Source organism: Gilliamella sp. HK2, from assembly GCF_001690265.1.
Lineage (GTDB): Bacteria > Pseudomonadota > Gammaproteobacteria > Enterobacterales > Orbaceae > Gilliamella > Gilliamella apicola_C.
This window is the reverse complement of sequence record NZ_LZGV01000066.1, coordinates 1-57,671: the sequence shown is the minus strand read 5'-3', so window position 1 is coordinate 57,671 and position 57,671 is coordinate 1. Positions and strand designations below refer to the sequence as shown.

Here is a 57,671-nt window from a genome sequence, read left to right as displayed (position 1 = left end):
ACAAAACTGGTTGATTTTAATATAATCAAAAAGATTATTATACTGGGTACCCCTTTAGCGCTGGCTTACTTCTTTGAAATGAGCCTTTTTGCTGTGATTGCGTTATTAATAGCTCCATTAGGGCAAATAACCGTTGCAGCTCACCAAATCATTTTTACTATCAGTAGTTTGACCTTTGCTATTCCATTATCTCTTGGTGTTGCAACCAGTATACGTGTTGGCTATTTACTAGGTAATAAAAAACCAGCGTTAGCTAAACAAACCGCCTATATTAGTTTATCAATATCGCTCTGCATGGCTGTTTTTGTTGCACTAGTTCTAGTCATTTTTAGAACACCAATTATCGCACTATTTACCAGCGAGGCTGCGGTCATTGCTATCTGTATGCAGTTAATTATTTTACTTGCTATCTATCAAGCATCTGACTATTTGCAAGTTGTGGCAAGTAATGTGTTGCGAGGTTATAAAGATACTCAAAGCATCTTTTTTATTACACTACTATCTTATTGGGTTGTTGGATTGCCTGTTGGTTATGTTCTAGGATTGACCGATCTAATCATTAAGCCAATTGGTGCCGCTGGTTTTTGGATAGGAATTATATCAGGGCTTGCTGTTGCAGCATTATTATTAATTGCTAGAATGGTTTACATACAAAGACAGCCCGCTGAAGCTATTTTAGAGCGCGCAGCAAGATAAATTATTTAATTGGAACAGCTAAAATTTTAAAAGGATTAACACATTTTATAAACAGCAAGTGATGTGATAAGCGCTGCAATAATTGGCTGAAAATGTGTTTTATCCAATCCTATAAATAATTGTTGTATTTACTTATTTTTAATATTTGTAATATACAAAAAATAAGCAACTGAAAATGAATAAAAAATCTTCAAAGATTTAGTAATGGAGTTATCTAACAATCTGAGAAACGTAAGGTTTCCGATGGATGATTCGATCAAAAGATGATGTATTTAGCTATATAATAAGTTTTTGAAGAACTCATAATGCGAAACCTGAAATTGTAACGCTACAATCGGTTGGTTTATTGTAGAATTTGGTAACAGAACTTCTCATCACTTTTAATGAGTAAATACGCAAACTTTGGATTAGATTCTTCCTTAAGATGACTTTATTTTCTATCCTAATGAGTTAATCGTTTAATACAATAATACATTATTTTTTGTTTATGATTGGGTTATATCGGAAAAACATTAATTCAATTATCTGTTATTTAATTATCATATCATCTCGATGAACAGCAACAGAACCATATTCATAGCCAATAATTTGGCTAATTTTTTTGGAATGGTGTCCTGCAATTTGCCTCAGTGCATCGCTATTGTATCGGCTAACACCTTGAGCAATATGCTTGCCGATGCTATTACAAATATCAATCACTTCACCACGAGAAAAGTTTTTTTCAACTTTTATAATGCCTTTTGGTAGTAGTGAACTACCGTTGTTTAATATTGCATTAACTGCACCATCATCTAAAAATACTTTACCAGCTTTAGGTGCGCCAAATAACCAGTATTTTCGGTGCTCTAGTGGCGTTTTTTGCGGCAAAAATTTTGTGCCAACAAATTGATTATTGATAATATCAATAATCACATTAGATCTATTTCCAGCTGCAATTACCACTTCAATACCTGCGCTACCTGCAATTTCCGCAGCTTGTAATTTTGTGCTCATACCTCCTGTACCCAGTCCAGAAACACTACCACCAGCAATACTACGTAAATTATCATCGATCTGGTCGATCTCTTGGATAAGTTTTGCATTACTATCTGTTCTTGGATCGGCTGTATATAAACCATCAATATCGGTTAATAATATCAGTTTATCAGCTTGTGCTAAAATAGCGGCAAGGGCAGATAAATTATCGTTATCGCCCACTTTTATTTCGGCTGTGGCGACTGCATCGTTTTCATTGATTACAGGAACGATACGATTATCTAACATGGCTTTTAATACATCTTGTGCATTTAAAAATCTTTCACGATCTTCTAGATCTGCACGAGTTAGTAACATTTGGCCAATATAGATTTTATAGATAGAAAATAGCTGTTCCCAAAGTTGTATCAGTTTGCTTTGCCCAACAGAGGCGAGTAATTGCTTTGAGGCGATAGTATTAGGTAAGGTAGGGTAGTTTAAGTATTCGCGACCTGCGGCAATGGCGCCAGAAGTAACAATAATAATTTTATGTCCATTTTGATGTAAAGTTGCACATTGTCGTATCAACTCAACTATTCGTGCCCGATCTAGCTGTTTAGTACCACCAGTTAGTACACTGGTGCCTAATTTAACAACAATAGTTTGTTGTTTATTATTGGACATAATATGACTCTTTTGGTTAATCGTGAATTATAAAACAGACCTCATCCATTTGACTGATTGGGTTAACGCCTGATGTAAACTTTTTTGTAGTGGTGTTTTTGGCACGGTCACTATTTTATTTTGTTTAGTTGAATGAATCAATTTTGCTTCACTAAGATTACTTAATTTATCATTTTCAAAAATGATATTCATGACCGGTACTTGGCAAGCATGTGTTAAAAGACCTTGATTTTTTAGAGAAAAATAATTTAACTCTGCGGCTAATTGCTGATTGGATATCGAAGGTAAACCCAAACGGCTAGCTAGCATATCTTTATAACTATTAGGGAGATCTTTTTGCAGTTCTTTGTCAGCAAAAATTTGATGAACAAATGGCGTAAAGTTAAATAATCCTCTAATTTTATTTGGCATTAAATAAGCTAAGCGAGTGGCAATATGCGAACCAAATCGAAAACCAGCAACAATAACACGATGATCATCAATCCATGGTATGTTGGACAATTGCTCTAATATAGCTTGATGAATTTTACTGCTATTTTGTGTTAAAGCAAAATTACGGCTATAGCCAACAGAAGGTAAATCAACAGTTAACATGGCAAATCCTTGAGGGGCTAAAAATTCACTAAAATATCGATAATAATCGATTTGTAAATTACCCAAAGCATTACAGATTAGTACCACAGGGCAAGCCCCTTCAGTTTTTGGTAGGTGTAAAATTGTTTTAACGTTGTGATTATCAACTTTAAATTCAAGTTCTTTAACTAAAAAAGTTGAAAAATTAAGGGCTTTGGAATAAGTTTGATAAGCACAGGCTTGGGCATACATTGCCAGCTCATCATTTTTAAAATGTGGATAACTGGCAATACTTGCATATTCACTGGCAATAAGGTACTCGTTGAGTAGCTTATCTTTATCTGCATCGGTAAGATTTGTTTTATCTACTGACTCTGCTTTAGTTTGCCACATTGCTGCTTGGTTTAAAAACTCATAAATCCAGTTACCAGATTGATAACCGATAACAGTATCTAACCATTTATCATTTGTGTGGCATCTTGTTGAAGCGGCAATTTTTGATAAAACCGCTTCAGCTTCTAATTTTGGTAACCCCCGCCAATGCCACAAAATAGGGTTGACAATTCGATACCATTTTGAGTCGACCTCTCCATCTAACGCACTAATGCTACTGCCATTACTACTATCAGTACGGTTAATTAGCGTCGAAGTCTCAGGATAATTCAATTGTGGTTTGAATATCTGTGCTGTTAGATTTTCGGTAGCTGCCATAACAACCTTGGTATCCTTATTGATTATTTATGATCGCAAATAGGTTTAACAAACATAACACCTGTATCCCAAGGTTGTTCGATCCAAGTGTCTTGAGCAATATCTACAACATAATCATCAACAAGTGGTTTACCTGCTGGTTTTGCAAAAATAGTAACAAAGTGAGCTTTTGGATACATTTCACGAATAGTGTGAGCAGTGTTGCCCGTATCGACTAAATCATCAACGACAATAAAGCCTTCGCCATCACCATTGGCTTGCTTTAGGATCAGTTTTTCGCGTTGATGATCGTGATCATAACTTGAAATGCAAACAGTATCAACATAACGAATACTAAGTTCTCGAGCTAAAATAGCGGCAGGGACTAAACCACCACGGCTAACGGCAATGATACCTTTCCATTGATTAGCAGGTAATAAACGTTCTGATAGTTGACGCCCGTAGGATTGCAACATTTCCCAGGTAACGGTGAATTTTTTCTTTTCAGCAATAAGTTCTGCTTTGTGTTGTTTTTTGGCTTGGATTTCTTCTTCTGTTAATAAAGTTTGTTCTGTTGACATGAGTAACCTGCAATTTTAATCGAATGTGTGAATAAATAAATATTCATGAACTAAAAATAGATGTAAAATTGCACCTTATTATAGAGTGATTAGTTAAAAAAAACCACTCCTTAATTTAATACTAACTTAATTAATTTTGAGGTTATATCATGCTTTCTACTTTAGCACCCAAATTTGTTTGGCAGATTTTTAATGATATTTGTAAAATCCCGCATCCATCTCATCATGAACAAATGATAACTAAATACATTGTCGATTTTGCTAATACGCATCATATCGACTGCAAGCTTGATAAAGTAGGTAACATTTTACTCACTAAACCAGCAAGCAAAGGAATGGAACAGTGTCCATCGATTGCTTTGCAAGCTCATATGGATATGGTGCCACAAAAAAATGAAGGTACTGTGCACGATTTTTTCACTGATCCAATTCAAGCTTATGTTGATGGTGAATGGGTAAAAGCCAAAGGTACCACGTTAGGTGCAGATAATGGTGTCGGCTTAGCATCTGCGCTAGCTGTGTTAATTGATCCGGCTGTTGAACATGGGCCGATTGAAGTATTAATAACGACCTCAGAAGAAACAGGTATGCACGGTGCTTTTGGTTTACAACCTAATTGGTTAAAGAGCCGTTATTTGATTAACACTGATTCTGAAGATGAGGGGGAAATATTTACGGGCTGTGCTGGAGGTGTTGATTTTTCCACAACTTTTGCTGTGACCTATGCGGTAATACCGGAAAAGCATGATTGTTATATAAGCATTTCACTAAAAGGACTAAAAGGTGGGCATTCTGGTTGTGATATTCACCTTGGGCGTGGTAATGCAATCAAATTAATGGCTCGCTTTTTAGCGCAGTATGTACAAGATATCCCATTTAGATTAGCCGACATAAAAGGTGGCTCACTACGTAACGCTATTCCAAGAGAAGCTTTCATTGAAATCACTTTAAATAAACAAGATCTACCTAAATTAGAAGCCATTGTTAAACAATATCAAACTATTTTACACAACGAATTAGGCCATGTAGAACCTTCTATCGAAATAACATTATCTGAAGTTGAATCTAATAAAGTCAAAAGGGTATTAACAGCTGAACATCAAAATAAGATTATAAACTATCTCAATACCGCACCTAATGGTGTGATTAGAATGAGCGATCAGCTTCATGGTGTGGTTGAAACATCACTTAATTTAGGTATAGTCAGTATCGAAGACAACCAATTTAATGCCCATTTTTTGATTCGCTCTCAAGTGGATAGTGCAAAAGATGCTGTTGTATCAACCTTGGTATCGTTTAGCCAACTTATTAATGCTAATTACGAAATCAGTGGTGGCTATTCGGGTTGGGAACCCAATTTAGATTCGCAATTACTTAAACTTGCAAAAGGTAAATATCACGAAATTTTTTCTCAGCAGGCAAAAATAATGGTGATACATGCAGGGCTGGAATGTGGTCTATTTAAGCAAAGCTATCCAAATATGGATATGATCTCAATTGGACCAACAATTGTTTCACCACATTCCCCAGATGAGAAAGTCAATATCCAAAGTGTTTATCGTTATTGGGAATTATTGATAGCAATATTAAAATCAGCAAGTTTTTTAAAATAATATAGCTCATTAAATACCTACCGATCGTTATTGGTAGGTATTAACATTATTTGTTTGTACCTTATTTTTGCAAAAAATGTTTTAGCATTTAAGCCTTATCTTAAAATCAATTTCGATAGAAATAATGAAATTAAATTCATAAAAAGTGAATAAAAATTCATTTTGTGCTTGTGTTAGTCTTTTGAATGGCTTACTATATGCACAATTATTGCGTAAGAATTAATAAGGATGAATATGTTAAAGGCAATTGTTATCGGTGCAAGCGGGTATGCGGGCGCAAAATTAGCTTATTATTTGCACAAGCATCCCCATGTCGAACTTACCGCTTTAATTGTGTCGGAAAATAGTCAAGATGGTGGCAGGCTGATTTCTGATTATGAGCTGCATCCTCAGCTAAAAGGGGTTATTGATCTGCCACTTATAGCCACATCTGATTATTCTGCTTATATCAATGATGTTGATATTGTTTTTTTAGCCACCGAACATACCGTTAGTCACAATCTTGCTCCTTACTTTTTAGAGCATGGTTGCACTGTATTTGATTTGTCAGGCGCATTTAGGGTGAATTGTGCTACTTTTTATAGCGATTACTATGGTTTCACGCACCAACACCCTAAATGGTTAGATAAAGCTGTTTATGGTTTAGCTGAGTGGAATGTTGAGCAGATCAAACATGCACAGCTTATTGCTGTGCCTGGGTGCTATCCTACCGCTTCGCAATTACCACTAAAACCGTTAATCGAAGAGAGTTTATTGGATAATTCACAATGGCCGGTAATTAATGCTGTAAGTGGTGTGAGTGGCGCAGGCCGAAAACCTTCACATAATAATTTATTTTGCGAAGTAAGTTTACATGCTTATGGGGTATTTACTCATCGCCATCAGCCCGAAATTGCAACGCATTTAGGGCAAGAAGTTATTTTTACACCGCATCTAGGTAGTTTTAAACAAGGTATCCACGCCACAATCACTTGCCGAGTAAAAGCGGGTGTAACATCACAAGACATTCTTGCTACTTTAAATAAATACTACCAAAATAAACCTTTAATTCGAGTGTATCAAAAAAATTTGCCTGCATTAAAATCTGTTGTTGGTTTGCCTTATTGCGATATTGGCTTTGTATTAAAAGATCGTCATTTAATCTTAATTTCTGTTGAGGATAACTTATTAAAAGGCGCAGCAACGCAGGCTGTACAGTGCATGAACATTCGGTATGGTTTTGATGAAACAACCGCATTATTATAAAAATGGACTAATTTCTATTTTAAATTTTGAACATCTTAACAATAAGTTAAATTACTAGGAAACTAAAATGAGACCATTAATTATAAAACTTGGTGGCGTATTACTTGATAACAAAGATGCCTTAAGCCAATTATTTGTTGTTATTAGTGAATATAAAAAGAATTATCAACGATCTTTAATTATTGTTCATGGCGGTGGTACGGTAGTTGATTCATTAATGGATAGGCTTTCTTTACCCGTAGTACGCCGAAATGGGCTACGTGTAACGCCAGCTGATCAAATTGATGTGATTGTAGGAAGCCTTGCTGGTAGCGCAAACACCAAATTATTGTCTGAAGCTAAAAAACATCAAATACCAAGTGTTGGGCTCTGCCTTGCTGATGGTAATAGTGTTAAAGTCAAACAAATTTCGGAAGATCTAGGTTATGTTGGCGAAGCTCAAGCAGGCGATCCTACATTAATAAATTTACTTGTTAATGCAGATTATTTGCCGATTGTTAGCTCAATTGGCATCACCGAAAGTGGGCAAATGATGAATGTTAATGCCGATCATGCTGCGGTAGCGCTCGCTAAAACTTTAGGTGCAGACTTAATATTATTGTCTGATGTCGTTGGCGTGCTTGACGAAAATAAGCAGCGGATTGAGTCTTTAACACAATCACAGGCGGATCAATTGATCGCTAAAAGTATTATTACCGATGGTATGGTGGTAAAAGTGAATTCGGCTTTTGAAGCAGCTAAAGAACTGGGGCAGCCGATTGTGATTGCCAGTTGGAAAGAGTCCGATCAACTTATCAAATTATTTAATGGAATATCAGGAGCAACGGGTACAAAAATTATTGCTTAAATAACAAGTATTTGTATTAGGCTAGTTATCATCAATGCAAGTATAAAAGTATATATCTTTAACGCATTTATTTATCGTAAGTTAATTTGGAAAGGGTGTAACATGAAAAAAAGTGGAACAAAAAAGGTTGTATTAGCTTATTCAGGTGGTTTGGATACATCAGCAATTATTCCTTGGTTAAAAGAAAACTATGGAAGATGTGAAGTTTACGCTTTTGTTGCTAATGTAGGTCAAGATCCCAAAGAATTAAAAGATGTCGAAAAGAAAGCTAAAGCCTCGGGGGCGGTGGCTTGTAAAGTGGTTGATTTACGAGAAGAATTTGTTAAAGACTATGTATATCCTGTTTTGAAAACAGGCGCCTTATATGAAGGCACTTATTATCTTGGTACCTCGATGGCTCGTCCAATTATTGCAAAAGCACAAGTAGAATATGCATTAGAAGTTGGTGCAGATACACTATGTCATGGTGCAACAGGTAAAGGTAATGACCAAGTACGCTTTGAAACAACTTACACTGCACTTGCTCCACAACTAAAAGTCATTGCACCTTGGCGTGAGTGGGATCTACGTTCACGTGAAGCGTTAATTGATTATTTAAAAGTTCGTAAAATCCCAACCACGGCAACGGTTGAAAAAATTTATAGCCGTGACGAAAACGCATGGCATATCTCGACTGAGGGCGGTGTGCTAGAAAGTACTTGGAACCAGGCTAATGCTGATTGCTGGGCTTGGACTGTTTCGCCCGAAGATGCGCCAGATAAACCAGAACTGGTTACTATTGGAATAGAAAAAGGCGAAGTAGTGTCGGTTAACGGCAAAAAATTATCGCCTTACAACTGCGTGGTAACACTGAATAAAATTGGTGCAAAACATGGCGTTGGTCGCGTAGATATTATTGAAAATCGCCTAGTTGGCATTAAATCACGTGGTTGCTATGAAACTCCAGGTGGCACAATAATGATGACAGCATTACGTGGTTTAGAGCAATTAATCTTAGACCGTGACAGCTTTAAATGGCGCGAACAACTCGGAATTGAAATGGCCTATGTTGTTTATGATGGTCGTTGGTTTGCTCCATATCGACGTTCAATTCAAGCGGCCGCTGAAGTATTAGCACAAGACATGACAGGCGAAGTTGTTGTTAAACTTTATAAAGGTAATGCAACAGCAGTACAAAAAAAATCGCCGAATAGTCTATATAATGAGGAGTTTGCAACATTTGGAGAAGATGATGTTTATGATCACAGCCATGCAGGTGGCTTTATTCGTCTATTCTCGTTATCCTCACGTATACGAGCTTTAAACGAAGATAAGAAAAAACAACCCGCTCAAAAGACCAAATCAGCTAAATCTGTTAAAACAGCGGAACCTGTGAGTAAAACATAGCAACAAAAGTAAAAAAGTGATTTCCGATATCACAAATAAAATAACAACAATATACAGGCTAATGTCTGTATGTTGTTATTTTAGATAAAATTGTACGTGTTTAACTAGTTATTAAAAATAATATAGAGGTAATTATGGCATTATGGGGTGGGCGTTTTAGCCAAGCGGCAGATCAACAATTTAAGCATTTTAATGATTCATTGCGCTTTGACTATCGTCTTGCAGAGCAAGATATCATTGGTTCAATTGCTTGGTCGAAAGCATTGGTGACTGTTAACGTTATATCTTATGATGAGCAAAAAAAGTTAGAAAAAGCTTTGAACGAATTACTGGTTTTGGTACAACAAGATCCCAATCAGATTTTACAAAGTGATGCTGAAGATATACACAGTTGGGTGGAGCAAAAACTGATCGAAAAAATTGGTGATTTGGGTAAAAAATTACATACAGGTCGAAGTCGCAACGATCAATCAGCCACTGACCTAAAACTATGGTGTAAAGATCAAATTCCTTATTTAATTAATACCATTAATCAATTGCGACAATCTCTTGTTACAACAGCAAAACAACATCAAAATGCCGTTATGCCTGGTTATACCCATCTACAGCGAGCACAACCAATCACATTTGCACATTGGTGTTTAGCTTATTTTGAAATGCTCAGCCGTGATGTTAGTCGTTTACAAGATACCTTAAAACGCTTAGATGTAAGCCCATTAGGGACAGGTGCATTGGCTGGAACTGCTTATCCCATGGATCGCGATCAATTAGCAAATTGGTTAGGTTTTTCGGTAGCAACAAATAATAGTTTAGATTCGGTGTCTGATCGTGATCACATTCTTGAGCTATTAAATAATGCTTCAATTGGTATGGTGCATCTATCACGTTTTGCTGAAGATCTTATCATTTTCAACACTGGTGAAGCTAACTTTGTTGAATTATCTGATCGCGTTACTTCGGGCTCGTCACTTATGCCGCAAAAAAAGAATCCAGATGCATTAGAACTAATTCGTGGCAAAGTAGGTCGAGTGACTGGCGCATTAACCGGAGCGCTTATGACCTTGAAAGGTTTACCGCTTGCTTATAATAAAGATCTACAAGAAGATAAAGAACATCTATTTGATGCACTGGATACTTGGCATGAATGTTTAGATATTGCCATATTAGTATTAGAAGATATTAAAATTAACTATGCAAACTGCCAAGAAGCGGCTAAACAAGGTTATTCCAATGCGACCGAACTTGCTGATTATTTAGTTGCCAAAGGTATACCATTTCGGGAAGCACATCATATTGTTGGTGAAGCAGTAATTGATGCAATCACCAAGAAAAAGGCGCTTGAAGAGCTCTCGCTTGAGGAATTACAGAAATTTAGCCCTGTCATTGGTAATGACGTTTATTCAATATTATCGTTAGAATCATGCTTAGCCAAACGTTGCGCTAAAGGCGGGGTTTCACCACAACAAGTTAAATTAGCAATTAAAAATGCAAAGCAACAATTATCCTAGCCTTTTCACTCTTCTTCATAACTATGCCGGCATTTGCCGGTATTTTTATATCAATTAAATCAATAATGCCATATAAAGCAATAGTTTTTGATTACAGAGATAAAATAGCCAAAGGGTATAGACGTATGCATCTTTTTCTTAAAAAATCTGATTGTATATCTGTTAATACGGTGTAAAAATAGAATTCTTTTTTGAATGGATTAAAGTGAATTGTTATGAGTAAAAGTTATAACTTTAGTGCAGGTCCTGCAAAATTACCTGCAGATGTATTAAAACAAGTTCAAGCCGAGTTATTGAATTGGCATAATACAGGTGCATCGGTGATGGAATTGAGTCATAGAGGTAAAGATTTTGATGCCTGTGCTGTTGAAGCTTCTAACGACCTGCGTGAAATATTAGATATCCCTAATAATTACAAAATTCTCTATTGCCAAGGCGGTGCTAGAGCACAATTTGCCGCAGTGCCATTAAATATTTTAGGCAATAAAACCAATGCAGACTATATCAATAGTGGTTATTGGAGCCAGTGTGCTGCCAAAGAAGCCAGTAAATATTGCCAAATTCACGAGCAAAATGTGGTCATAAAGCAAAATGGATTAACCGCTATCAAACCTATGTCTGAATGGCAATTAAATGATGATTCCGCTTATGTACACTATTGTCCCAACGAAACAATTGATGGTATTGAAATTTTTGAAGAGCCAAATTTTGGTAATAAAACAGTCGTTGCCGATCTATCATCATGCATATTATCACAACCAATTGATATAAGCCGATATGGTATCATTTATGCGGGTGCCCAAAAAAACATTGGTCCATCAGGTATTACTATTGTTATTGTGCGTGAAGATCTAATCGGTCATGCCCAAAAAATCTTACCATCAATATTAGATTACAAAATTTTAATGGATAACGATTCTATGTTTAATACACCACCTACCTTTGCATGGTACTTGTCGGGGTTAGTGTTTAAATGGATAAAAAACCTTGGTGGGCTAAAAGCCATGCAGCAACGTAACCAAGCCAAAGCACAATCGCTATACCAATATATCGACCAATCTAATTTTTACCGAAATACTGTTGCAACCGCTAACAGATCAATTATGAATGTAACTTTCTTATCGCCAAATGAAGAGCTAGATAAAAAATTTGTAAGCGAAGCAAGCCAAGCTAACATTATTGGTATTAAAGGGCATCGAATTGCCGGAGGAATGCGTGCATCAATTTATAACGCCATGGATCAAGAAGGGGTCAATTATTTAATTGACTTTATGCAGCAATTTGAAAAGCAAAATAGCTAAAAGCTATACAAGTAGTGACGCCAATTAAAAAAGGAAAGGTAAGCCCTCCCTTTTTTAATTAACTAGCCCTATTTGCAACTATATACTTCACCAACCATAACCGCATCTGTTGGTGCAATATCTGAAATATATTGCATAGAAGTATCTTGCGCATTATAAATCACATTACCGCCCATCGTAGCCGCTTTGTTCATAAGTTCTGATGCCGCATCGCGAATAAGTTCACTATGTGTTTTAAGTCCAGAAAAGAAACTGCTACGACGCCCCTCTGTTTTCCCCAAAAACTGGCAAGAATCTGCAGGCTTAGTATCAATAAATTGGACTTGGCGACCAGCAGCAGTCGGTTGATATTTATCGCTACTACACGCACTTAAAAGCAAAGTTGCTAATATTACAACACCAACAAATACTGATTTTTTGATAGACATGATATTTCCTTAGCCAATATAATAAAAAATAATAATGAACCAAGTTATTGTATCAGTTTCATTAAGCAAAAAATATTAGTAATTAAGCGAGAGGAAAACTTTATAAACACATTTCAGATTAAGAAATAATCAAACTAACCTGGTTTATTAATTAATTATAGCAAATTCGATTTAACTCTATTATAATCGCAATCCTACTAACTTAGTAGCACGCCGAAATGGCCCCTTAGCTCAGTTGGTCAGAGCAGTCGACTCATAATCGATTGGTCACTGGTTCAAGTCCAGTAGGGGCCACCATTATATGATTTATCTAATTTTTATATTTAATAAACAAGGGCGTTTATGACTATGCCACTAAATATTATTGATATGTTTTTATTATCGCTGATTGTTTTTTGGTGGGTGTATTTGGCTGTTTTTGTATTGAGTATAATTATCGTTTTTGCATGTAAAAATAAATTTTTAAAGTTTATCTGTACAATATTAGCAATAGTACTATTTTGCAGTTATATTTCTCTTTATTATCTTTCGTCGTTTTATACTTATTTTAAGCTTTTTTGATAAGCATTTATGTCCCTTGAAGAAATAACAGTTTTAGCCTTATTGAGTTGTTATCCTTTTCTTCTTGCAATTATCTGTTTAGTTGAATTATTTCTAACTTTTAGCCTCTTAGAAACTCAGATTTAGCTTTCTGTCTCATTATGTTGCGCTTGCCATTAACAAAAAAATAGCGTTTAATAAAGCGCTTTAATACAGATAAAACATCGTTTTTCACCGCTTGCTATATTAATTTTGTTTAATGAGCTGATATTTTTCTACATTCAAATTTGATTTTGCATTTTTCGGGAAATAGTTTATAGCTTGTCACTCGACTAATCTTTTACTACGAGTGAAAATTAGTTATAGGCTTAATGAATTTCTTGTAATTCACTCGTGCTGCATTTAAATACAATTTGAGGATTATCGAATTGATCTTTTGAACTAGTCATCCAGCAGCTTTTCATTGATGGATCGATTTTCTTTATTAATTGCACTTCGTCGCTATTATAGCCACAGCTAATCCAGTTACCCTCTTTATCATAAATGGTATTAACACTCCAAGTCGACTCATATTTTTTGCCATCAATAATACCTACTTCAGGTTTTAATTGAATTAATTTAACAGGTTTATCGGAATAAATACCTGCGGCATTAAGTACTTTACGCTCATTTCTTTTTTCTGAAACTTCCCAACCATCAGGAGCTCTATCAATATCAAATTGAGCAGATTTAACTTTCACCGCTATTGGACAAGTAATTTCATAGGCATTAGCAGTGTGCAAAGCGCCAATTAAAACCAAAGAGGCAACACCTATCTTTAGTATTTTTTCCATTGATAAATCCTTATTAAAATATTGGCATAAATCATCATTTAATTTTATGTTAGATTGCAATTATGCAAAGATCATAAGTGTTGTCAAGCATATAGAATTTAACTCTATAATTATGTATGGTAATTGTTATGGGCATAAGCATAGGAACAAGTAAGATAAAATTTACAATATTTTGGAATGGCAACTCATTTGCAAACAAAAAATTAAGAGAGAAGCGATTTGTTAAATTCTACAGGAGGAGAATAGCCTGACAATATGAACCTAATTTCTTAATGCCCTCTAAGTAGTTATATAAGGTAACCAGAATAACGATATTGGTTTGCATTTAGGATGCCATTTCCCATTTGCAACTGTTTAAGCTTTTTGTGTAATGCAAACAGATTATTTTCTTCTGGTTGTGATGATCTGTAGGTTTGAATGAGATACTTTGCTTGATTTATTTAGTGATCTAAAGTGCAGATCATATTCTTCGGCTAAATTACTGTGTGATTTTTTTTTGCAGATAAAGTTTAACCATTTTTGATTTTACCTTATCCTGATCCTTAAAAAAATTGTATGATATCTAATAATTTTAACAAAAATGGATAAGCAAGGATAAAAGTAAGGTGCTAACAATAAATAATCAGGCTATTAAGACTCTATATGGTGAAGTATATGGAAGAGATGCCTTTATTCTAAAAAATGTCATATTAGATATGTATCCTCTGGAACTAGAGGTAGTAACTTCTCTTGATTTATCTTTTTGTCAATTAAATAATGGGCTAAGTGGTGAAGTTTTAGTTTATTTTAAGTTCAAAGATATAAAAAGTTTAACGATTACGATGATTGATGAATCAAAATATCAACGGGTAAAAAAATCTTGTTTTGATAAAGTATTTGATACCGAATGTGATGAACATTATATCTTAAGTACTTATGATCATGTGTTTGATGTAATTGGTCAATGTGAAGTATGTTATAAGTAGTTATGAACGTTTAGGATGGCGTTTAAATCGTTCAGCTTTACTTATCTGCTATTTATTTGATAAAGCTAGTATGTTTAGATTTAATTGCGATTTTTTACTCAGTTTTGTTTTGGGCTCTACAATAAATAATAGTTGTAGAGAATTAAAAATAGTAAACGTTTTTGTAATTGAGAAAAAGATCTATCCCATTATCCAAATAAAGTAATCAATAAGCTATGGTCACTTTCTACTTAATTCTAACCAACTTTACAAGTTTATTTATATGAGAAAAATTATTGCTATTATACACTATGTGATTTACTTAGCCGGTATGTTTATCTTATTAGTTATGGGTTCTAGCAAATACGATTGGATGCAAGAAATGGATAATACCATGACTAAATTGCCAAAAGATAGCTCTGGTAATATAGGTCTAGTAATGGCAATCTTGGGGCTAATACTAGTTATAATGCAGGCTTTTCGTTTCAAACTGACTCACAGCCATGTTGAAAGGAAAATGATTGTTGTGCTAACGTTACTTGGATCCATTATTGGGTTGATTATATGTAGTTGATGACTAATTTGCTGGAATTCGCAATAATCTAAAGATTGAAAAATGTAGTAGAGCAAACTTTTACCTTAACATAACAAAATACTAACCTTTGGGTAGTAAACTGCTGGGTGCTTTTAGATGGATAATATTTTAATCAAAAATTTACTTTCCGCTATTGAAAAAGGTAAAGTCAGGGGATGTGATGAAATAAAGGAAATAAATGGAGAGCGCTATTTTTTTCAATATGCATTGAAAAAGAAAAGCGGATTTTATAGCACTTACCTTTTTTATATCATTGAAAGTAAGATGGACGTTATAGAGGATTATGGCATTGAGCAAATTAAACAATTCTCTGATATTATTGATGCTGTTAATTATTTTAAATCACTTGGTGTTAATATTGAGCAATTTTCGTCGATAAAAGGAAATTTACCTTTTTAATCAAAATCAAAAATAGTAATAGAGTAGTGTTGTTATTATCAAGTAGATCTATACCTTTACTGTTGAAATAGCTAAAATAAAGCTTTAGATACCGCAAATTATTGCCCGAAAGCTTAGCGTTGCATTTATATTTAGATGGCTAGTTTTTAGTGTATTATGATTCAATGTCTTTTCAATAAATAAATTTTAAAGTTAATAATTCAGCCTTCACTAAGAATAAATATTTTCAAAAATCATTCCAAATATGAAAAACACCGTGCTCCATATAAAGTCACATTTTATTGCGTATTTTAATATTTGGCTTTATATTATGTCTCTAGTAACTCTATTTTAGTTTTTCGCTAATCATTTATAAGCACAATTTTATGCATAAAAAACGCCTTTCTTTGATTGTAGCAATCATGGCTGTTATTGTCATGGTTATAATTATATATTTTGTAAATCAACCTAATACCATTATATTACAAGGTGAGGTTGAATCTAACCGTGTTGATGTGGCGGCTAGAGTACAAGGTCGAGTTATTCAATTTAATTATGATGTTGGAGATAATGTTAAACAGGGTGATATTCTTCTTAATCTTTCAAATCCAGCATTATTAGCGCAGTTAGCGACATCTGAAGCCCAATTAAAAGTGGCAATGGCAAGTCGAGATAATACTTATAGTACTAGACCAGAAACAATTGATCTGCAAAAAGCACAGTTAGATAAAGCGAAATCTGATTTATTATTAGCGCAAACCAGTTATGAGCGAATTAATCGCTTAGTTAAAAATGGAACGGTTTCCAAACAAAATTACGATGAATCGTTTAACCAATATCAAGCGGCTATTAAAGCACATGAAGCAGCTAAAGCTAACCTAGCATTAGCCGAAAATGGTAGCAGTGTAGAACAGAAAAAATTAGCCGATGTACAGGTTGAACAGTCAAAGGCAGCGCTTGAGCAAGTCAACGCTGATGTAAATGAATTAACTTTAATTTCTCCAATTAATGGTCAAATTACAACTCGTGTTGCCGAAGTAGGGCAATTATATAGCCCTGGAACGCCACTTTATTCTATCATTGATTTGAATGATATTTGGTTTACCTTTAATATTCGTGAAGATTTATTGGGCGATCTTAAAGTCGGTGATACGTTCAAGGTAAAGGTACCAGCATTAAATAATCAAGTCATTGATGTTAAAGTAACTGTCTTAAATGCTTTAGGACAATATGCCAATTGGCAAGCGACTAAAGCGACGGGTGACTTTGATTTAAAAACCTTTGAAATGCGCGCCAAACCAATTAATCAAGTGCCTGGTCTCCGTCCTGGAATGAGCGTTACCACCAAATGGCAATCTCGTTAACATAATAATGTGGAGATTTTACACAAAAGGGAACGGCATTAATGGCTAATTCGCTATTAAAAGTGATTATATGGGAACTGCATAAATTAATTAAACAGCGTTTTTTGTTTTTGTTGGTTTTCATCTATCCTTTATTGTTTATTTTTTTGTTTTTTTATATGTACCATGCAGGAGTGATTACTCAGGTACCAATAGCTGTTGTTGATCAGGATACAACATCATCATCACGTCTATTGATTCAACAAGTTGCCGCTTCACCTCAGTTACAGGTTGCTAAACGCTACCAAGATCTTTCGTCTGCTAAGCATGCCTTGATTAAAGGTGATGTTTATGCGGTACTTTTTATTCAACCTAAATTTGAAAAAGATCTTATTGCAGGCCATCAACCAGAAGTAGTGGCTTTTTATAATAATCAGTATATGTCGGCAGGCACGATTATTTTTCGAGCGATGAGCTCTGCGTTAAAAACAGCTAATAGTCAAATAGTATTGCAACAACTACAAGAAAAAGGGGTTGCTGCGCCAGTTGCGCAAAAACAAATGCAAACTGTTCCAACGAGTTTACATCCATTATATAACCCAACATTAAATTACTTGTATACCTTGATTAGTGGCATTATTCCTACCATTTTGCAGATAATTATTATGCTAGCAATGGTTACTAGTGTTACCCGAGATCGGTTTGATGTAACAAGTTATCAAAAAATATTCCAATTAGCTAATCATAATATTTTTATTTTTTTATTGGGGCGAATCTTTCCTTATTTTTGTTATTTTTTATTTTGCCTGATTTTATTTGATACAATTTTAATAATTTATTTTAATTTACCGCTCAATGGGCAGTTTATGTTGCTTTTGATTGGTGATATAGGATTTATTTTAACATCTTGTTTATACGGCATTTTTTTTGGTTTGACAGGCTCAACATTGGCGCAAGCTTATGGTACTGCAAGTTTAGTTGCATCACCAGGTTTTGGTTTTACAGGACTTATTTTTCCTCGTATTGCGATGAACATTTTTGCTTCTATTTGGGGCGCTTTATTACCCGTGACATGGTACATACAAATTCGGCTAGATCAAACACTTAGAGCTCCAAATATGATAACATCATTAGAGCCATTTTTTTATTTATTGATTCAATTTAGTGTTATGGCAATTCTGATCTCTTTTCATTTACGAAAGATTCGTAGGCGGTTAATATGATTAAATCTTTGCTATTAATTTCCTATGACGAATTAAAGCGTATTTTCCAAACTAAGGCGATCGCAAGTGTCATGTTTATTGGGATCTTTCTTTATTTCTTCTTTTATCCGCAACCTTATTTACATGAAGCGATAAGAGATGTACCAATTGCTGTGATCGACCAAGATAATACCAATTATAGTCGAGAGCTAATAAGGCAAATGGATGCGAATAAATCGATAAAAATAGATTTACATATTGCGGATTTGCAAACGGCTAAATCACTTATTGAGCAACGTAAAATCTATGGGGCATTACTTATCCCATATCGCTTTCAGCAGCATATCTTAGAAGGGGCTCCTAGTCCTGTTATATATTATGGTGATGCAAGCTATATTTTAATTTATAGTAATGTTGCAACAGCTATTAATACTGTTGCTGGTGATTTTGGTGCTAAAATTTCAATTTCACGGAAAATAGCACAAGGCACAGATCCTGCGATAGCCACTAATAATACCGCACCTTTTAATACGCAGTTAATTAGTTTATTTAATCCACAATCGGGGTATGCGACGTATATTATTCCTGCTGCCTTTATTTTGATTTTATACCAAACATTACTTATTGGTAGCACGTTGTGTCGTTTATTTAGTAAAAATTCAGAATTTGAAATAAAGTTTATTCAGCAGCAAAGTCACGCAGCATCATCTGCATTATTATTACTTTCTGGTAAATTATTAACTTATTTAGCGCTTTATTTGATCTATTTTATTATTTATACCGTATTTGCTAACTATTGGTATGATTTACCAAGGCTAGGTCACGTTTTAGTTTCTTTATCATTTATAATTCCCTTTATTTTGTCTACGGCATTATTCGGTAAAGTTGTATCGCATTTTGTTCATACAGTCAGCGATGTGTTTTGCTTAATTATACCGTCAAGTATGATTATATTTTTTATGACAGGATTGTCTTGGCCCAAAGAATTAATGCCTTATTTGTTTCATCTGATTGGCGATATATTTCCAGCCGTTCCCGCTATAGTCGGTTCGGTAAAAATTAATCAAATGGGCGCAAACTTTTCCGAATTTAGCCAACAATATTGGCATTTATGGATATTAACTATTGTCTATTTCTGTATCGCCTTTATTTTAGAAAAGCGGTACGTGAAAACGGCAATGATAGCAAATGCTAGTAAAGAAAGCTAAATACAGTTATATATCCGTTTTATCATATTTATTTGGCGTATTAACAAAATTGATTTAACTATTTTTTTATTTTTATTATATTTTGTAAAAAATATTCAGTTTTCTATACCATTTGGTTATTTACAAATGATCTATTATTGCAATTTTTTTAAATTAAATTATTTGTGGTCATATCAATTCATTTGTTTTTTGGCAAAATCTTTTAAGTAAATTATACATTTCAATATAAAGATTTAACTATTGATCTTGTGTCGCAATATATATATCTATATCATAGCGCGCCATAAAGACTTTATTCATCAAAATAACAAATAAAAGAGTCCTCATGTTAATCAATGCTAAAAATATTCTAGAAAAATTAAATCCACATAATAAAGTAAATTACGATTCTGTATTAAAAGAGGTGATAGCTCATTGGCAATCTAAATCGGTGCGGCCTAAATTATTGATTCATAGTTGCTGTGCACCTTGTAGTACCTATGTTTTAGAGTACTTAGCGCAGTACGCAGATATTACCATTTATTTTGCTAATTCAAACATTCATCCTCGAGTTGAATATGAGCATCGTAGTATGGTACAACAAAAATTTATTGCTGATTTTAATCAAAAAACAGGTAATAACGTACAATTTTTAGAAGCACCTTATCAGCCAGCAGAATTTATTAAGAAAGTTAGCCATTTACGTGATGCTCCAGAAGGTGGCGAGCGTTGTCATATTTGTTACAAAATGCGTTTAGACTTAGCTGCGATTAAAGCCCAAGAATTGGGATTTGATTATTTTGCTAGTGCATTAACGCTTAGTCCTAAAAAAAATAGTCAAAAAATTAATGATCTTGGATTTGAAATTCAAGAGCTTTTTTCAGTAAATTATCTTCCTTCTGATTTTAAAAAGAATAATGGTTATAAGCGTTCGGTTGAACTTTGCAAAGAGTATGATGTATATCGGCAATGTTATTGTGGTTGCATTTTTGCTGCCAAAGCGCAAGGTGTTGATTTAAAAAATGTGATAGCTATCGCTAAGCAAGGATTAGAAAAGGGGATTTAGCTATTTGATTAGATTATTAAAAATAAACTGAAAGTATGATTAGTTCATTAAAGCCCATATGGCTAAATTGAATTAATCATTATATAGTCACAATATTATGGTATTTTTTATAAAAATTAATCGTAGTTATGCATTTATAATAAGGATTAGTCGTGTTGTCGATTTATCAATTAAAACCTAAATTCCAAGCATTTCTTCGACCTTATGCCGATTATCTTTATAGTGCCAATATAACCGCTAATCAGGTAACACTAATGGCGGGTTTTGGATCAATTTTAATCGCTTTTATTGTTGGTCGATTTGCTGCTTATCAATGGATTTTTGGTCTTATTCCAATATGGATGTTTATCCGTATGGCGCTTAATGCTATTGACGGTATGTTAGCAAGAGAATATAACCAAAAATCAAATTTAGGGGCTTATTTGAATGAGATGTGTGATGTGGTTTCGGATTGTGCGTTGCTATTAATCTTTACGCAAATAAATCAAGTCGATACTATTTTGGTGATAGTCATTGTTTTGTTATCATTTTTAACGGAGTATGTTGGCGTGTTAGGTCTGATGGTTGGTTGCGCTCGGCGTTATGATGGACCAATGGGTAAAAGTGATCGTGCTTTTGCGTTTAGTCTAATTAGTTTGGGGATTGCTACCTATTTATTGCCGCTTGATTGGCTCAATATACTATTGTTGCTTATTACCTTTTTGCTATTAATTACTGTGATTAATAGAGTCAGAAAGGGATTACAAGAATCAAAAAATAACAAGGTATAAGTTATGCGTGAACAGCAAGAAAAAACATTTATTAGTCATGATGGCTGTCAATTATTTTACCGTTATTGGCCAGCAGTTGATAGTGACAGCAATGCTAAGCCTTCGCGAGCAATTGTTCTTTTTCATCGTGGTCATGAACACTCTGGGCGAGTTGCTCATCTAGCTGATGAGTTAAATCTACCCAATTATCAAATTTTTGCTTGGGATGCGAGAGGTAATGGGCAATCGGAGGGTGAACGTGGTGATGCTCCTAATTTTGCGACTTTAATTAAAGATGCAAACTGTTTTATTGAGCATATTATGCATGAGTATGATATATGCCAAGAAGATATTGCTATTATAGCCCAAAGTGTAGGGGCGGTTATCGCTTCAGCATGGGTACATGATTATGTGCCAAATATTCGTGCCTTAGTACTTGGTTCGCCAGCTTTTGACATAAAATTATATGTACCATTAGCTGTGCCAGGTTTAAAATTACTGTATAACTTGAAAGGTAACTTTTTTGTTAATAGTTATGTAAAACCTAAATTGCTGACACATGATGCTGAGCGAGCACAATCTTTCACAGAAGATCCATTAATAACACGACCAATATCAGTACGCTTACTTTTGGATTTATATGCAGTGTCCGATCGCATTGTTAAAGATGCAAATGCGATAACGGTACCAACACAGTTATTAGTTTCTGGTTCAGATTATGTCGTTAAGCGTAAACAACAAAAACTGTTTTACAATAATTTAGGTACAGAACAAAAAGAATTTCATATATTACCTGGGTTTTATCATGATACTTTTGGTGAAAAAGATCGTAAATTAGCAATTGATTATGCAAGACGATTTATTATTGGTTGTTTTGCTAATCAACCATGCGTGCCATTATTAACCAATGCTGATTTAATGGGATACACAAGGCAAGAGGCTGATAATTTAACATTGCCGCCATCAGGTTGGATTAAGCCTTTATATTGGCGATTTATTAAAGCTAATTTAAAATATGCAAGTAAACTCTCAGATGGGATCAAACTAGGATTTGATACTGGATTTGATTCGGGCAGTACACTTGATTATGTTTATCGTAATGAACCATCAGGAACATCAAAACTAGGACGTTTTTTTGATTATATCTATCTTCAATCGATTGGTTGGCGAGGCATTCGGCAACGTAAAGAACATCTTGAAGAACTATTAAAATTAGCTATCAATAAATTACACGAACAGAACCATTCTGTGAATATTGTTGATATAGCAGCAGGGCACGGGCGTTATATTTTAGAAACGGTTAATCAAATTGCCAACAAACCTAATTCTGTATTATTACGAGATTACAGCGATATTAATGTACAAAAAGGCAGAGCATTAATAGAAGAAAAAGGCTTAACGGCTATAGCGCGTTTTGAAAAAGGAGACGCCTTTAATCGACAGCAATTAGCCCAATTGTCACCTAATCCCACATTAGCTGTGGTTTCGGGATTATATGAGCTATTTAGTGATAATCAGATGTTACGTGATTCTTTAGCAGGGCTCGCTGAGTCTATTCCTGAAGGAGGATATTTAATTTATACCAATCAGCCATGGCATCCACAGCTAGAGTTTATTGCAAGAGCTTTAACATCTCATCGAGATGGAAATCCATGGATTATGCGCAGGCGTACGCAACTGGAAATGGATCAATTGGTTGCATCGGCTGGTTTTAGAAAAATAACCATGCGTATTGATCAATGGGGCATTTTTACTGTATCGCTTGCACAACGAATGAAATAATGAGTCATGACTAGCGTAACATGGCGGTTTAATAAGCTGATTACTTATAAATTAATATGGTTAATAAGTTTGACCGTGTTCTTTTTTACTAGCTATAATTTTGCAAACTGGTTTACTTCTACACGTAACGATGTCGGAAGTATCGTTTTTGAATGGGAAAGATCAATTCCTTTATGGCCTTGGTCTATCATACCTTATTGGTCGATAGACTTTATGTATGGGTTTGCAATTTTGCTGGCTAGTTCTTATCGAACACTAAAAATTCTTTGTTTTCGTCTTTTATCTGCTCAGATTATTTGCATAGCTTGCTTTTTGATCTTTCCGCTAAAGTATTCTTTTGAGCGCCCTGTATTAGATGGATTATCGGGGCTATTATTTGATATTTTAATGGGATTTGATAAACCTTTTAATCAAGCACCATCGCTTCATATTCCCTTATTGGTTATTTTATGGCAATTTTACGCCCGTTATTTTCGAGGAATATGGCGCTATATTTTGCATATTTGGTGTTTATTGATCGGTTTATCAGTATTAACCACTTGGCAACATCATTTCTTTGACATCCCAACTGGGCTTTGGGTAGGGTGCTTTTGTGTTTGGTTATGGCCAGACAATCATTTATCACCAATAACAAACAATCAATTACCTAAACAATATGTGTGGGGTAGCGCCTATTTTTTACTGTTTTTATTGTCGTTTTGTTCTGCTATCTACTTTTCTTCTTGGGCATTATGGTTATTATGGGTTTCAGGTGCATTTTTGTTGGTTTCCCTCAATTATTTATTATTTGGCGCAGCAGGATTTCAAAAACAGACTAATGGCCACTTTAATTTAGCTGTTACTATTTTATACTTGCCTTATTTTATTATTATGTGGGTTAATTCACGATTATGGACATTTAAAAATAATCCAACGGATTTGATTATTGATAATGTTTATTTAGGTCGTATACCGTCTAATAAGACATTACAAGCCAATCAGTTTACGTCGATTGTAGATCTTTGTGCTGAATTACCAATAGCCCAATTTAATGGCCATTATAAATTGATTCCAGTATTGGATATGACACCACTTACCATGGATGAGTGTCAACAAGCAGCCGAAATTATTGAACAATATCATAAGCAAGGCAAATTATTAGTCTGTTGTGCGTTGGGGTATTCACGCAGTGCTACGGCAATTATTGCTTGGTTATTAATGACCCAAAGAGTAACTAGCTTAAATGAGGCTATAGCTAAGGTAAAATTATATCGTCATAACGTGGTTATTACGGCTAAACAACAATTAATTTTGTCGAATTGGTATGCAAAAATAACAAGAAGAGAATAAATATGTTAAATCACGATGATGCAGGAATAACAACAAAAACAGCAACAGTTAGTCAAACATCGTTGGTGACATTTTGTAGTATCCTCTCTATCAGCTTGCCTATCGGTATATTTTCGTTACTATTAACCATTATCGCTTTACTTTTTGCGTTGATAACAAGTGGAATGATTAATAGCAGTTTATTATCAACTGTTTTTTATTTTCTGGCCTTTATTATGGGAATAGTGGGTGTTTATTATGCATTACGGATCAAATTTGACAAAAAGTTATTTGATTATTTAGCTACCAGCAATGAATGCTTAATCAATACACTTATTGATTTAGATAATGCATTAATGGACTTTCATTTAATTAAATCTAAGCCATTAGCAACACGAACTATTACCGAGCGTCAACAAGGAACCTTAAAGCTAGTTAAACAACAAATCATTGTGCTAGTAATACAAATCATGTTGTTAATAGGCGCATGGGTTAGTGGCCTTATCTAATTATGTTAACAAGCGTTTAGCTAAAATGTACCGTCATATTAAACAAGTAATAAAGGAAAACAACAATGTCTAATTATCAAAAAGATACTTTATTATTGTTTATTGGTATCGGTATTTTACTTGTGATGGCTTCTATTATTGGTTGGTTATTAAAAAAACGGCTGAATAGCCCTAATAAAGTCATCGATAACCTGAATACTCGCATCAATGCATGGTGGGTAATGGTGGCAATTATTGGTATGGCTTTTTTAATAGGAAAATTAGCTGTTATTTTTTTATTCTTTGTCGCATCTGGCATTGCATTACGCGAATTTCTCAGTTTAACTCCTGTTAATCGTTATGATTTTTATGTCTTGATATTTGCTTATTGTATCGCTTTACCCGTGCAATATATTTTAGTGGCTATATCATGGTATGGATTGTTTAGTATTTTTATTCCTGTTTATGGTTTTTTATTATTAGCGATATTGGCAACAATAACTGGCTCAACAGATAATTTTTTAGCACGAACCGCTGAAGTGCAATGGGGGGTAATGATTACGGTTTATAGTATTTCTTGCGTACCAGCACTATTAACATTACCTATTGATAATTATCAAGATCGTAACCTTTTGTTAATTGCTTATTTAGTATTAGTTGTTGAACTTTCTGATGTATTGCAATATGTATTTGGTAAATTGTTTGGCAAACGCAAAATTAGCCCGAATTTATCACCATCTAAAACTATGGAAGGATTTATTGGTGGAATATTATCAGCAAGCTTACTAGGTGCTTGCTTATTTTGGATAACCCCTTTTAGCTTTATACAAGCTGGTTTAATTTCATTTATGCTTACGTTACTAGGTTTTCTGGGGGGATTGGTTATGTCAGCCATTAAGCGTGATAGAGGTGTAAAAGATTGGGGAAAGCTAATCGGTGGTCATGGTGGTGTGCTTGATCGTCTTGATTCTGTCTGTTTTACTGCACCTATCTTTTTTCACGTTATGCGCTATTTTTGGGTATAATCTTATGTTAACTGTAGATAACCAAGCAGTTTAGATAAATTAAAAAATATACACGTAAAAAAAGAGCAAAACAGTTTAATTTATGATATAAATACAAGTATTGTATTAACATTAAGATAGAAATAAGGACTTTATTATGCTAAAAGAGCAAATGGTAGTTAAAAATTCAACGGGCTTACATGCTCGCCCAGTTACAACACTCGTTAAATTAGCCGGTCGCTATAAATCATCAATTGAACTTGTTTATAATGACAAAGCAATTAAATTGAAAAGTATGATGGGATTACTTGGTGCTGGTGTTAAAGGTGGCTCAACCGTTGAAATCATTTGTGATGGTGAAGATGAACAAGCAGCAATGGATGAAATTCGTGAATTATTTGCTACTGGTTTTGGTGAGTAATTAACTGAGTTAATCAGGTTAATACCAAATACTTCATTATTCCGTCGACTAAGGTCGACGGAATCATTTTTAAAAAAGACGTAACTAAACTTTTAAGTAGACCTATTTAAAAAGATTAAATTAATCTTTAATGATTGAATTCAATTCATTAGGATCAATTGATGGTAATGATTTAGTAAAACATTTAGTTAGATAAAGTAAATAACAGAATCCAAACGCCAACCAAATTAAACCGACGGTCATAGCTGTCGTTTCAAGACTTGTCCATAGCCATAATGAAAGTAAAACACCAATAGTAGGTATTAGACCATATTTTAAAAGCATTGGTACTGTTTTCTTTGCATTTCCGCCTAGGTAGCTTTTAATTACGCATAAATTAACAAAAGTAAATGCAACTAATGCGCCAAAACTAATCATAGAAACAACTAAGCCAAGCTCTAATACTAACGATAGTAATGAAAAACAAGCAACAAAGATAATTGATAAATAAGGTGTTCTAAAGCGCGGATGAATTTTATAGAAGATCTGTTTTGGTAATACTCCTTCACGCCCCATTGCATAAAAGATTCGTGACACACTAGTTTGCGCAGTCATTGCTGAGGCAAAAACACCAGTTACGTAAGCCGCTTGGAAGAAGTTATACATGAACTCTCCACCCAATTGACTAATATCACCAACACGACGCACGACATCCAAACTTGCAGTATCTTTGTTGTCTATAAAATCAGTCCATTCTGGGTAAGCTAAATGCGCACAATACGAAACAATTAAGAATATACATCCAGCAATAAGTACGGTGCATAAAATTGCTTTTGGTAATGATTTTTTAGCGTCATTTGATTCTTCGGCTAGTGTAGCTATTGCATCAAAGCCTAAAAATGCAAGACACAATATAGCCGCGCCAGAAAACAGTCCGCTAAAATCATCTGTTGTAATCAATAATGGTTTTGCCATTGCTTCAGGTGTTAAATTGACATTATTTAACGTTAATATAACAAATAATACGATGAACACTACTTGAAAAAAGTTCAAAGTAAAATTAACCCAATTGATTAATTTTATTCCAAGATAGTTTAAGATACTGACACTGAAAAGTGATCCTAATACAAAAACGTAAGCTGGAATACAATCAAATCGATCGTGTAAATATATACCTAACACTAAATAATTTAATATCGGTAGAAATAGGTAATCAAGAATTTGTGCCCAACCCACCAAAAATCCAACTTTTCCACCAAAAGTACGTTGTACATAGGAATAAGCAGAACCAGCAATGGGTAATTTATTTGCCATTCGGCAATAGCTCAAGGCTGTAAAAAAGATCATTGCAAGGGTGATGATATAGGCTATAGGTAAGTGTCCATTGCTGGCAACAGTGACTTCCCCATAAGTGGTAAAGATCCCCAAAGGAACCATATAAGCTAAACCAAATGCAATTAATGCAGGTGTGGTTAAAACTCGTTTCATTTTTATTGCGGACATGATTAACTTTACTCCTCTGTCCCAAAAAACAATAAAAAACTACTAAGTATAGTTTTGCCTTTTTACCCGCTGAAAGCGGCAAGGAATTCTGCCACATTATAATAATTATGCAAGCTAATTTTTAGTAAAAATTATTAAAGCGTGTAGATTATAAGCTTTAAACCATGTCACTAGTTATTTTAGGTTAATTAAATTCAAATTGCTTGGTTAAAGCTTAAGTTTCAATTTTCATATTTGTGATCGATATCTAATATTTGCTAGGCAAAATCCATGTGAGTGTATATAAATTATTGTATATTAAATTTACAGTATAGAGCGAAAACTAAGCCATTGCGGAAACCTATTATCAAAAAGAGGATCTATCTATGTTATCCATTCCTGTTTTATCGGTTGATTTAACTCGTGATATTGTCAATCAAAAATCAGCAGTGATTAATTTAATGGCTGAAACTAGCCAAGCATATTTAACTGATGTCAAAACCTTTTTTGAAGATGTAATGATTCATGAACAAGAAATGGAAACGGATGTGTTGCCAGATGTCGCTTTACCTCACGCTAAAAGTATTGCGGTTAAAATGCCCTTTATAGTTGTTGGAAAATATATTGATGGCATTATTTGGAATAATGGCAACAAAGTAAAATTAGTCATTTTGATTGGTGCACCAGAAAATGCTAATAAAGAACACTTAGCCATTATTGCTAAATTAGCATCCAATCTAGCTGATGATGATTTTATTCAAGATTTACTTAAAATTGATATTCAATCTGTAGCAAATAAGATTCGAGGTCTATATGAATAAAAAGAAGATTGTTGCAATTTGTGCTTGTACAGCAGGCATGGCACATACTTATATTGCTAAACAAAAAATTGAAAATGAAGCGAAGAAGCGTGGCTGGGATTATAAAGTTGAAACTCAAGGTGCGGCAGGTATTGAAAATTCATTAACAGAACAAGATCTTAAACAGGCTGATGTCATTATATTAGCCTCTGATATTTCAATTGAAAATGCCGATAGGCTTGAACCGTATAAAAATATTATTAAAGTTAGTACGGGTGAAGCGGTTAAAAATACTGTCCATATTTTTGATAATGCCGAAATAATGTCGACCAAAGTAGTTAAAGATAGCATTGGAACTGAAATATTTAGAGCATTAAATACGGGGATTAGCAAATTTTTACCTGTAATTATTGCATCAGGAATCCTTTTCTCTATTGTATTAATGACTGGTGATGTGGCTAATGACACTATTTTGCCAAGTAATCAATTTTTTGCGGATTTAAAACAAGTTGCATTATATGGCTTTGCCATGATGGTCCCTGTGTTGGCAGCTTATATGGCTTATTCTATAGGTGGTAATGCCGCTTTAGCGCCGGCATTTATTATGGGATATGTAGTTAATAATCCAATTGGTGTAAATCAAGTCAGTACAGGTTTTATTGGCGCCATGATTTTTGGTATTTTAACTGGTTATTTTGTTAAATGGTTTAAAACAGTTAAAGTGCATCCAGTAATTGCGTCAGTGATGCCCGTTATGATAATACCTACAGTAACTTTATTGGTTATGGCACCCATTTATATTTATGTTTTATCTTATCCTCTTGAGTGGTTTGTTAAAGCAATGGTAGCCGCCTTAAAAGGTATGTCAGAGGTTAACGCGGGATTTTTAGGTATTGGTATAGGCATATTAGCTGCATTGGATATGGGAGGTCCTTGTAGCAAAGCGGCAACCGCGTTTACTTTAGCGGCTATGGCTGAGGGAGTTTATGGTCCAAATGGGGTATTTCGTATGTGCTGTGCTATCCCTCCATTGGGATTGGCGGTATCATCATTAATTATTTCACGCTCAAAATACAGCAAAGAAGAAAAAGAGTTTGGTATTACCGCTTTCTTTTTATCGTTAGCTGGTATTACGGAAGGAGCCATTCCTTTTGCGGCTAAAGATCCAAAACATGTCATTGTTGCCATTGTTATTGGTACTGCAACTGCCGGTATGCTAGGTATGATTAATGGTATTGATTCATTAGTCGCGTTTGGTGGTTTAGTGGCATTAGGTGGAGTAACCAAAGGAGCAATTTGGTATGTAATTGATATGTTTATCGGGGCATTGATTATTGCTGGAATCTTACATTTTACCAAAAAAACTCCGACAAAATCAGAACTGGAAATTGTTCCCGAAGCTGACTAGCTGTTAAATAATTATTAGTGCTACATCACCAATTATTGTTGGTGTAGCAATTTACAATAAAAAAGTTAAATTTAAATTATTCTAGTTTTATTTTTTTATGTTTAATAATGATTTATTATTTAAAGCCTATTGCAAAAAGATTAATGTTATTGATTCCTATTGCTTTAAAAAACTTCAATAAAATCAATGGTTTTTCTGACTGATTTTTATCGTGATGATTTGTCGTTTTTTCTGATATATCATTTAGTTAGCTTGGCACACTAAAACATGCTTTAAGTTCACGTTTAAGTTAAGGGTAATAACCTAAGATGCTAACATTTAACTGATAACAGGTTGCGGTACTCAATACGATGAGAAATATTGATACATCTATTTGTACTTCACTTACTAGGATAGTTGATGAAGTATACCTGCATTTTCTTACTTAGATTTTATTTTCTATTTTCAGTTCTTTATTTTCTTTTTCTAGGCCTATAGTTTTTGTTGCTCACTGATTAACTTAAGTTTGCTGGTTTTGCCTGCATTGATTTGCCTAATCAAATTATAAATCATTGGTTTACCAATATCTAAATGATTAGCAATTACACCTAATAAGAGATAGGTATTAGGTAAGGCATAATTAGTTGCCTGTTGTTTTAACTTTGTACTAACTTTTTTGAGCATAATGCGTTTTCATACAGATTGCTTAAAAGATATTGGATAGGCTACACATTAAAGACAAAATAAATGAAAGCCAGCCAACCAGTTACATTTAGGTAACCAGCATCTTTCATAATGTGGATTTGCTTATTTTTAACGAATTGTAATAGGTAAAATAGCTATGTTTAACCAATTGAAAAATATTATGAAAAATTGTATGTTTCAGATAGAGGTTGTTATTTGATTAGTAGGTGGAGGATGTCCACCTACGATGTTGTTTTATATGTTGAATATCTTTGTTATCACATTAGTTTTTTTGATAAACCGTTTTACCACCGACAATAGTTGTTAGAACTTGTACATTTTGCATGTCAGTTGCTGGAATGGTAAATGGGTTGCGATCCAAAATAATCAAATCAGCAAATTTACCTTTTTCAATTGAGCCAATATATTCATCTTGCTTTAATACATAGGCGGCATTAATAGTGGCACTACGCAATACTTCAATAGCGGTTAAATTACGATCATTATCTAATCGAGGATGCTCCGTATCGATTTGTCTGGTCATGGCAATTTGGAAATCATACCATTCATTTAATGGATCAATTGGCCAATCACTCCCAAAAGCGCAAGTGACACCAGCATCAATATATTGGCCATGTGCCTCTAAGCCGTTATAACGTTCAAGACCAAATAATGTTCGATATTGCTCAATCATTGCCGTACTACAGCCTGCCCATTGGAATGAAAATACAACACAAGCGTTTAATTGTTTGTATCTAGCAAACTGATGTGATGCGCTTAGTTCATTATGTGCGGTACTTGGGCGAATATCAGCATCAGGTAATGTTTTACGCATTTTTTCAATGGCATCAAGCACGACTTCAATTGCACCTTCACCTACTGTATGCATATGTGGGTGAAATCCCGCTTTTGCTGATTCAAGTATTAAAGCATCTAACATCTCAATTGAGTAATACAGGTCACCATAACGATTTTTTTCATCAGTTAACTGGTATGGCTGAAGCAAGCGTGCTGTCATTAATGGTGCTTGCATTACGCCATCTACAAATAGTTTGGTATGCGATATCTTTATACCGGGCTTAGGTTGCCAGTTTTTATCATCGTAACGAGAAGCAAACTGTTTTACTTTCTCAATGACATTTGGAATATCCGCTATAGACGAAACATCATCTGGCGGTAGTTCACGGGCACCAAATAGACGAATCGAAAGCGTATCTTGTTGTTGTAGTCTTAAAAATGCATCAGCTTGGGTTTCGGTAATGCGCGCATCCATCACTGAAGTAACCCCTTGTTTATTGAGCTCAGCTTGTGACAGTTTTGCGATATTAACTGCTTGTTCGTCAGTCAGTTTAGAAATGCTGTCAAATGCGCGCATGGCTGGTGCATCTTCTAATATACCATTTAATTCGCCGTCGTCGGTACGACCAATCTTTCCATCTGTTGGTTCTGGCGTGTTTCTATCTAAACCAAATTTTTCTAATGCAATGCTATTGGCAACGAGAGTATGGCAATCGTTTGAGAACAAAATTACGGGTCTTTTCGTATTGAGTCTATCAAGATCAAAACGTGTGATATCTGTGCCAATTGGTAATACCTCTTGTCGTAACCAACCACGAACTTGTAACCAATTATCGTTGTGATTTAGCGAATCTTGATCTAAAGATTGTTGGATAATGGCTAAAGTATCATCAATAGTTAAACTTTGATAATTTAAATTGCAAGATGACAATTGCATCCCTCCCCAAAAAGTGTGTAAATGGGAATCAATAATGCCGGGCATCATCGTTTTGCCTTGCAAATCGTAAATCGTTGTATGATTATCAACATAGTGGCTGTTATTTATTTCTTGGGTTGTGCCAGTTGCAATAATATAGCCATTTTCAATTGCAATAGCTTCGCAGATACTATCGTGTTTGTCTGCGGTATAAATATAGCCATTAATATAAATAACATCAGCTTTAGCCATTATGAGTGTTCCTTAAATAAAGATCAAAATGAAAGGTGAACGATAGCAGATTTATAAAAAATTTGTCAAACGTAATAATTTTCTTTATTGTGTGTCGAGATTATGCTACAAATAAACTATATTAGTTACAGCGTCACAAGATGAGTCAATGAAGTATCAGCAATTAGAGAACCTTGAATGCGGTTGGAAGTGGCACTATTTAGTAAAAAGGCACCAAGAAGGTGAGTTAATAACACGTTATATTGAAAAAAGTGCTGCGCAGCATGCGGTCAATGAGTTATTGTTATTAGAACATAATCCAACGGGTGTTGTTGATTGGATAAAAGCGCATTTAAATCCCGATTTAGATAATCGCCTAAAGCAAACCATTCGGGCAAAGCGAAAACGGCATTTTAATGCAGAACAACAAAATACCCGAAAGAAGTCCATAGATTTGGAGTTTTTAGTTTGGCAACGATTGGCTAATTTAGCCAAACGCCGAGGATGCACGTTGTCACAAACCATTACACAACTCCTTGAAGATGCTGAGCAAAAAGATCAATATGCAACGAAAGTATCAACAATTAAAGATGATTTACTATCGCTTCTTGATGTAAAGCTTGATAGTAAATAATATAAACAACAGAATAAAAAGGTTTAATTATGGGAAAATCCCTTGTTATTGTGGAATCACCAGCCAAAGCAAAAACGATTAATAAATATCTTGGCAAAGATTTCGTGGTTAAATCCAGTGTCGGTCATATTCGTGATCTGCCTGTAAGTGGTAGCAGCCAACGAGCTGAAAAATCAACAAAAGACAAAAAAGATAAAACCGAGAAAAAAGTCAAACGTTCCGAAAAACAGATCTTAGTTGATCGAATGAGCGTTGATCCCTATAGCGGTTGGAAAGCTCATTACCAAATTTTACCAGGTAAAGAACGGGTGGTATCAGAATTAAAAAAATTAGCTAAAGATGCTGATATGATCTATCTGGCAACCGATTTGGATAGAGAAGGGGAAGCTATTGCTTGGCATCTTAAAGAGGTTATTGGGGGTGACGATAGTAAATATCGTCGTGTTGTTTTTAACGAAATCACTAAAACAGCGATCAAAAATGCCTTTAATCAGCCTGCAATGCTTGATATGGATCGGGTGAATGCACAACAAGCCCGCCGATTTATGGATCGAGTTGTCGGTTTTATGTTATCACCATTACTTTGGAAAAAAGTGGCAAGAGGTTTATCTGCTGGTCGTGTGCAGTCGGTTGCAGTGCGACTTGTTGTTGAACGTGAACGTGAAATTCATGCTTTTATTCCTGAAGAGTACTGGGATCTTTATGCTGATTTAAATACTGCTAAAAAAGAGCAATTAACATTACAAGTCACGCATTACAAAGATGAAGCGTTTGAGCCAAAAGATAAAGTGGCTATTGATATCGCTTTAGCACAGTTGGATAAAAACCAATATCAAGTTACCCATATTGAAGAAAAACCAACTAAAAGTAATCCAACTGCGCCGTTTATTACTTCAACATTACAACAAGCTGCAAGTACGCGTTTAGGATTTGGCGTTAAAAAGACCATGATGCTAGCGCAACGCTTATATGAGGCTGGTTATATCACTTATATGCGTACTGATTCAACCAATTTGAGTCAAGATGCATTAACCATGGTTCGGGATTACATTGGTAATAATTTCGGTAATAAATATTTACCTAATTCACCTAATTTATACAGTAGCAAGAAAAACTCGCAAGAAGCACATGAGGCTATTCGCCCATCAGATGTGACTATGCTTGCTGATAATATTAGTGATGTAGAAGTAGATGCTTGTAAATTATACCAACTAATTTGGCGTCAATTTGTGGCTTGTCAAATGACATCGGCGGAATATAATTCAACAACAATTACCGTTAAATCTGGCGATTTTACGTTAAAAGCCAAAGGTCGTACATTGCGTTTTGATGGTTGGACGAAAGTGCAGCCACAACTGGCTAAAAACAATGAAGACAAGATATTACCGCAATTATCGGTAAATGATCAACTTGGCTTAATTAGCTTAACCCCAAATCAACACTTTACTAAACCACCTGCTCGTTATAATGAAGCATCATTAGTCAAAGAACTGGAAAAACGTGAAATTGGTCGTCCATCTACTTATGCAACGATTATTTCAACAATTCAAGATCGAGGATATGTACGTTTAGATCATCGCCGTTTTTATGCTGAAAAAATTGGTGAAATTGTTACCGATAGGCTTAGTGAAAACTTCAATGATCTAATGAGCTATGACTTTACAGCACGCATGGAACATGCATTGGATGAAATTGCTCACAAAAAGCAAGAATGGCGCGAAGTGCTTGACCAATTTTTTAGCGATTTTAGTAAGCATCTTGAAGTGGCTGAACAAGCACCTGATAAAGGTGGAATGCAACTTAATCCATTAGTGTTAACGCCTGAAATTAAATGCCCTAATTGTGCGCGTGAAATGGGAATTAAAACGGCGGGTACAGGGGTATTTTTAGCATGCTCTGGTTATGCATTACCACCAAAGGAGCGTTGTAAGCAAACAATTAATTTAATTCCTGAGCATGAAACACTTAATCTTTTAGAAGAGTCAGAAACCGCGGAAACCGATGCATTAAGAGCATGTAAACGTTGTCCTAAATGCCATACGGCAATGGATAGCTATTTACTTGATAGTGAGCGAAAATTACATATTTGTGGTAATAATCCAATTTGTGACGGTTTTATTGTTGAAAAAGGTAGCTTTAAAGTTAAAAGTTACGAAGGTCCCATTATTGAATGTGAAAAATGTGGTTCTGAAATGCATCTAAAATCAGGACGTTTCGGCTTATATATGGGCTGTACTAACCCAGATTGTAAAAATACCCGTAAAATTCTAAAAAACGGTGAGGTTGCGCCACCAAAAGAAGATCCGGTTGATCTGCCTGAACTTAAATGTACAAAATCTGATGCGCATTTCGTATTACGTGATGGTGCATCTGGAATCTTTTTAGCCGCGCATAATTTTCCAAAATCAAGAGAAACCCGAGCGCCTTTGATTGAAGAATTGCAACGTTTTAAAGATCGTTTGCCAGAAAAATTTATCTATTTAACGCAAGCGCCAAACAAAGATCCTGATGGTAATCCATCTATTGTTCGTTTTAGTCGTAAAAATAAACAACAATATGTTACTTCTGAAGTGAATGGCAAATCGACAGGGTGGGTGATGCAATACGTGGATGGTAAATGGATAAGTACCAAAAAATAGATAATAGTATCTGAATTTTTGTTAAAAAGTTTCAGGAAATTATACGTTTTAGTATGAAAATAGTTATTTTTGTTTGTACTAGAGTGTGAAAGGATTTACCTTACAAAATCACCCTTGCGATCTTATCAACAGGGTGAAACGCATACAGTTGAAGGAGCCTTTGTCATGAAATTGCAACAACTACGTTATATTGTTGAAGTCGTCAATAATGATCTTAACGTATCGTTAACATCCGAAAAACTGTATACCTCTCAACCAGGTATTAGCAAACAAATAAAACTATTAGAAGATGAACTTGGTGTTCAGATATTTACTCGAACAGGTAAACACCTTTCACATGTGACGCCTGTTGGTGAAAAAATTGTTGCGCTTTCCCGAGAAATTGTAAATAAGTCCAACGATATTAAAATTATCGCTAAAGAATTTAGTCAGCCAAATCAAGGTTCGTTAACTATTACCACAACGTATACTCAGGCTCGTTATGCTTTGCCTGTTGTGATTCAACAGTTTATGCAACAATACCCGAGCATTACTTTGCATATGGAACAAGGCTCATCAGCACAATGTATTGCACAAGCGCAAGCAGGGCAGGCAGAATTTGCTATTGTAACTGAGATTTCGTCGTTAAGTGATGATATGATTGCTTTACCTTGTTATCATTGGAACCAAGCCATTATTGTGATGAAAGATCACCCGTTAGCGAAACGTAGTCTAATTTCAATTGAAGAACTCTCAAAATATCCGTTAGTCAGTTATGATTTTTCAAATGATGGTTCAGATTTAAATCAAGCTTTTACCCGAGCCCATCAGACTCCGAATATCGTTTTTAGCACAACAGATGCTGATTTAATTAAAACCTATGTGAAATTAGGAGTAGGTGTTGGTATTGTGGCAAAAATGGCTGTAAATAATACCTCAGATGATGATTTGGTCGTACTGAATGCTGGGCATATTTTTCCTTACAGTACCACCTATATTACTTTTGCTCGCTCATTATTTTTACGTAGCTATATGTATGATTTTATCAACCAGTTTTCGTCTCATCTGAATCGACAAACCGTTGATAAACTTATGCTAAGTGAAAATAATAGTGATGTATTAGCAATGTTTAATGGGATAAAATTGCCAGTTTGTTAAGTAAGCCTATTATTTTTTGCTCATTGAAAAGTAACATAAAGCGCGATAGGGATCGCACTTTATTGGTTTTTACTATTTATGCCTTGCTTTTAAAATACCAATGACATCTTGTAAAGATAGATTCTGATCTTGAAGTAAAACTAATAAGTGATAAATGAGATCTGCTGATTCATTTTTTAGCTCTTCACGGTCATGAACAGTTGCTGCAAGAGCCGTTTCGACGCCTTCTTCTCCCACTTTTTGCGCAATACGTTTAGTGCCATCGTGATAGAGTTTTGCTGTGTATGACGATTTCGGATCGGCATTCTTGCGCGCAGCAAGTAATTGTTCTAACTCAAATAAAAATCCCCACTCAGTTTTAACACCCACAAAACAACTGTTAGCACCTGTATGACAAGTTGGTCCTATTGGATCGGCTAAAATAAGCAGGGTGTCATTATCGCAATCGGCAGTGATATTGATTACCTTTAGATAGTTACCAGAAGTTTCACCTTTTGTCCAAATACGTTGTTTAGTTCTTGAGTAAAAGGTTACTTTACCACTACTTTGTGTTTGCGTTAATGCCTCTTGATTCATATAACCCAGCATCAAAACATCGCCAGAAATATAATGCTGAATAATAACTGGCATCAAATTATCTACTTTTTGCCAATCTAATTGTTGTGAATTTAATTTTGTATTGCAATTTTGAGTTAACATAATCGAATATCTACTCCATGTTGTGCCAAATAGTGTTTTAGTTCAGCAATGTTAATAATTTGCTTATGAAAAACAGATGCTGCCAATGCGCCATCCACTTCAACTTCGTTAAATGCCTGCAAAAAATGTTGCATAGTGCCTGCGCCACCCGAAGCAATTATAGGAACACGGCATACTTCACGAACTGCTTTAAGTTGAGCAATATCGTACCCATTGCGAACACCGTCTTGATTCATCATGTTAAGCACAATTTCACCAGCACCACGTTTTTGTACCTCTTGTACCCAGTCAAGCGTGTTCCACTTAGTTGCAACTGTACGTTTTTCATCGCCCGTGAATTGGTAAACATGATAATTGTGTGATTCTTGGTCATACCATGTATCAATACCCACTACAATACACTGCACACCATAACAATCGGCAAGTTCAGTAATTAAATGGGGGTTAGCTAATGCGGGCGAATTAATTGAGATTTTATCGGCACCAAAGGTTAATATTTGCCCCGCATCTTCAACTGTTTTTATCCCACCAGCAACACAAAAGGGGATATCAATGACTTCGGCGACTTTTGCCACCCAGCTTTTATCAACTACACGGCCGTCTGACGAGGCGGTAATATCATAAAAAACCAGTTCATCAGCCCCTTCTTGTGCATAACGTTTAGCTAAAGGTACAATATCACCAATAATTTCATGATTGCGAAACTGCACGCCTTTAACTACTTGACCATCACGGACATCTAAACAAGGAATTATCCTTTTTGCCAGCATGAAATTGCCTCCTGAACAGTAAATTTTTCTTCAAGTAATGCCCGACCTACAATCACACCAGCAACACCACTGTCTTTAAGTGCTTTGACATCACTTAACTGACCAATGCCACCTGAAGCCTGAAAAGCAATTTGTGGGTATTTTTGGCTGATTTGCTGATACAATTTAACGTTTGATCCGCTAAGTGTGCCATCCTTAGAGATATCAGTGCACAGTACGTGCTTTAAACCGAACGGTAGGTAATCATCAATCACTTGTTCTAAGGTTTGGTTGGAATCTTCTTGCCAACCATGAATAGCAACATGTTTTTCTCCATCAGCATTAATGCGTACATCAAGTGCTAATACCAACCTTTCTGCGCCATATTTTGTAAACCACTGTTTGACTAATTCGGGTTGTTTAATGGCGGTTGAGCCAATAACCACTCGCGCAGCACCCGCTGATAGTAATGTTTGTACATCTTTTTCTGTGCGAATCCCTCCACCAACTTGGATTGGCACTTGTATTGCATTAATCAATGTTTGTATTAACGAAATCTGACGTGCTTTTGGATCTTTTGCGCCAGTTAAGTCCACAAGATGTAATAATTTAGCACCTTGTTTTTCATAATCTTGCAATCGTAAAAGAGGATCATTTCCGTAATCACGTTTTTGTTCATAATCACCTTGATGTAAGCGCACAACTGATCCATCAATTAAATCAAGTGCAGGTATTATTGTGGGCAAAGCAATCATGATTACATCTCCAAAAAGTTTTTGAGTAATGTGGCGCCGGCCAAGCCAGAACGCTCGGGATGAAACTGCACGCCGTAAAAGTTGTCTTTTTGTACGGCAGCGGTAAAGCTTTCGCCGTAACTGGTTTCTGCTATTGTTGCTGAGCATAATGGCATCGCGTATCCATGTACAAAGTAAAAATAAGCATCATCAGGAATATCTCGAAATAGATGATGTCCGGCTTTTGGTTTGACTTGATTCCAACCCATATGTGGTAAAGGTAGTCCACAATCAGGAATTTTTACCACATTTTCAGGAATAATGCCTAGCGTATGCACATGACCTTCATTACTATAATTTGCTAAAAGTTGCATACCAAGGCAGATCCCTAACACAGGTTGGGTACAAACTTTTATCAACTCAATTAAATTGCGTTCTTTTAAATTTTGCATAGCGGCTTTTGCTGAACCAACTCCCGGTAAAAACAGTTTATCAGAGTTAAGTACCACATCAGGCTCAAGACTAATTATTGGCTCATAACCTAATCGTTGCACAGCATATTTAACCGATGAAAGATTAGCACAGCCAGTATCGAGAATGACTATATTCATTTATAATACCCCTTTTGAGCTTGGTAAACGGTCACCGTCAATTTTTATGGCTTGTTTTATGGTTCGCGCAAAGGCTTTAAACAAACTTTCTACTTTGTGATGATCGTTATCGCCTTCTGTTTCAATATGTAACGTGATACCCATTGCATAGCTCAGAGAGTAAAAGAAATGCTCTACCATTTGTGTGCTCATATCGCCGACTTTTTGGTGATTAAATTCTGCTTTAAATTTAAGGTACGGCCTACCAGAAATATCTATTGCGCACTTAGCTAGGCACTCATCCATAGGAATAACAGAAGCATATCGAGTAATACCTCGCTTATTATTCAGTGCTTTTTTTAGTGCCTCACCTAAAGCAAGTCCTGTATCTTCAATTGTATGGTGATCATCAATATGTAAATCGCCATCGACTTGGATATTGAGTTTAATTCCACCATGGGTAGCAATTTGATCAAGCATATGATCAAAAAAGCCAATTCCTGTATTAATTTGGCTACCACCTTGGCGATCGAGCCAGACCTCGACTAATATCTTGGTTTCTTTGGTATTACGCTTAACTTTAGCATAACGATTAACCTCTGTTAACTGTTGAGCAATTTCATTCCAATTGAGATTTTCAGGATGATAGCGTAATCCTTTTATTTGCATATTTTCAGCAAGTTGAATATCGGTGAGTCTATCACCAATAACATAACTGTTTTGTGTATCTAACTTACCACTGATAAGATAAGGTAAAACTAATTGAATTTTAGGCTTACGGCACTCGCAATTATCCTCAGGAAAATGAGGGCAAATTAGGACATCTTCAAAATTAACACCTTGTGATTTAAAAATTTGCATCATAAGGTTATGTGGGCCATCAAAATCTGCTTGTGGATAGCTACTTGTACCTAGTCCATCTTGATTGGTGACCATGACTAATTTATACCCTGCTGATTGTAGTTTTAACAGAGCAGGGATTACGTTGGGTTCAAAAGCTAATTTGTCAAAACGATCAACCTGAAAATCAATAGGTGGCTCGGTAATTAGTGTGCCATCTCGATCAATAAATAAGTATTTTTGTAACATGATTACTCCTATTTTATCGTTTTGAGTGCTGAAATTACCGCCTCGCATTCAGCTTGAGTGCCAATGGTAATGCGAATCATATTTTGTTGTCCAATTACTTTGCTTTGATCTCGTAAAATAATTCCTTTATTCCATAAGGTGTTAAATACTTCTTTATTATCTTGAAATTTAACACATAAGTAGTTGGATCGACTTGGGTAAACTTTTTCAACAATCGGTAGTTGAGATAATTGGTTGGTAAACTTCTCTTTCTGCTTATTTAAATTGATCACATGCAATTTCATGGTATTAATACCATCTTTACTCAGCGCTTGTGTTGCAATATCGGCCACGGGCGTTGCAAGAGGATAAGGCGCAATGACTTTATGTAGTGCATCAATCACTGCTTTATTGGCAATAGTAAAACCGCAACGTAATCCTGCTAACGCAAACGCTTTAGATAAGGTACGCAAAATCACTAAGTGTGGATAATTAGCAAGCCAACTAACGACTGATGATTCGGGTGAAAATTCAATATAAGCTTCATCAATGATAACTAATGCACGATCTTTAGCTATATCAAGTAACATCTTAATATCATCAGGATTGATTAAATTACCTGTAGGATTATTAGGTGAGCAGACATAGATCAGTTTTACTTTATCAAGATTTTGTTTTATTCCTTGAAGATCGAGCTGCCAATCTGCTGTTGTTGGAACAGTTTTGGTTTCTATTCCAAGTGTTTCAGCACTAACTTGATACATACCATAAGTTGGCGGGCAATATAAAATACTATCTTGAGTAGGCTCACAAAAAGCACGCATTAATAACTCAATGGCTTCATCTGCTCCTCGACTCACAATGACTTGTTCTGGCGTAACACCAACATATTGAGCGTAACGGTTGATAACCTTTTCTGGTTGTGGTTCAGGATAACGGTTTAGGCTTTGTTCCTTTAACTCAAAATGCGGTGCAACGGGGAATTCATTGGCATTTAACCACACATCGCCATTACCACCAATTCGACGAGCAGATTGGTATGGCGTTAGTTTTTGTACATTCTTTCTAACAAGTTTATTGATATCCATGTTAATTACCTTATTTATTTTCTGCTTGTAATGCCGCTAAACGGAGTGTTACGGCTTGTTTATGTGCAGTAAGTTGTTCAGCTTCGGCCATAAGCTCAACAGCGTTACCTATCATTTTTAATCCTTTTGGCGTTAATTTTTGCACGGTCATACGTTTTTGAAAATCAGCAAGTCCAAGACTAGAATATGTTGCGGTATAGCCATAAGTAGGTAGTACATGATTGGTTCCTGATGCGTAATCTCCTGCTGATTCTGGTGACCAATTCCCTAAAAATACTGAGCCAGCACTAGTGATTTTTTCAACTAACTCATCCGCATTAGATGTTTGAATAATCAAATGCTCTGGTCCGTAGCAATTACTGATATTGACACATTCATCTAAATCGCTAGTCACAATTAAACGACTTTCTTGTAAGGCTTTTTCGGCAATGTTTTTGCGCGATAGATTGGCTAGTTGTTTATCAACTTCGATCGATACTGTTTGAGCTATTTTCTCATCTGGCGTTAACAAAACGACTTGCGAATCTGGACCATGTTCCGCTTGTGATAAAAGATCGGCGGCAATAAAAGCAGGATTTGCCGAACTATCAGCAATGACCAGCACCTCAGAAGGGCCAGCAGGCATGTCAATAGCAGCACCATCTAAACTCTGGCTTACTTGACGTTTCGCTTCGGTGACATACGCATTACCAGGTCCAAAGATTTTCGCCACTTTAGGTACCGATTCTGTACCAAATGCCATAGCAGCGATAGCTTGAGCTCCTCCGAGTTGATAAATTTCAGTCACTCCACAAAGTTCAGCTGCATATAATATTTCATCAGCAATCGGAGGCGGAGAACATAAAATTACTTTATGGCAACCCGCAATTTTAGCAGGGGTCGCAAGCATTAATACGGTTGATAATAAAGGTGCTGAACCACCTGGAATATAAAGTCCAACAGAATCAATTGGGCGAGTTACTTGTTGGCATTTTATTCCTGGCATTGTTTCAACCGTAATGGTTTGTTGGATTTGCGCTTGGTGAAACTTCTTAATATTAGCAACGGCAAGTTGCATAGCTTGTTTTAATTCAGGGTTAACTCGACTGGTTGCCAATTTGACTTCATCTTGAGTTAGTTTAATTTGCTTAATTTGAACTTTATCATACTTGCTACTAAGCGCTTTTAATGCTTGATCACCATTTTGTTTAACTTGTGCCAAAATGTCAGCCACTGCTTTGCTAATTGATTCAGAAGAGCTAATTGCCGGTCGAGTTAATAATGTTGCTTGTTGTTCATTAGTACATTGTTGCCAATAAGAGAGTTTCATATTTTTACTCCATCATTTTTTCAATTGGTAATACAAGAATTGAGCTTGCTCCTAACGCTTTTAGTTTTTCCATGGTTTCCCAAAAGAGCGATTCAGTGCTGACCATATGTAATGCAACTCGATTTTGTTCACCAGTTAACGGTAAAATGGTTGGATTTTCAGCACCAGGGAGTAAAGCAACAACATCATCTAAAACCGCAGTTGGCGCGTGTAACATAATATACTTTGATTCTCGAGCTTGGATCACTCCTTGAATTCGAGTCATAATTTTATCTATTAATGCTTGTTTGATTGTAGACATTTCACCTTGTCGTTGAATTAGACAGGCCTTTGATTGATAAATGACTTCTATCTCTTTAAGTCCGTTTGCTTCAAGTGTTGCTCCACTGGAAACTAAATCACAAATCACATCAGCAAGCCCAGCTCGTGGCGCAACTTCGACCGAACCATTAAGTAAACAGGTTTTAAAAGTCACATTATATTGAGCAAGATAGCGACGTAGTAGGTGAGGGTAAGTTGTGGCAATTCGCAAATCATTTAAACATTCAGGTCCCGTATAATCAAAATCACGAGGCGCTGCAATCGACAAACGACAGCCACCAAAATCTAAATTGCGCAATTTTTTAAATTGTGGATTTTCTCCTTCTGCTTGTCTATCTAAGACTTCTTCTTCTAGTACATTTTCGCCAACAATACCAATATCGACAACACCATCAATAACCAGCCCAGGTATGTCATCATCACGAACTCGTAAGATATCAATTGGCATATTTTCAGCAAAGGCAATTAAGCGTTGTTCTTGAAGATTTATTTTAATGCCACATTGAGCCAGTAACTTTTTTGACTCATCGCTTAAACGACCTGATTTTTGCATCGCAATGCGTAAACGCGAATTATCTAACATAATATTCTCCCATCTATCCAAAAAATTTATAAATTACAAACAAAAAACCCCCGGAAGTTTGATCTTCCGAGGGTTTTCTATTTGCTTTTGCGATATCACCGGAAGATCAACGTCTTCCAGCACCAATCGCCCGAAGACTATTCAGGAATGATGGTGATGATGATGTTTAGTGATAAAATTAGTTACAAAAACGCAAAAACAAATCATAAAATAATAACCTTTAACTGAGTTAATAATTAAAGCTATTGAACAAAATATAACATAAATTGCTTACTCGCAACTGTTTTTTGTTTTTTATTAATAAAATTCGTATTTATTCTTAGCTAATGGGCATGAATTGTTTACTTAAGTTTAAGATAATCAGTTATTTTCACGCTTAAATGGTATAGAATCCTGAATATTTTTTACAACTGTATAACATTAAATAATTTGTTGTAGTTGATGATTAATTTTGTATCGACAATATTGCTCAATTTCTTCTAAAAATAACGTTAACCTTTCATCAATAAAGCAACTTTTTATCATATAACACCCATCGCCTGTAATTTTATAAAACTCGATAATTTCGTTAAACGATTTAACCCTATTTTCAAATGCTCTGAATTGGTTGCAATCCATATAAATAGTGATAAATTGCAGATTGCTGGTTTTTTCTTTGATAGTAAACTTTTCGATAATGTGATTAGCGTGCAGTTCTTGAACTCGCTGCCCAACAGCTTGCCCTGTTAAAAATACTTTTTCGCCAATCTCTTTCCATGATTGACGGCTGTTCTTTTTCAATTCATCTAAAATAGCTCGATCTTTTTTATCCATTTTTCATTTTGAAAGCGAATAATAGCAAAGGCTTTCAGTCCACTATGTTATGCGTTACTCAATTATTACATAATTATAAATAGAAAGATAATAAAGGAGCAAAAAGATGAAACAGGCATTAGTGATTATTGATGTCCAAAATGACTATTTTCCAGAAGGTAAATTTGCCTTAGTTAATACCGAATCTACATTAAAAAATATTCTAAAATTACAGCAATATTTTAGAATAAAACAGTTACCCATCTATTATATTCAACATATAAAATCTGATCCTAATGCTAACTTTTTTGTTAAAGGAAGTAATGGCGTTGAAATTCACTCTAGCCTATTACCTATTAAGGATTTACGTGAATATATTATAGAAAAAAATTTTCCCAATAGCTTTTACCAAACCAATTTACAACAAAAATTACAGCAAGAAAGCATAGAACAATTAGTTCTTTGCGGCATGATGAGCCACATGTGTGTTGATTCAACTACGCGCTATGCTTGCGAACTAGGTTATCAGCCTATTTTAATTCATAATGCTTGCACAACGCGAGATCTTGAATTTAATGATCAAATCCTTTCTGCTCAAATGGTGCATAGTGGTTTTATGTCGGCATTGACGGGATTTGCATCAGTAATAAGTGCTGATGCATTTATTCAGATGAAATAGAATATTAGTGAAACTAGCTTTTTTGATCAGTATGTATACAAAATGCTACGCCATATCAAATGGTATAAAGCGATTGGGAAAAATTAGGTGTTGATAGAAACAAAAAACTAATAAAATCGTTTTTATCAGAAAATCAATTTTCTCACTAGAAAATTAAAATGTTAAGTTGGAATTCAAATTGTGCTTTAAAAATAAAAAAGCAACTTTAATAGTTGCTTTTTATTGCAAATTCGGCTAACTATTTAATTGCTTTTGCCACAATTTCTTGCGCTTCTTGTTGAAGCGTACTTAAATGTTCGTTGCTTATAAAACTTTCAGCATAAATTTTGTAAGCATCTTCGGTTCCTGAAGGGCGGGCGGCAAACCAACCGTTTTCTGTAATCACTTTAAGCCCACCAATTGGTGCATTATTAGCAGGTGCCGTCGTTAGGCATTGAGTAATTTTTTCGCCAGCTAGGTTGTCGGTAGTTAATTGACTTGCATCAAGTTTCGCTAGTTTTTGTTTTTCATTAAATGAGGCAGGCGCTTGAATTCGTCCATAATAAGAAACACCAAATTTTTCTTCTAGCTTTTGATATTGTTCTTGTGGATTTTTACCTAATTTAGCTGTCATCTCGGCCGCTAATAAGCATAAAATAATCCCATCTTTGTCGGTCGTCCAAACTTTACCGTTGGTTCTTAAAAATGAGGCGCCAGCACTTTCTTCGCCAGCAAAGCCTAGTTTACCTTGGTAAAGCCCATCAGCGTACCATTTAAAGCCAACTGGGTATTCTAAGTATTTTTTGTTTAAGCTATTGGCTACTCGATCAATCATTGAGCTTGTGACTAGCGTTTTACCAATGGCGATATCTTTATGCCATTGAGGACGGTTTTGGAACAAGTAATTTACACAAGTAGAAAGATAGGCATTTGGGTTCATTAGCCCTGTAGGGGTCACTATACCATGCCGATCAAAATCAGTGTCGTTGCCAAAGGCTAAATCAAATTGGTCTTTTAATTTTAATAATCCAGCCATTGCCCAACGGCTTGAACAGTCCATTCTGATCACTTCATCATGATCTAGGTGCATAAAACTAAATGTTGGATCGATGTTGTTGTTAACAATATTTAAGTTAATACCATATTTTTCGGCAATTCTAGGCCAATAAGTGATACCAGCACCACCCAATGGATCAACACCAATTTTTAGTGATGATGATTTGATGAGAGATAGATCGAGAATGTTTTCAAGATCATTAATATAATCGGTTTCGTATTCTTTCGTATGGATATAATTTGAATGTATTGCTTTGTCTACGCTAATGCGTTTTACACCATTTAGTTTGTTTTTTAGTAATTCATTAGCACGGTTTTCTATTTGCTTTGTAATATCAGTATCTGCAGGACCACCATTAGTTGGATTATATTTTATTCCGCCATCTTCAGGTGGGTTATGTGATGGCGTAATTACGATGCCATCGGCAAGCTGGGAATGTTTGCCTTGGTTATAGGTTAAAATAGCATGTGAAATCACTGGCGTTGGTGTATAGCCCCAATCACGAGCCATAACCACAGTTTGTTCATTAGCAACAAAAACTTCAATAACTGATTTTAATGCAAGTTCTGAAAGTGCATGGGTGTCTTGACCAATAAAGCATGGACCAGTAATGTTATTGGCTTTGCGGTATTCGGCAATGGCTTGAGCAACGGCTAATATATGAGCTTCATTAAATGTACCTTTGTTGGAACTGCCACGATGACCAGACGTACCAAAAATGACTAATTGGCTAGCATTATCCGTATCAGGTTGGATTTGGTAATAATTATTTTTTAAGGCTTCAACATTAATAAGATCCGATGCTTGTGCTAGCATTCCTGCGCGGCTTTGCTTGGCCATTTTTTACTCCTCTTTCATAAACTAATATTTTATAAAGGCTAAAAACATGAATTGATTGAGTTTATATCGTGTTTTTAACGTTATATATGTTTTTATTTAACCTGTTAAGGTAAAAAAGCGTTGGTAACTTGGTTTATCATTGTTTCAGATATGCCCATGTCACTCATTATCGATTCAATAATATACATTTTTCTGGCAGTATTGGTATTACTAATAACCCAATAAGGTGTGCCAGTAATTTCGCGAGGTTTGGTATTTTTACCCGATGTTTCGAGTGATAGCTTGTCTTTTGCAAGATATTGTCGTTTGCTACCATGCAATGAAGTGGCGGCAATAGCAAAAAGTGCTGGATTATAGTTATATAAAGCACTAAGTAATAATATAAAACGACTAATAATGGATTTTTCGTTTGTAAAAGTGCTGCTAGTTAATAAATCATTAAAAAGAGGATAATGATTTTCTTTTTTTACGCTAGTTCGTTGTTTTGCCAATCCTGATTGGTTTATATTTAACAAACGTCGTAATATACTTGATGCGTCTTCACCAATATGTTTAGTTTGGCCAGCAATAAATTGGTATAATTCTTCGTCGATTTCGATAGTTTTCATTATGTTACATATGCCTATTAAATTATTTTACGGGACATCCTAAAGCAGGAACTTTGCCAATATGTGAATCATTTGCTGTTTTATTATCTAAACAACCACCTGATGGTTGCTCAAAAGCAGCATTATCTGTTTTTTGTGGCGCTTGATTTACATCATGACAGGCAGTTATCATAACTGATAATATTACTTGAAAAAATAACCGTTTCATATATTCATTATATACTTAATAAAATATTGCGCTGAGTATAACCTAACTTAGGCATAAATTGTATTGGCTATTGATAAAATAATGAAAATGCTATTGTTGTTTTTCAAAAACAATATTATCCTAAACAATGTATAACGAGTTTATACGAACATTACATGAGGAATTAATTATGAAAAAAATCGTCACATTAACTATTTTAGCTGCACTTATATCTGGATGTAGCAATAGTGATCTCCATTCTGGCGATGTATATACGGCTGATCAAGCAAAACAAGTTCAACAAGTGAGTTATGGTACAGTTGTTTCTGTACGACCAGTTAAAATTCAAGCTAATGCGTCAAATGGTAAGAGTGAAAACGTAGCGGGTACTTTAGGTGGTGCTGTTCTAGGTGGTGTTTTAGGCAATACCATTGGTGATGGCACTGGTCGAGTATTAGCAGCTGCTACAGGTGCTATTGGTGGTGCAATTTTGGGCGATGCAATTCAAAATAAAGCCAACCAAGCTGAAGGGGTTGAATTAGAAATTAAACAGAATAAGGGATCAAATATTGTTATTGTTCAAAAAGGTTCTCCTAACGATTTCTTTGTTGGCCAACCTGTTCGTTTAGTGACTAACGGTAAACAAATTAGCGCTTCACCTCGTAGTTTTAAAAATTCAATAAAATAAGAGTTTTTAATTTTTAATAAATTGCATGTCATTTTTGATTGAATTTTGCTCATCTTTATGGTGAGCAAAATGTTAATTTTACTCGTTTTTTGTAGTTATTTTTTATCATGCATTCCTAATCTGCAACAAATATTTGCCTGTCTAAGCACTAACGTATAAACTCACCACAAATTTTAATGTGATAAGGAGCAATAAAGTAATGCGTATATTACATACCATGATCCGCGTTGGCGATCTACAACGTTCCATTGATTTTTATACTCGTATAATGGGAATGCGTGTGTTAAGAACCAGTGAAAATACTGAATACCAATATTCATTAGCTTTTGTTGGCTATGGTGATGAAATTACCAGTTCAGTTATTGAGTTAACTTATAACTGGGGTACGGATCAATATGAACATGGTTCGGCATTTGGTCATATTGCAATTGGTGTTGATGATGTAGCTAAAATGTGCCATGACGTGAAACAAGCAGGCGGTAAAGTTATTCGTGAAGCCGGACCTGTAAAAGGGGGCACAACTATTATTGCTTTTGTTGAAGATCCTGATGGCTATAAGTTAGAGTTAATTCAAAACGATCAGGCCGATAGAGGATTAGGTCATTAATTTATTCTATCAATGATATCGCACTGATATTTAGGCGATATCATATATGTTTTAATTTGAATGGTTTGCCAACAAATCTGCTAATAATTGTTTATTGATAACAGTTTGTTTTGATTGCTCTAAACTAGCTGTGGTAATTATTGCGCTTAAGGCATTTAACGATGCATCAAAATCGTCATTGATAATGACATAGTCATACTCGTTATAATGCGAAATTTCAGCTTGTGCTTTTTTCATTCGTTTGGCAATGATATTACTGTCATCTTGCCCACGCTTTACTAGGCGATTTTCAAGCTCTTTTAGTGAGGGGGGTAATATAAATATGCTTTTTGCATGAGGCATTTTTTTGCGTACTTGCCGAGCACCTTGCCAATCAATATCTAAAAAAACATTAATACCTTGTGATAGACTTTGTTCGATTTCAGCTTTAGATGTGCCGTAATAGTGGTCAAAAACGTTAGCATATTCAACAAATGCCTGCTTGGCAATTAATGATTCAAAGTGCTTATGATCCACAAAATAATAATGCTCGCCATGCGCTTCACCAGGGCGAGGTGTGCGTGTTGTATGCGAAATTGATACTTTGGCTGGGTACAAATTATTTTGGGAAAGGTAAGCTTGAATTAAACTTGATTTACCAGCACCACTTGGCGCTGAAACAATAAATAGAGTTCCTGTATACATAGATTGCTTTATCACTTTTAATAAATAAATGTTTTTTAATTGTCAAAGATGCTTTTGTAAATATTATAGCAAAATTAAAAAATAGATAGAGCTCTATATCTATTTTTGATATTGGATCGTGCAATTTTTATTGTTTATCATTACTTTTTGCGATTTAGGTAAAATTATTTTACAAACATCGCTTAACACACGGTAGTTAACCAAGTTTTGTTACAAATTAATCATTGCATTGATTTGATTATGCTAACATTTGTGAGAGATGCTTTTTGATGAATAATGCCGGTAAGGTTAATGAGTACGAAGCAATACCAAAAACTAACTTAGAGATTGGTTTTTTATAATATTTTAATTTATTTTGTTTTTATTGAGTGGTGGTATAATAAAATTATGAGCACAGCATGTAAAAAATACCTCTTTGTTCTTTGGTGTGGAGCCTCCCGTTGAATTTAAAAAACACTTACTCCTTAATTTTTTGTTTGAATATGTGTTGCCATTCCAAACCGTAAATAAGCGATGACTAAACTATAAAAGGCTATAAAAACTTATTAGCAAATGATCTACAAAAGCAGACGACTTAAGTATATACTCTTTATTAATTTAATTAGCTTTATCATAGTGTAAGTTAGTTGCAATTAATGCCATTATCAGTATTAATCTTCATCAATATTTTTAAGGATCATTTAGCATGATTATAGGTAATATCAATCATTTAAGGTTAGTTCCTTATCTTCCAGAAAAAATAAAACAGTCAATTGAATATATTAAAGATAACGTAAATAGGAATACTCCTATAGGGCGTTATGATATTGATGGCGATAAAATATTTTTTATGGTATCGGATAATTCTCCACGTCACATCAACGAGGCTAACCCAGAATATCATGAAAAGTATATTGACGTTCAGATTGTTTTAGAAGGACAAGAAGGAATGGCAGTGTGCACGTTACCGCCTCACACAACAATTTTAGATGATAAATTAACAGAAAATGATATTGCTTTCATTGAAACACCGAAAGAAGAAACCATATTAGTTTTACAACCAAACGATTTTATTGTATTTTTTCCTCATGAAGTGCATAAACCACTTTGCGCAATCGATGGCAAAATGGTGACTGTTCGTAAAGTTGTGGTAAAAATTGCATTTGATTATTTAAATTTAGAATAAGGATCTTAGGTAAATATTATGGCAACAAAAATTGCGGTTATTGGCGAATGCATGATCGAACTTTCAATGAGACAAGATTCGACTACACGAGGCTTTGGTGGTGATACACTTAATACATCTGTTTATTTGTCACGTTTATTAAAAGATAATGTTTTTTCAATTTATTATGTCACAGCGCTTGGCACTGATCCTTTTAGTCAAGAGATGTTAAATTGTTGGCAAAAAGAAAATATTCAAATGGAATTAGTACAAAAAATGCCTGACAAACTGCCTGGGCTTTATTCTATTGTTACTGATGAACAGGGCGAAAGATCATTTTATTATTGGCGCAATGATGCTGCCGCTAAATTTTGGTTGAAATCATCTGAGGCAGATAAAATCATTCAACAAATTACTCAGTGTGATTATGTCTATTTGAGTGGTATTAGTATTGCCATTTTAGATGCTGAAAGTATTGTTAAATTATTAGCACTTTTAAAACGTGTTAAATCTCATGGCGGTAAAGTCATCTTTGATAATAATTTCCGTCCACATTTATGGAGTAGCCTTGAATTAGCTCGTAGTGTTTATGCCGATATTTTATCCTATACAGATATTGCATTCTTAACGTTAGATGATGAAGATTTGTTATGGGGCAAGTTGCCTTATGAGCAAGTCATTGAACGTACAAAGCTGTTTGGCGTTACTGAAATTGTAATCAAACGTGGCAGTGATAGTTGTATTATTGATTCTGCTGAAGGTCGTTTCGAAGTTCCAGCTAATAAAATAGCAAAGGAAAATGTAATTGATACCACAGCAGCTGGTGATTCGTTTAGTGCTGGTTATCTTGCTGCCCGTTTAAACGGAAAGAATCCAACACAATCAGCATTGCAAGGTCATTTAGTTGCTGGTACAGTTATACAATATCGAGGGGCAATTATTCCCGTTGATGCCACACCTAAATTAATCAATTAAATTTGCAAAAAAGCGGTCATTAATGACCGTTTTTATTCATGTTATAACAAATAAGTGCAACAAGTATTTTGTTAAAATTTTCAGAAAAATTAGTGTTTGAGTATAAAAACACTTAATTAATGCATTTCTCTATATAGTAGTATATTTAATTAAATGCCACTGGTATAATATACAGTTGGTTTTCTATTCATTTAGTTTAAAAACACATATAAGAAGAGATCTATGTCAATCAAAGATATCGATATTCGTGGTGCGCGAACGCATAATTTAAAAAACATTAATGTAACCATTCCAAGAGATAAGCTAGTTGTAATTACTGGTCTTTCGGGATCGGGCAAATCTTCGTTAGCATTTGATACTCTATATGCGGAAGGTCAACGACGTTATGTTGAATCTTTATCGGCATATGCTCGTCAGTTTTTGTCACTAATGGAAAAACCTGATGTAGATCATATTGAAGGCTTATCCCCTGCTATTTCGATAGAACAAAAATCAACTTCGCATAATCCCCGTTCGACAGTTGGAACTATCACTGAAATTTATGATTATTTACGATTGCTTTTTGCCAGAATTGGGGAGCCTCGTTGTCCAAATCATCACTTACCATTAGCGGCTCAAACAGTATCACAGATGGTTGATAGTATTATGGCGTTGCCTGCTGAAAATCGTTATATGTTACTTGCACCCGTTGTCACAGAGCGCAAAGGTGAGTTTGTTAAATTATTTGAACAACTTGCTGCCAGTGGATATATTCGAGTAAGAGTAGATGGTGATGTCTATGATCTTTCAGATCCCCCTTTACTTGAATTACAAAAGAAACATACCATTGAGGTTGTGGTAGATCGTTTTCGTATTCGTGATGATTTAAAACCTCGTCTTGCTGAGTCAATTGAGACAGTGCTTTCAATCACTAATGGCATTGTTAAAGTAGCAAATTTGGATGATCCGCAAGCCCAAGAACATTTGTTCTCGGCTAATTTTGCTTGCCCTATTTGCGGTTATAGTATTTCGGAGCTAGAGCCTAGATTATTTTCATTTAATAACCCAGCGGGTGCATGTCCTGAGTGTGATGGGTTGGGTATACAACAATATTTTGATTCAAAACGGATTGTGCAGATGCCAGAAGTTTCATTAGCGGCTGGTGCAATTAAAGGTTGGGATCGTCGCAACTTTTATTATTTTCAGATGCTAAAATCATTAGCTGAGCATTATAAATTTGATATTGATAAACCATATGAAAAGCTACCACAAAAAATAAAAGATATCTTATTGAATGGCTCAGGTAGCACTGAAATCCAATTTGTGTATACAAATGACCGTGGTGATGTGGTTAAGCGTAAACACCCGTTTGAAGGTATTCTTAATAATTTGGCGCGTCGCTATAAAGAAACAGAATCTCAAACTATCCGCGAAGAGCTAGCAAAATATATTAGTCATCGACCTTGCCCTTGCTGTGATGGTTCAAGATTATGTACAGCAGCAAGAAATGTTTTTATAAATGATACTAATTTGCCGACGATTAGCGATTTAAGTACGCAACAAGCTAAAGACTTTTTTGATAAATTGTCATTGACTGGGCAACGAGCACAAATAGCCGAGAAAATATTAAAAGAGATCAACGATCGTTTACAATTCCTGATTAATGTTGGCCTCAACTATTTAACGCTTTCACGTTCAGCAGAAACTTTATCAGGTGGTGAAGCCCAACGTATTCGATTGGCTAGTCAAATTGGAGCTGGGCTTGTTGGGGTGATGTATGTACTTGATGAGCCTTCTATCGGTTTGCATCAACGCGATAATACCCGCTTGATTGACACATTAACGCATTTACGTGATTTAGGTAATACGGTTATTGTGGTTGAGCATGATGAAGAAGCTATTATGGCTGCTGATTATGTCATTGATATTGGACCTGGTGCTGGTGTACATGGCGGTGAAGTTGTAGCACAAGGTACGCCAAAACAAATTATGGCATGTAAAACCTCTTTAACAGGACAATATTTATCTGGAAAAGAACAAATTGAAATTCCAGCTGATCGCACTAAAGTTGATAAGAAAAAAATGTTATCGCTTATTGGTGCAACGGGAAATAATCTCAAAGATGTTACATTAAATATTCCTGTTGGATTATTTACCTGTATTACTGGGGTATCAGGATCGGGGAAATCAACTTTAATTAATGACACCTTATATCCATTAGCTCAAAATGAACTTAATGGTGCAGAAAAAAGCGATATAGCACCGTATAAAGCGATTAAAGGGCTTGATTATTTTGATAAGGTCATTGCCATTGATCAAAGCCCAATTGGTCGTACACCTCGTTCTAATCCTGCAACATATACTGGATTTTTTACATCGATCCGTGAACTTTATGCTGGTGTACCAGAATCGCGTGCTAGGGGATATACTCCAGGTCGATTTAGCTTTAATGTTAAAGGTGGACGTTGTGAGGCTTGTCAAGGTGATGGATTAATTAAAGTGGAAATGCACTTTTTACCCGATATTTATGTGCCTTGTGATCAGTGTCATGGTGCCCGCTATAATCGTGAAACCTTAGAAATCAAATATAAAGGTAAGTCGATTAACGAAATTTTAAATATGACCGTTGAAGAAGGACGTGAATTTTTTGATGCAGTTCCGATGGTATCACGCAAGCTACAAACATTGATTGATGTTGGATTGTCTTATATAACTATTGGGCAGTCAGCAACCACATTATCGGGTGGTGAAGCACAACGTGTAAAGCTTGCAAAAGAATTATCTAAACGAGATACAGGTCGAACTTTATATATACTAGACGAACCAACAACTGGTTTACATTTTGCTGATGTGAAGCAATTGCTAGCACAATTACATTCATTGCGAGATAAAGGAAATACCATTGTTGTTATCGAGCATAACTTGGATGTGGTTAAAACCGCTGATTGGATTGTTGATTTGGGTCCTGAAGGAGGTAATGGTGGCGGTGAAATTATCGCCGAAGGCACACCAGAAGAAGTGGCAAAATCTAAACAGTCCTATACGGGAAAATACTTAAAACCATTGTTAGAAAAACAAAAAGCCAAATAGCCAAGTGCTATCACTTCTACTCAAAACATATAAGTGCGACAAGGGCGCGCTTATAGTGCCTAACTTATTGATTTTATTCAATAAAGTTAGGTGGGCTATTAAAGTGAACAACTTTAATTAGCTACCCTTCACAATATCTGAGTAGGACGTTACACATTTCCGAAAGGATATTGTGTAACCTATATTCGGTAAAGAATAATTTTTAGTCTGTGAGAGACAAATCTCATATATTTAAAGAACTAATTCTTTGGACAATTCAATTAATCATATCTGATATTCTGGAATTTCCAAGGTATTCAATAAGAAATTATTGAGTTGACCAAGGAAACGAAAGAACCCATCAGCATATAGTTTAAGCTAGAATTGACCTATTGTGAAGTTAAATAAGTGCACAAGCTGTTATTATCATTGTTGGCATATTTTATAGGCACTATGTTATATAAAATATGAGTCAACCTGTTATATGACTAACAGTAGCCTAGGGATAGTGCGAGATTGGCAACGGTCTGGTGCGGAGCTTCCTGACAATGTACCCCCTTGAGGAATAGCAAGGTTAATGCGTATCGTGAGGTAACATTAAGTAATGGCAAGTAGCATGTCATGAGGGGCTAGGCTAAATAGAAAGATGAACGTAAGTGAATTGCTGATAAACGTCGTGAATTGTAAAGAGCTTAAGCTACTGACAAGCTCTAACCAAAAAGGTATATAGTGGGATATCTCTTTTTACATTGGGGATACGTCATCATAAACACTATCGGCGAACAGGCAGCATCTTAACTATTTATGTGATAATAATGGAACTTGGTAAGCCTGTATTTCCGCCGAAAGGCAGGTAGAGCGCAAGCGATACTGTTGGGGGTGCAGGTAAGGGAGGTTAGAGAAAGCGAATGATTGGCTGTAATGGCTGATATAGGGTATGAAACATGACCTAACCCGAAAGGGTGCAGACTTCTAACTGGTCTTTCATCGTAAGATGTTGGCTAATCCTTTTGTGGTCATTTCTTCGGGAATGATTGGGTGAGGAAGGAAACAGGCAAGTAAAACAAGCCCATTTCCCTACTCTAACAATTTTACCATGTGACAGAGAAGTAGAATTTATTTGGTAACCTGAATAATTCTTCTCTCCGTTCACGATAGAAGAAATTATTCATCACAAACCAAGTAGATTTCTGCTTATTTCTGTTACGACAGGAGTAAGTATGAAAGAGTACACTAAGTTTAACCAAAAAGTTAAAAGTAGTCCAGCTCCAGCGACTCCTGACATGAATGAGCTATGGCACACTATAGATTGGGTCAAAGCAACAAAACATGTTAAAGGGTTGCAGGTACGGATTGCGAAGGCAACAATTGAAGGTGACTATCGTAAGGTTAAACGCTTACAAAGGTTACTAACACGCTCAACGTACGCCAAGCAATTGGCAGTGCGAAGGGTGACGGAAAACAGAGGTAAAAGAACGGCAGGCGTTGACAAAGTAACATGGTCAACACCAAAGAGTAAATGGGAAGCGATTGCAACGCTGACAAGTAAAGGATATAGACCGAAGCCACTAAAGCGGGTTTATATTCCGAAATCGGATGGAAAGAAGCGCCCATTAGGCATTCCGACCATGAAAGACAGAGCAATGCAAGCGCTGTACTTATTTGCTTTACAGCCTGTTGCTGAAACTACAGCAGATAAAAACTCATATGGATTTCGCATCAACCGCTCAACGGCGGATGCGATTAGCCACGTGCATAAGATATTCTCACGCAAAGGGAGTCAAATGAGACAAACGGCGCAATGGGTATTGGATGCCGACATACAGGGTTGTTTTGACCATATAAGCCATGATTGGTTAATTGAAAATATTCCGATGAATAAGCGGATATTAGCAAAATGGTTAAAATCGGGTGTAGTGGATATGGGACAGGTCAAGCGGACGGAGGAAGGTACACCACAAGGGGGTATTATTTCACCGACTTTGGCGAACATGGCACTGGATGGTATGGACGAACTATTAACGAAACACTTCGGTGTAGTAGGAAATAGACAACGGCGAGCCAATAAGGTGTATATGGTTCGATATGCGGACGATTTTATTATATCTGGAAGTTCGAAAGAATTACTGGAAAATGAAGTTATACCAGTAATGCGTGAATTTTTGAAAGAGAGAGGACTAACCTTATCTGAAAGAAAGACGCGCATTGT

The 57,671-nt window shown here is 35.3% G+C and carries 52 protein-coding genes, 1 tRNA gene, 1 pseudogene and 1 other annotated feature (1 of these 55 running past the window's edge); of the genes and pseudogenes, 33 read left to right on the top strand and 21 right to left on the bottom strand.

What is annotated here, in order from left to right:
* Positions 1 to 696, top strand: partial view of an MATE family efflux transporter gene (locus A9G45_RS06155; protein WP_065566464.1) — the 3' portion only. It extends 693 nt beyond the left edge of the window; 696 of the gene's 1,389 nt are visible here — the last part of the coding sequence; its start codon lies beyond the left edge, outside the window; it ends in the stop codon at positions 694 to 696.
* 528 nt (positions 697 to 1,224) lie between these two features.
* On the opposite strand, the gene proB is transcribed toward A9G45_RS06155, so the two are convergent.
* The 3 genes from proB to gpt are packed head-to-tail and all read right to left on the bottom strand — an operon-like array spanning position 1,225 to position 4,178.
* Positions 1,225 to 2,334, bottom strand: coding sequence for a glutamate 5-kinase (gene proB, locus A9G45_RS06150; RefSeq protein WP_065566465.1), 1,110 nt, complete (start codon positions 2,332 to 2,334; stop codon positions 1,225 to 1,227).
* A 27-nt stretch (positions 2,335 to 2,361) separates the two neighbouring features.
* Complete coding sequence (frsA, locus tag A9G45_RS06145) at positions 2,362 to 3,618, bottom strand: esterase FrsA (RefSeq protein WP_065566466.1); 1,257 nt, start codon at positions 3,616 to 3,618, stop codon at positions 2,362 to 2,364.
* A 23-nt stretch (positions 3,619 to 3,641) separates the two neighbouring features.
* Positions 3,642 to 4,178, bottom strand: coding sequence for a xanthine phosphoribosyltransferase (gpt, locus tag A9G45_RS06140; RefSeq protein ID WP_081295616.1), 537 nt, complete (start codon positions 4,176 to 4,178; stop codon positions 3,642 to 3,644).
* Positions 4,179 to 4,327: 149 nt separating this feature from the next.
* On the opposite strand from gpt, the gene A9G45_RS06135 reads away from it, so the two are divergent.
* The 6 genes and pseudogenes from A9G45_RS06135 (at position 4,328) to serC (ending at position 12,078) form a co-directional block, all read left to right on the top strand.
* Entirely contained in the window at positions 4,328 to 5,791 is a 1,464-nt protein-coding gene (locus tag A9G45_RS06135; RefSeq protein ID WP_065566467.1) for an aminoacyl-histidine dipeptidase, read from the top strand.
* Between the two features lie 234 nt (positions 5,792 to 6,025).
* The gene (argC, locus tag A9G45_RS06130; RefSeq protein ID WP_065566468.1) at positions 6,026 to 7,036 is read left to right on the top strand and encodes an N-acetyl-gamma-glutamyl-phosphate reductase; all 1,011 of its coding nucleotides are present in this window, start codon (positions 6,026 to 6,028) and stop codon (positions 7,034 to 7,036) included.
* Positions 7,037 to 7,103: 67 nt separating this feature from the next.
* Positions 7,104 to 7,883, top strand: coding sequence for an acetylglutamate kinase (gene argB, locus A9G45_RS06125; RefSeq protein ID WP_065566469.1), 780 nt, complete (start codon positions 7,104 to 7,106; stop codon positions 7,881 to 7,883).
* 102 nt (positions 7,884 to 7,985) lie between these two features.
* Positions 7,986 to 9,203: pseudogene (locus A9G45_RS06120) on the top strand (argininosuccinate synthase); the annotation flags it as partial.
* 200 nt (positions 9,204 to 9,403) lie between these two features.
* On the top strand, positions 9,404 to 10,777 hold the full coding sequence (gene argH / locus A9G45_RS06115) for an argininosuccinate lyase (protein ID WP_065566470.1): 1,374 nt from the start codon (positions 9,404 to 9,406) through the stop codon (positions 10,775 to 10,777).
* A 215-nt stretch (positions 10,778 to 10,992) separates the two neighbouring features.
* Positions 10,993 to 12,078: a 3-phosphoserine/phosphohydroxythreonine transaminase gene (gene serC / locus A9G45_RS06110; RefSeq protein WP_065566471.1), complete on the top strand. Its 1,086-nt coding sequence runs from the start codon at positions 10,993 to 10,995 to the stop codon at positions 12,076 to 12,078.
* Between the two features lie 68 nt (positions 12,079 to 12,146).
* Here the strand turns inward: serC and A9G45_RS06105 are convergent, their stop codons facing one another.
* Positions 12,147 to 12,506: a DUF4156 domain-containing protein gene (locus A9G45_RS06105; RefSeq protein WP_065566472.1), complete on the bottom strand. Its 360-nt coding sequence runs from the start codon at positions 12,504 to 12,506 to the stop codon at positions 12,147 to 12,149.
* 220 nt (positions 12,507 to 12,726) lie between these two features.
* On the opposite strand from A9G45_RS06105, the gene A9G45_RS06100 reads away from it, so the two are divergent.
* Positions 12,727 to 12,803: transfer RNA gene (locus A9G45_RS06100), tRNA-Ile, on the top strand.
* Positions 12,804 to 13,414: 611 nt separating this feature from the next.
* Here the strand turns inward: A9G45_RS06100 and A9G45_RS06095 are convergent.
* Complete coding sequence (locus A9G45_RS06095) at positions 13,415 to 13,879, bottom strand: STY0301 family protein (RefSeq protein WP_065566473.1); 465 nt, start codon at positions 13,877 to 13,879, stop codon at positions 13,415 to 13,417.
* Positions 13,880 to 14,484: 605 nt separating this feature from the next.
* Between A9G45_RS06095 and A9G45_RS06090 the strand changes: the two genes are divergently transcribed.
* The 13 genes from A9G45_RS06090 (at position 14,485) to A9G45_RS06030 (ending at position 26,346) form a co-directional block, all read left to right on the top strand.
* Positions 14,485 to 14,844 carry a hypothetical protein gene (locus A9G45_RS06090; RefSeq protein ID WP_065566474.1) on the top strand — a complete coding sequence of 120 codons (360 nt, stop codon included), beginning with the start codon at positions 14,485 to 14,487 and terminating at the stop codon, positions 14,842 to 14,844.
* Positions 14,845 to 15,106: 262 nt separating this feature from the next.
* Positions 15,107 to 15,397: a hypothetical protein gene (locus A9G45_RS06085; protein ID WP_065566475.1), complete on the top strand. Its 291-nt coding sequence runs from the start codon at positions 15,107 to 15,109 to the stop codon at positions 15,395 to 15,397.
* A gap of 117 nt (positions 15,398 to 15,514) precedes the next feature.
* Complete coding sequence (locus tag A9G45_RS06080) at positions 15,515 to 15,817, top strand: hypothetical protein (RefSeq protein WP_065566476.1); 303 nt, start codon at positions 15,515 to 15,517, stop codon at positions 15,815 to 15,817.
* Positions 15,818 to 16,182: 365 nt separating this feature from the next.
* Positions 16,183 to 17,160: an HlyD family secretion protein gene (locus A9G45_RS06075; RefSeq protein WP_065566477.1), complete on the top strand. Its 978-nt coding sequence runs from the start codon at positions 16,183 to 16,185 to the stop codon at positions 17,158 to 17,160.
* Between the two features lie 41 nt (positions 17,161 to 17,201).
* On the top strand, positions 17,202 to 18,362 hold the full coding sequence (locus A9G45_RS06070; RefSeq protein WP_065566478.1) for an ABC transporter permease: 1,161 nt from the start codon (positions 17,202 to 17,204) through the stop codon (positions 18,360 to 18,362).
* Positions 18,359 to 19,549, top strand: coding sequence for an ABC transporter permease (locus A9G45_RS06065; RefSeq protein WP_065566479.1), 1,191 nt, complete (start codon positions 18,359 to 18,361; stop codon positions 19,547 to 19,549). The genes A9G45_RS06070 and A9G45_RS06065 overlap by 4 nt, the downstream gene beginning before the upstream one ends.
* A gap of 325 nt (positions 19,550 to 19,874) precedes the next feature.
* The gene (locus A9G45_RS06060) at positions 19,875 to 20,594 is read left to right on the top strand and encodes an epoxyqueuosine reductase QueH (RefSeq protein ID WP_065566245.1); all 720 of its coding nucleotides are present in this window, start codon (positions 19,875 to 19,877) and stop codon (positions 20,592 to 20,594) included.
* A gap of 152 nt (positions 20,595 to 20,746) precedes the next feature.
* Positions 20,747 to 21,364: a CDP-alcohol phosphatidyltransferase family protein gene (locus A9G45_RS06055; protein ID WP_065566246.1), complete on the top strand. Its 618-nt coding sequence runs from the start codon at positions 20,747 to 20,749 to the stop codon at positions 21,362 to 21,364.
* Positions 21,365 to 21,367: 3 nt separating this feature from the next.
* Positions 21,368 to 23,125, top strand: coding sequence for a bifunctional alpha/beta hydrolase/class I SAM-dependent methyltransferase (locus tag A9G45_RS06050; RefSeq protein WP_065566247.1), 1,758 nt, complete (start codon positions 21,368 to 21,370; stop codon positions 23,123 to 23,125).
* Between the two features lie 6 nt (positions 23,126 to 23,131).
* On the top strand, positions 23,132 to 24,454 hold the full coding sequence (locus tag A9G45_RS06045; RefSeq protein ID WP_065566248.1) for a phosphatase PAP2/dual specificity phosphatase family protein: 1,323 nt from the start codon (positions 23,132 to 23,134) through the stop codon (positions 24,452 to 24,454).
* Positions 24,455 to 24,456: 2 nt separating this feature from the next.
* Positions 24,457 to 24,942: a hypothetical protein gene (locus tag A9G45_RS06040; protein ID WP_065566249.1), complete on the top strand. Its 486-nt coding sequence runs from the start codon at positions 24,457 to 24,459 to the stop codon at positions 24,940 to 24,942.
* 65 nt (positions 24,943 to 25,007) lie between these two features.
* Positions 25,008 to 25,946: a phosphatidate cytidylyltransferase gene (locus tag A9G45_RS06035; protein ID WP_065566250.1), complete on the top strand. Its 939-nt coding sequence runs from the start codon at positions 25,008 to 25,010 to the stop codon at positions 25,944 to 25,946.
* Positions 25,947 to 26,082: 136 nt separating this feature from the next.
* The gene (locus A9G45_RS06030) at positions 26,083 to 26,346 is read left to right on the top strand and encodes an HPr family phosphocarrier protein (RefSeq protein WP_034913021.1); all 264 of its coding nucleotides are present in this window, start codon (positions 26,083 to 26,085) and stop codon (positions 26,344 to 26,346) included.
* Positions 26,347 to 26,466: 120 nt separating this feature from the next.
* Here the strand turns inward: A9G45_RS06030 and A9G45_RS06025 are convergent, their stop codons facing one another.
* Positions 26,467 to 27,831, bottom strand: a complete 1,365-nt coding sequence (locus A9G45_RS06025; RefSeq protein WP_141673623.1) for an APC family permease — start codon at positions 27,829 to 27,831, stop codon at positions 26,467 to 26,469.
* Between the two features lie 362 nt (positions 27,832 to 28,193).
* Between A9G45_RS06025 and A9G45_RS06020 the strand changes: the two genes are divergently transcribed.
* Together A9G45_RS06020 and A9G45_RS06015 are read left to right on the top strand one after the other, a co-directional pair.
* Positions 28,194 to 28,628 (top strand): PTS sugar transporter subunit IIA, encoded by a 435-nt coding sequence (locus tag A9G45_RS06020; protein ID WP_065566252.1) that lies wholly within the window; start codon positions 28,194 to 28,196, stop codon positions 28,626 to 28,628.
* On the top strand, positions 28,621 to 30,015 hold the full coding sequence (locus tag A9G45_RS06015; protein WP_065566253.1) for a PTS fructose transporter subunit IIC: 1,395 nt from the start codon (positions 28,621 to 28,623) through the stop codon (positions 30,013 to 30,015). The genes A9G45_RS06020 and A9G45_RS06015 overlap by 8 nt, the downstream gene beginning before the upstream one ends.
* 471 nt (positions 30,016 to 30,486) lie before the next feature.
* On the opposite strand, the gene A9G45_RS06010 is transcribed toward A9G45_RS06015, so the two are convergent.
* On the bottom strand, positions 30,487 to 30,678 hold the full coding sequence (locus tag A9G45_RS06010) for a hypothetical protein (RefSeq protein ID WP_065566254.1): 192 nt from the start codon (positions 30,676 to 30,678) through the stop codon (positions 30,487 to 30,489).
* 283 nt (positions 30,679 to 30,961) lie between these two features.
* Positions 30,962 to 32,644, bottom strand: a complete 1,683-nt coding sequence (locus A9G45_RS06005) for an amidohydrolase (protein WP_065566255.1) — start codon at positions 32,642 to 32,644, stop codon at positions 30,962 to 30,964.
* A gap of 148 nt (positions 32,645 to 32,792) precedes the next feature.
* On the opposite strand from A9G45_RS06005, the gene matP reads away from it, so the two are divergent.
* The 3 genes from matP (at position 32,793) to cysB (ending at position 37,033) form a co-directional block, all read left to right on the top strand.
* Positions 32,793 to 33,257 carry a macrodomain Ter protein MatP gene (gene matP, locus A9G45_RS06000; RefSeq protein WP_065566256.1) on the top strand — a complete coding sequence of 155 codons (465 nt, stop codon included), beginning with the start codon at positions 32,793 to 32,795 and terminating at the stop codon, positions 33,255 to 33,257.
* 29 nt (positions 33,258 to 33,286) lie between these two features.
* Positions 33,287 to 35,896 carry a type I DNA topoisomerase gene (topA, locus tag A9G45_RS05995; RefSeq protein WP_065566257.1) on the top strand — a complete coding sequence of 870 codons (2,610 nt, stop codon included), beginning with the start codon at positions 33,287 to 33,289 and terminating at the stop codon, positions 35,894 to 35,896.
* 165 nt (positions 35,897 to 36,061) lie between these two features.
* Positions 36,062 to 37,033: an HTH-type transcriptional regulator CysB gene (gene cysB / locus A9G45_RS05990; RefSeq protein ID WP_065566258.1), complete on the top strand. Its 972-nt coding sequence runs from the start codon at positions 36,062 to 36,064 to the stop codon at positions 37,031 to 37,033.
* 72 nt (positions 37,034 to 37,105) lie between these two features.
* On the opposite strand, the gene hisIE is transcribed toward cysB, so the two are convergent.
* The 9 genes from hisIE to A9G45_RS05945 all read right to left on the bottom strand — a co-directional run bounded on the left by hisIE (position 37,106) and on the right by A9G45_RS05945 (position 44,987).
* Positions 37,106 to 37,732 (bottom strand): bifunctional phosphoribosyl-AMP cyclohydrolase/phosphoribosyl-ATP diphosphatase HisIE, encoded by a 627-nt coding sequence (hisIE, locus tag A9G45_RS05985; RefSeq protein ID WP_065566259.1) that lies wholly within the window; start codon positions 37,730 to 37,732, stop codon positions 37,106 to 37,108.
* Positions 37,726 to 38,502, bottom strand: a complete 777-nt coding sequence (gene hisF / locus A9G45_RS05980) for an imidazole glycerol phosphate synthase subunit HisF (protein WP_065566260.1) — start codon at positions 38,500 to 38,502, stop codon at positions 37,726 to 37,728. Before hisF ends, hisIE begins: the two co-directional genes overlap by 7 nt.
* Complete coding sequence (gene hisA / locus A9G45_RS05975; RefSeq protein WP_065566261.1) at positions 38,484 to 39,236, bottom strand: 1-(5-phosphoribosyl)-5-[(5-phosphoribosylamino)methylideneamino]imidazole-4-carboxamide isomerase; 753 nt, start codon at positions 39,234 to 39,236, stop codon at positions 38,484 to 38,486. The genes hisF and hisA overlap by 19 nt, the downstream gene beginning before the upstream one ends.
* 2 nt (positions 39,237 to 39,238) lie before the next feature.
* Positions 39,239 to 39,826 carry an imidazole glycerol phosphate synthase subunit HisH gene (gene hisH / locus A9G45_RS05970; protein ID WP_065566262.1) on the bottom strand — a complete coding sequence of 196 codons (588 nt, stop codon included), beginning with the start codon at positions 39,824 to 39,826 and terminating at the stop codon, positions 39,239 to 39,241.
* Positions 39,827 to 40,894 carry a bifunctional histidinol-phosphatase/imidazoleglycerol-phosphate dehydratase HisB gene (gene hisB / locus A9G45_RS05965; RefSeq protein ID WP_065566263.1) on the bottom strand — a complete coding sequence of 356 codons (1,068 nt, stop codon included), beginning with the start codon at positions 40,892 to 40,894 and terminating at the stop codon, positions 39,827 to 39,829. It abuts the gene before it with no gap.
* Positions 40,895 to 40,902: 8 nt separating this feature from the next.
* Positions 40,903 to 41,961 (bottom strand): histidinol-phosphate transaminase, encoded by a 1,059-nt coding sequence (gene hisC / locus A9G45_RS05960; RefSeq protein ID WP_176701595.1) that lies wholly within the window; start codon positions 41,959 to 41,961, stop codon positions 40,903 to 40,905.
* 10 nt (positions 41,962 to 41,971) lie between these two features.
* Positions 41,972 to 43,270 (bottom strand): histidinol dehydrogenase, encoded by a 1,299-nt coding sequence (gene hisD / locus A9G45_RS05955; protein WP_065566265.1) that lies wholly within the window; start codon positions 43,268 to 43,270, stop codon positions 41,972 to 41,974.
* 4 nt (positions 43,271 to 43,274) lie between these two features.
* Positions 43,275 to 44,174, bottom strand: coding sequence for an ATP phosphoribosyltransferase (gene hisG, locus A9G45_RS05950; protein ID WP_065566266.1), 900 nt, complete (start codon positions 44,172 to 44,174; stop codon positions 43,275 to 43,277).
* A 38-nt stretch (positions 44,175 to 44,212) separates the two neighbouring features.
* Positions 44,213 to 44,337 (bottom strand) — a sequence feature (His leader region).
* Positions 44,338 to 44,594: 257 nt separating this feature from the next.
* The gene (locus A9G45_RS05945) at positions 44,595 to 44,987 is read right to left on the bottom strand and encodes an Lrp/AsnC family transcriptional regulator (RefSeq protein WP_065566267.1); all 393 of its coding nucleotides are present in this window, start codon (positions 44,985 to 44,987) and stop codon (positions 44,595 to 44,597) included.
* 106 nt (positions 44,988 to 45,093) lie between these two features.
* Between A9G45_RS05945 and A9G45_RS05940 the strand changes: the two genes are divergently transcribed.
* A complete protein-coding gene (locus tag A9G45_RS05940) occupies positions 45,094 to 45,645 on the top strand; it encodes a cysteine hydrolase family protein (protein WP_065566268.1) in 552 nt (183 codons plus the stop codon).
* Between the two features lie 238 nt (positions 45,646 to 45,883).
* Here the strand turns inward: A9G45_RS05940 and pgm are convergent, their stop codons facing one another.
* The 3 genes from pgm to A9G45_RS05925 form a co-directional block, all read right to left on the bottom strand.
* On the bottom strand, positions 45,884 to 47,521 hold the full coding sequence (gene pgm, locus A9G45_RS05935; protein WP_065566269.1) for a phosphoglucomutase (alpha-D-glucose-1,6-bisphosphate-dependent): 1,638 nt from the start codon (positions 47,519 to 47,521) through the stop codon (positions 45,884 to 45,886).
* A gap of 104 nt (positions 47,522 to 47,625) precedes the next feature.
* Positions 47,626 to 48,129, bottom strand: coding sequence for a hypothetical protein (locus A9G45_RS05930; protein WP_065572379.1), 504 nt, complete (start codon positions 48,127 to 48,129; stop codon positions 47,626 to 47,628).
* A 22-nt stretch (positions 48,130 to 48,151) separates the two neighbouring features.
* Positions 48,152 to 48,337: a hypothetical protein gene (locus A9G45_RS05925; protein WP_065566271.1), complete on the bottom strand. Its 186-nt coding sequence runs from the start codon at positions 48,335 to 48,337 to the stop codon at positions 48,152 to 48,154.
* A 166-nt stretch (positions 48,338 to 48,503) separates the two neighbouring features.
* Here A9G45_RS05925 and A9G45_RS05920 point away from each other — a divergent pair, with 166 nt between their 5' ends.
* Together A9G45_RS05920 and gloA are read left to right on the top strand one after the other, a co-directional pair.
* A complete protein-coding gene (locus A9G45_RS05920; RefSeq protein WP_065566277.1) occupies positions 48,504 to 49,004 on the top strand; it encodes a glycine zipper 2TM domain-containing protein in 501 nt (166 codons plus the stop codon).
* 199 nt (positions 49,005 to 49,203) lie between these two features.
* Positions 49,204 to 49,611 carry a lactoylglutathione lyase gene (gloA, locus tag A9G45_RS05915; protein ID WP_065566272.1) on the top strand — a complete coding sequence of 136 codons (408 nt, stop codon included), beginning with the start codon at positions 49,204 to 49,206 and terminating at the stop codon, positions 49,609 to 49,611.
* Positions 49,612 to 49,662: 51 nt separating this feature from the next.
* On the opposite strand, the gene gmk is transcribed toward gloA, so the two are convergent.
* Complete coding sequence (gene gmk, locus A9G45_RS05910) at positions 49,663 to 50,295, bottom strand: guanylate kinase (RefSeq protein ID WP_065566273.1); 633 nt, start codon at positions 50,293 to 50,295, stop codon at positions 49,663 to 49,665.
* A gap of 685 nt (positions 50,296 to 50,980) precedes the next feature.
* On the opposite strand from gmk, the gene A9G45_RS05905 reads away from it, so the two are divergent.
* The 4 genes from A9G45_RS05905 to A9G45_RS05890 form a co-directional block, all read left to right on the top strand.
* Positions 50,981 to 51,460: a YhcH/YjgK/YiaL family protein gene (locus A9G45_RS05905; protein WP_065566274.1), complete on the top strand. Its 480-nt coding sequence runs from the start codon at positions 50,981 to 50,983 to the stop codon at positions 51,458 to 51,460.
* A 15-nt stretch (positions 51,461 to 51,475) separates the two neighbouring features.
* Positions 51,476 to 52,414 (top strand): sugar kinase, encoded by a 939-nt coding sequence (locus A9G45_RS05900; protein WP_141673622.1) that lies wholly within the window; start codon positions 51,476 to 51,478, stop codon positions 52,412 to 52,414.
* A gap of 228 nt (positions 52,415 to 52,642) precedes the next feature.
* Positions 52,643 to 55,483, top strand: coding sequence for an excinuclease ABC subunit UvrA (gene uvrA, locus A9G45_RS05895; RefSeq protein ID WP_141673624.1), 2,841 nt, complete (start codon positions 52,643 to 52,645; stop codon positions 55,481 to 55,483).
* 1,199 nt (positions 55,484 to 56,682) lie between these two features.
* Positions 56,683 to 57,671, top strand: a 989-nt coding sequence (locus A9G45_RS05890) for a reverse transcriptase domain-containing protein (protein WP_176701809.1), incomplete at its 3' end; no start/stop codon positions are given.

Excerpts from the sequence above, each read along its gene's own strand:
- A9G45_RS06045 (WP_065566248.1), top strand. The coding sequence starts at position 23,132 with ATGACTAGCGTAACATGGCGGTTTAATAAGCTGATTACTTATAAATTA.
- argH (WP_065566470.1), top strand. The coding sequence starts at position 9,404 with ATGGCATTATGGGGTGGGCGTTTTAGCCAAGCGGCAGATCAACAATTT.
- A9G45_RS06105 (WP_065566472.1), bottom strand. The coding sequence starts at position 12,506 with ATGTCTATCAAAAAATCAGTATTTGTTGGTGTTGTAATATTAGCAACT.
- frsA (WP_065566466.1), bottom strand. The coding sequence starts at position 3,618 with ATGGCAGCTACCGAAAATCTAACAGCACAGATATTCAAACCACAATTG.
- A9G45_RS06010 (WP_065566254.1), bottom strand. The coding sequence starts at position 30,678 with ATGCTCAAAAAAGTTAGTACAAAGTTAAAACAACAGGCAACTAATTAT.
- argC (WP_065566468.1), top strand. The coding sequence starts at position 6,026 with ATGTTAAAGGCAATTGTTATCGGTGCAAGCGGGTATGCGGGCGCAAAA.
- pgm (WP_065566269.1), bottom strand. The coding sequence starts at position 47,521 with ATGGCCAAGCAAAGCCGCGCAGGAATGCTAGCACAAGCATCGGATCTT.
- A9G45_RS06080 (WP_065566476.1), top strand. The coding sequence starts at position 15,515 with ATGGATAATATTTTAATCAAAAATTTACTTTCCGCTATTGAAAAAGGT.
- A9G45_RS06050 (WP_065566247.1), top strand. The coding sequence starts at position 21,368 with ATGCGTGAACAGCAAGAAAAAACATTTATTAGTCATGATGGCTGTCAA.
- gloA (WP_065566272.1), top strand. The coding sequence starts at position 49,204 with ATGCGTATATTACATACCATGATCCGCGTTGGCGATCTACAACGTTCC.
- A9G45_RS06065 (WP_065566479.1), top strand. The coding sequence starts at position 18,359 with ATGATTAAATCTTTGCTATTAATTTCCTATGACGAATTAAAGCGTATT.
- cysB (WP_065566258.1), top strand. The coding sequence starts at position 36,062 with ATGAAATTGCAACAACTACGTTATATTGTTGAAGTCGTCAATAATGAT.
- A9G45_RS05925 (WP_065566271.1), bottom strand. The coding sequence starts at position 48,337 with ATGAAACGGTTATTTTTTCAAGTAATATTATCAGTTATGATAACTGCC.
- serC (WP_065566471.1), top strand. The coding sequence starts at position 10,993 with ATGAGTAAAAGTTATAACTTTAGTGCAGGTCCTGCAAAATTACCTGCA.
- gpt (WP_081295616.1), bottom strand. The coding sequence starts at position 4,178 with ATGTCAACAGAACAAACTTTATTAACAGAAGAAGAAATCCAAGCCAAA.
- hisC (WP_176701595.1), bottom strand. The coding sequence starts at position 41,961 with ATGGATATCAATAAACTTGTTAGAAAGAATGTACAAAAACTAACGCCA.
- A9G45_RS06030 (WP_034913021.1), top strand. The coding sequence starts at position 26,083 with ATGCTAAAAGAGCAAATGGTAGTTAAAAATTCAACGGGCTTACATGCT.
- A9G45_RS06070 (WP_065566478.1), top strand. The coding sequence starts at position 17,202 with ATGGCTAATTCGCTATTAAAAGTGATTATATGGGAACTGCATAAATTA.
- A9G45_RS06085 (WP_065566475.1), top strand. The coding sequence starts at position 15,107 with ATGAGAAAAATTATTGCTATTATACACTATGTGATTTACTTAGCCGGT.
- argB (WP_065566469.1), top strand. The coding sequence starts at position 7,104 with ATGAGACCATTAATTATAAAACTTGGTGGCGTATTACTTGATAACAAA.
- A9G45_RS05905 (WP_065566274.1), top strand. The coding sequence starts at position 50,981 with ATGATTATAGGTAATATCAATCATTTAAGGTTAGTTCCTTATCTTCCA.
- proB (WP_065566465.1), bottom strand. The coding sequence starts at position 2,334 with ATGTCCAATAATAAACAACAAACTATTGTTGTTAAATTAGGCACCAGT.
- hisIE (WP_065566259.1), bottom strand. The coding sequence starts at position 37,732 with ATGTTAACTCAAAATTGCAATACAAAATTAAATTCACAACAATTAGAT.
- A9G45_RS06040 (WP_065566249.1), top strand. The coding sequence starts at position 24,457 with ATGTTAAATCACGATGATGCAGGAATAACAACAAAAACAGCAACAGTT.
- hisD (WP_065566265.1), bottom strand. The coding sequence starts at position 43,270 with ATGAAACTCTCTTATTGGCAACAATGTACTAATGAACAACAAGCAACA.
- A9G45_RS06075 (WP_065566477.1), top strand. The coding sequence starts at position 16,183 with ATGCATAAAAAACGCCTTTCTTTGATTGTAGCAATCATGGCTGTTATT.
- hisF (WP_065566260.1), bottom strand. The coding sequence starts at position 38,502 with ATGCTGGCAAAAAGGATAATTCCTTGTTTAGATGTCCGTGATGGTCAA.
- topA (WP_065566257.1), top strand. The coding sequence starts at position 33,287 with ATGGGAAAATCCCTTGTTATTGTGGAATCACCAGCCAAAGCAAAAACG.
- gmk (WP_065566273.1), bottom strand. The coding sequence starts at position 50,295 with ATGTATACAGGAACTCTATTTATTGTTTCAGCGCCAAGTGGTGCTGGT.
- hisB (WP_065566263.1), bottom strand. The coding sequence starts at position 40,894 with ATGTTACAAAAATACTTATTTATTGATCGAGATGGCACACTAATTACC.
- matP (WP_065566256.1), top strand. The coding sequence starts at position 32,793 with ATGAAGTATCAGCAATTAGAGAACCTTGAATGCGGTTGGAAGTGGCAC.
- hisA (WP_065566261.1), bottom strand. The coding sequence starts at position 39,236 with ATGATTGCTTTGCCCACAATAATACCTGCACTTGATTTAATTGATGGA.
- A9G45_RS06095 (WP_065566473.1), bottom strand. The coding sequence starts at position 13,879 with ATGGAAAAAATACTAAAGATAGGTGTTGCCTCTTTGGTTTTAATTGGC.
- A9G45_RS05945 (WP_065566267.1), bottom strand. The coding sequence starts at position 44,987 with ATGGATAAAAAAGATCGAGCTATTTTAGATGAATTGAAAAAGAACAGC.
- A9G45_RS06060 (WP_065566245.1), top strand. The coding sequence starts at position 19,875 with ATGTTAATCAATGCTAAAAATATTCTAGAAAAATTAAATCCACATAAT.
- A9G45_RS06020 (WP_065566252.1), top strand. The coding sequence starts at position 28,194 with ATGTTATCCATTCCTGTTTTATCGGTTGATTTAACTCGTGATATTGTC.
- hisH (WP_065566262.1), bottom strand. The coding sequence starts at position 39,826 with ATGAATATAGTCATTCTCGATACTGGCTGTGCTAATCTTTCATCGGTT.
- A9G45_RS06005 (WP_065566255.1), bottom strand. The coding sequence starts at position 32,644 with ATGGCTAAAGCTGATGTTATTTATATTAATGGCTATATTTATACCGCA.
- hisG (WP_065566266.1), bottom strand. The coding sequence starts at position 44,174 with ATGTTAGATAATTCGCGTTTACGCATTGCGATGCAAAAATCAGGTCGT.
- A9G45_RS06135 (WP_065566467.1), top strand. The coding sequence starts at position 4,328 with ATGCTTTCTACTTTAGCACCCAAATTTGTTTGGCAGATTTTTAATGAT.
- A9G45_RS06035 (WP_065566250.1), top strand. The coding sequence starts at position 25,008 with ATGTCTAATTATCAAAAAGATACTTTATTATTGTTTATTGGTATCGGT.
- A9G45_RS05940 (WP_065566268.1), top strand. The coding sequence starts at position 45,094 with ATGAAACAGGCATTAGTGATTATTGATGTCCAAAATGACTATTTTCCA.
- A9G45_RS05930 (WP_065572379.1), bottom strand. The coding sequence starts at position 48,129 with ATGAAAACTATCGAAATCGACGAAGAATTATACCAATTTATTGCTGGC.
- A9G45_RS06015 (WP_065566253.1), top strand. The coding sequence starts at position 28,621 with ATGAATAAAAAGAAGATTGTTGCAATTTGTGCTTGTACAGCAGGCATG.